This is a genomic window from Romboutsia sp. (assembly GCF_056995035.1).
The window spans coordinates 1-55,573 of the sequence record NZ_JBXKIW010000072.1; the positions used below are offsets into that span (position 1 = coordinate 1).

Below are 55,573 nucleotides of genomic sequence, written 5' to 3' on the forward strand. Positions count from 1 at the left end.
TCGCGAGATCCGCACGCCGCTGTTCGAGGACTACGAGCTGTTCGCCCGCAGCTCGGGCGAGTCGACCGACGTGGTGCAGAAGGAGATGTATCGCTTCCAGGACCTCAAGGGTCGGGACCTGGCGCTCCGCCCCGAGGGCACGGCGAGCGTGTGCCGCGCGTGGCTCGAGCACAACCTGGGTGCCCAGGGGCGCGTGCAGCGTCTGTGGTACGCCGGCCCGATGTTCCGCTACGGGCGCCCGCAGAAGGGCCGCTTCCGCCAGTTCTGGCAGATCGGAGCCGAGGTGATCGGCACGCCCGCCCCGGCCGCGGACGTCGAGGTCATCGCCCTGTTCGTCGACATCTTCGAGGCCTGGGGCTTCGAGAACCTCAAGGTGATGGTGAACAGCGTCGGCACCCCGGCCACGCGGCTCGTTTACGGCGAGCGCCTGCGCCAGTGGCTGGAGCCGGCGCGCGAACGGCTCTCCGCGGACTCGCGCGCCCGCCTCGAGACCAACCCGCTGCGCGTGCTCGACACCAAGGATCCGGGCGACCTCGAGGTGCTGCGCGGCAAGGGTCTCGAGGGGCGGATGCCGCGCATGCTGGACCTGCTCGATCGCGAGAGCCGCGACCACTGGGACCGGGTGCTGGCCGGGCTCGAGGCGCTCCACATCGACCACGAGATCGATCATGGACTGGTGCGCGGGCTCGACTACTACACCCGCACCGCCTTCGAAGTGCACGATCGCTTGCTCGGCGCGCAGAGCGCGCTCGGTGGCGGGGGGCGCTACGACGGACTGATCGAGCTGCTGGGCGGCCCGCCCACTCCGGGCGTTGGCTTCTCGATCGGGCTCGATCGCGCGATCCTGGCGCTCGAGGACCGGGCCCCGGCGCTGCCGCCCACGCCGCTCCTCTATGTGGCGACCACCGAGGGGACGCGCGAGTTCGCGCCGTCGTTCGTGCGCGCGCTGCGCACCGTCTACGCGGTGGACTTCGACCTCGAGGGTCGCAGCCTCAACGCCCAGATGAAGGCGGCCGACAAGGGCGGAGCGCGGCTGGTGTTGCTGCTGGAGAGAGAAGTTGCAAATAAAGTTGTATTTATGGATGAGGGATATATATTAGAAGAAGGAGAGCCTAAAGATATATTCTACAATCCAAGACATATAAGAACAAAACAATTCTTAGATAAAGTTATATAAAAAAATCGCTTCACTTGAGCGACGTGTCGGCGAATTATTTCATGTCGCCAACGATATATCTTCGCTCTCGCTTCAGATACATCCGTTACTAAAAGAAATCAATCAAGGAAAATATAGATTGACATCATGTATTAAATTTAATAAAATTAACCTTAATACATCATAAAATAAAATTAACAAAAATAATGAATATAATATATTATTTTTGTTAAAATATATAATAAACCAGCTAAGAAGAGAAGAGTAAATAAGGATTTTTTCTACAGAGAGCTAGAATAGGTGAAAGCTAGCGTTAAAAAAATTATTGAACATGGCCTCAGAGCTTTTTATCCGAATAATAGATTATCTATTTTTAAGATAAAACGATTAGACTCGTTAAAGTCTGCTAAGATATCTAAATACTAAGGTATTAACTTGGTAAATATTAGATAAATTAGGGTGGTACCGCGTATATAATCTCGCCCCTATGTATATCATAGGTGGCGAGTTTTTTATTATAGAAAAATTAAACTTAGAGGAGATAATAAATATGACTAAACCAAGTTTTTATGTTACAACTCCTATATACTACCCAAGTGGTAACCTACATATAGGACATACTTACACAACAGTTGCAGCTGATGCAATAGCAAGATTTAAGCGTTTTTGCGGATTCGATGTAAAGTTTTTAACAGGAACTGATGAACATGGAGAAAAGATACAAAAAACGGCTAAAGAAAAAGGCATGACAGAAATAGAATACCTAGATGGAATGATAGCAGACATAAAGAAACTATGGAATACTATGGATATATCATATGATGATTTCATAAGAACTACTGAAGATAGACATGAGATTATAATCCAAAAGATATTCACTAAATTATATGAACAAGGTGACATATACAAAGGTGCATACGAAGGAAGATACTGCACACCATGTGAAAGTTTCTGGACAGAGTCTCAATTATCAGAAGGAAACAAGTGTCCAGACTGTGGAAGAGATACTTATATAGCTAAAGAAGAAGCTTACTTCTTTAAATTATCTAAGTACGAAGATAGATTAAGAGAATTATTTGCAGATCCTAATTTCTGCTTCCCGGTATCAAGAAAAAATGAAATGGTTGCAAACTTCTTAGACAAAGGACTAGATGATTTATGTGTAACTAGAACAACATTTGACTGGGGTATAAAAGTACCGTTTGACGAGAAACATGTAATATACGTATGGGTAGATGCTTTATGTAACTATATAACAGCTCTTGGATACATGAGTGAAAACGACAGTGACTACAAGAAATTCTGGCCAGCAAATGTTCATATAGTAGGTAAAGAAATAATGAGATTCCATACAATAATATGGCCAGCATTATTAATGGCTTTAGGAGAAGAAGTACCTACACAAGTATATGGTCATGGATGGATATTATTTGATAACGATAAAATGAGCAAATCAAAAGGAAATATAGTATACCCAGAGCAAATGATAGAAAGATATGGAGTAGACTCATTAAAATACTTCTTATTAAGAGAATTTGCATTTGGACAAGATGGTAACTATACTCATAGAAACTTTGTAACAAGACTTAACTCGGATTTATCAAATGACTTAGGAAACCTAGTAAGTAGAACAGTAGCAATGGTAGAAAAGTACAATGAAGGAACAATACCAATGGCTAAAGCAAATACTGAATTTGATGCAGATTTAAAAGCAGTTGCGAAATTATCAGTAGAAAACTTTGAAAAAGAAATGGATAAACTTCAATTTAATGAAGCATTAGAAAGTGCTTGGAAATTAATAAGAAGAACTAATAAATATATAGATGAAACTATGCCTTGGGCTTTAGCTAAAGATGAAGCTCAAAAAGACGTATTAGACACAGTATTATACAACTTATGTGAATCTATAAGAACAATAGCAACTCTTATAAATCCAGTAATGAACGATACTGCTAAGAAAATATACTGTCAATTAGGAATAGTTGATGAGAACTTAACAACTTGGGAAAGTGTAAAAACTTTTGGACTTATAGGAGAAAATACAAAAGTTCATAAAGGTGAATCTTTATTCCCAAGACTGGACATCGAAAAAGAAGTAGAAGAATTAAATGAATTATTTGCAGAAAAGAAAGATGACGTAGTAGAAGAAGAAGCAATAGAGCACAAAGAAAATATAACAATAGATGAATTAGACAAAGTAGAGCTAAGAGTAGGTAAAGTACTAAGTTGTGAAAAACATCCAAAGGCAGATAGACTACTAGTTTCTCAAATAAAAATAGGACCAGAAACAAGACAAATAGTATCTGGAATAGCTAAGTGGTATAAACCAGAAGATATGATAGGAAAAGAAGTTATAGTAGTATGTAACTTAAAGTCAGTTAAATTAAGAGGTGTAGAATCTCAAGGTATGATATTAGCAGCTGGAGATGATGGAGACGATTTAGTAGTTCCAATAGCAACAGGTGCTAAAGACGGATGCGAAGTTTGTTAATTAGTTAGGAGAAAAAATATGTTATTTGACTCACATGCACATTTAAATGATGCAAGATTTGATGAAGATAGAGAACAACTAATCAAATCTTTAAAGGAAAAACAAGTAGATTTAGTTGTAAATCCAGGTGCAGATATAGAAAGTTCTATAAGTAGTATTGAACTTGCAAAACAATATGATTTTATATATGCAGCAGTTGGAGTACATCCACATGATGTAGGAGAACTAGATGATAGTGCAATAGATACTCTAAGAAAATTAGCTACTGAAAATGAAAAAGTAGTTGCAATAGGTGAAATAGGATTAGACTATTACTATGACAATTCACCTAGAGAAATTCAAATAGAGTGGTTTAAAAAGCAAGTAGAATTAGCTAATGAACTTAAATTACCAATAATAATACATGATAGAGATGCACACGGAGATACTTTTGAAATAATCAAAAATATTAAAAATCCTGAAATAGGATGTGTACTTCACTGTTATAGTGGGAATGTTGAATTAGCTAAGGAATATATAAAAATGGGTTGTTATATATCTATACCAGGAACAGTTACTTTCAAAAATAATAAAAAAACTTCAGAAGTAGTAAGAGAAATACCTCTAGAGTATTTATTAATAGAAACTGACTCACCATATATGGCTCCAGAGCCACATAGAGGAAAAAGAAATGATCCATCATTAGTAGCCTTTGTTGCTGATAAGATAGCTCAAGAAAAAGGAATATCTTATGAAAAAGTATGTGAAGCTACAAAAGAAAACGCAAAGAGATTTTTCAATATAAAATAATAAATAATATTTTCATATTCTATAATGAAAATGAAAGCTATAGTGCATAATTGTACTATAGCTTTTATTTATCTTGATAAAATCATATAAAAAACGTAAAATATAAAGATGGAAGTTAAGATGCGAGATTAAAAATACACAAAAAGGTGAATTAATAATGATAAAAGAAATTATAGTTGTAGAAGGAAGAGACGATGTTACCGCAGTAAAAAGAGCTCTTGATGCGGAACTTATAACTACAAGTGGATTTGGATTTCCAAAAGGAGTTATGGAGCGTATAAAATCAGCTCAACAAAGACGTGGGGTAATAATATTTACTGACCCAGATTTTGCTGGAGAAAAAATAAGAAAAAAAATAGCGGCTGAAGTACCAGGATGTAAGCATGCATTTTTACCAAGAGAAGAAGCTAAAAAAGATGGAGATATAGGAATCGAAAATGCTACTCCAAAGAGTATAATAGCAGCTCTTGAAAAAGTAAGAACAGAAAGTACGGATAAAAGAGACGAATTCAAGCAAGTAGATTTAATAAGAAACGGACTTATAGGAAATGAAGATGCATCTTTAAGACGAGATGAACTTGGAAAAATACTTGGAATAGGATATGGAAACGCGAAACAATTCTTAAATAGATTAAATAACTATGGAGTAAGTAGAGAAGAGTTTCAACAATCATTAAGCCAAATATAATTTAACTAATGAATTCACGATAACGTGAAAATATATGAAATAATAGGAGAAAATAAATGGATAGACTTTCATCACATAGTGCGACCAAAGATGTAGTTCAAAAACATGGATTTAAGTTTTCAAAGTCTTTAGGACAAAACTTCTTAATAGACGATAATGTTATAGATAGTATATTAGAAGGAGCGAGACTTTCAGAAGGCGACCAGATAATAGAAGTAGGACCTGGTATAGGAACACTTACTCGTGAAATGGGAAAAGTGGCTGATAAAGTAGTTGCTATAGAAATAGATAAAACTTTAATACCTATATTAAAAGAAACATTAGAAGATCTTGAAAATGTAGAAGTAATAAACCAAGATATATTAAGAGTAGATATTCAAGAACTAATAAAGGAAAAATTAAAGGGAGGACCAGTTAAATTAGTAGCTAACCTTCCATATTATATAACTACACCAATAGTTATGAAATTCTTAGAAGAAGACATACCAGTAACAGATATAGTAGTTATGGTACAAAAAGAAGTTGCAGATAGAATGAATGCAGTACCGGGAACAAAGGATTATGGAACTTTATCAATAGCAGTACAATATTACTGTGATACAGAGATAGTTGCAAAAGCGCCAAGACATATGTTTATACCACAACCAAATGTAGACTCAACTGTTATAGGTCTTCATGTAAGACCAGAAATAAAATATCCAGTGGATAGTGAAGAAACATTCTTCAAAACAGTTAAAGCTGGATTTAGTCAAAGAAGAAAAACTTTACTTAATTCATTAAGTACGTTAGGTTTCTTAAGTAAAGAAGAAATAAGAGAAGTTTTAGCAGAAGCTAATATAGATGAAAAAAGAAGAGGCGAAACTCTTAGCATAGAAGAATTTGCTACTCTTTCAAATAAAGTAAATGCAAAGGTACCTTCAAAATAGAAGGTACTTTTTTTATACATTTAATCATATACTATCTTAGAGAAATTATGTTAAGGGGGGGATTAGAAATGGCTTCTAAAAGAAAATTTAAGAGGGACTATATAATTCTTGAAGCTAAGGACACTGATTTTAGATATAAAGAACGTATTTTGCCAAAAGCATTTGCTAAGGTAGAAATAAATGACGAAAAATCAATAGTGTCACTATATGTAGAGAACCTTAAGTGTGTAAAAGATGGATATAGAGTAGTTGCTATACAAAGTGACTATGAAACATTAGATTTAGGAAAAGTTACTTTAAGCGAACAAGGTAAGGGTGAATTTGTCTTAAACTTAGATAGAGATGATATAGAAATAAAAGGAATAGCTCTACTTCATGAAAAAGCTGTTCCGCTTATAGGATTTAAAGGAAGTAAAATAGAGAATTATGAGGAAATATTATTTGCAGGCGATGATTATGATGAAGAAGAATATGAAGAAATAGAATATATAGAAGTAGAAGATGGAGAAGACTTTGAAGAGTATGAAGAAATAGAGTATATAGAAATAGATGAAGACGATGATGATGACGATGATGATGATGATGGCGATGAAGAAGAATATGAATACGAAGAAATAGAGGAAAGTGTATATAGACAGGAAGAAGAAATAGAAGAAGAGTATGAAGTTGAAGAAGAGTATGAAGAAGATGACGAATATGAAGAGTACGATAACGTTGAAGAAACTATAGATCGTAATTTATATCAAACAAAACCACAACCAACAAAAACTAAACAAACACAAAGTAAAACAAAAAGTGCAACTAATTCTAAACAAGTAAAATCTCAATATGTTCCATATCAATCATATGACAAATCCCAATCAAAAGCTCAAAATGCCAAATCAGCTGGAACATTATTAATGCCAAGACAAATTAAAAAAGGATTAAAATATTTTAGTGAGGTTAAACCTTTTGTAACTGAGGATATAGGAGATATTAGATGGTGGAAAATAGAAATAAGTCCAGCAACATTATGTGGTTATACAATGCCTCATTTAGGATATGTAAATTCATTAAATTATACAATGTATAGCGATGCAGTAATGCATTCATACAAATATAGACATTACTTATTTGGAGTTCAATATGATGAGTACAATAAGAGACAAAATTATATCTATGCAGTTCCAGGAAGAAAAAATGAACAGCCAGACAAAGGTCATACAGGATTTAATACGTATCAGCCGTGTGATACAAGAAATGATAGCCTAGGATATTGGTTATGTTTTATAGATTCTAGAAGCAGAATAATTTTAAAATAGAATATATTACCTTTCCTATTGATAATATTATGATATTGCTCTAAAATATATAGATATATTACAATTTGGGAGGAAATGTCATGATAAACAAACAAAGACTGATAAATGAATTTTTAGAATTAGTGCAAATAGATAGTCCATCTTCAAAAGAAGGTAAAGTAGCAGAAGTTCTAGTTAAGAAATTAGAAGAAATAGGTTGTGAAGTTTTAATAGATGATGCTGGAGTAAAAGCTGGTGGAGAAACTGGTAATGTAATAGCTACATTAAAAGGAAATAGACCAGGAAAGAAATTATTATTCAGTTCACACATGGACACGGTTAGCCCAGGTGTAGGAATAAAACCTATAATAGATGAAGCTAATGGAATAATAAAAAGTGATGGAACTACAGTATTAGGTTCTGATGACAAAGCTGGTATAGCAGCTGTATTAGAATCATTAAGAACAATACAAGAAAACGATATACAACATGCTGACATACAAGTAGTATTCTCTATATGGGAAGAAGGCGGATTATTTGGAGCTAAGTTTTTAGATTACTCTAAAATAGATACTGATTTTGCATTTGTATTAGATAGTGGTGGAGCTCCTGGAGAAATAATAATTCAAGCACCTGCACAAGATGCTATAAAAGTTAAAATAACAGGAAAGCCAGCTCATGCAGGACTTCAACCAGAAAACGGAGTAAGTGCAATAATGGTAGCATCAAGAGCTATAGAAAATATGAATTTATTAAGAATAGATGAAGAAACTACTGCTAATATAGGTATAGTTAAGGGTGGTATAGCAACAAATATAGTTATGCCAGAATTAGAGATAGAAGCAGAAGCTAGAAGTTTAAGTGAAGAAAAATTAGATGCTCAAACAAATCATATGATAGAAATATTCAAAAAATCGGCTAAGGAGTTTGGAGCAAAAATAGATATAGAAGTTAATAGAGCATACGCACCGTTCACTGTAGAATCAAATGATGAAATAGTTGAACTTGCTAAGAGAGCTTTCTCTAATATGAACATAGAAGGATATACTGCTTCTACAGGTGGAGGAAGTGACACTAACATATTAAATAAAAATGGAATAAAAGCAGTTAACTTAGGTATAGGTATGAAAAATGCTCATACATTAGAAGAGTATATAGCTATAGAAGACTTAATAAACTCTGCAATAATGGTAACGGAGATAATAAAAGAAGCATAATACAAGTTAATAGTGTAAAATACAACTAAAGTCACCTAGCAAAAGCTAGGTGATTTTTGATGTTTATAATAATTTATGTCAAGTCATGTAATAATTTCTCAGGAAATATGCGTATAAAATAATTACATCTTACAAAATGTTGCTAAAAGTAATATAATGGTTTTATAATTATATAGCCTTAGGGGGGATTTTTATGGCTAAAAAAAGAAAACTAAAAAAAGGTATGGCATTAATACTTGGAATTATATTATTTTTTGGAGTGTATTTTGCAGCTTTTAGATTTGGAAGACATCTTGATGAGAAAAATAAACAACCGGTAAAAACAGAAGAAGGTCAGGAAGATGCTAGATCATTGATGAGCCAACTAAACTCAAAAGAAAAAATATATATAACAGATTCAAACGTAGAAAATGTAAGAGTAGAAGAATCATATTGGTCAAACGTGAAAATTTTATTTAGTGAATTTTCTAAAATAAGAACTCCAGATTCTTATACACCTGTGTATAGTGGAAATTCAGATGATGGAATAAGATTTTCTACAGATTTAAACTATTTTAGGATTTATACTGTAAGTAACGAAGAATATTATAAAGTTCCAATAGCTACTAAAAAAGAATTTGAGAAACTTTTAGGTGAAAGTATTTACTTATCATTCGATTTTGTAAAGAAATATAAAGATTGGGATACTGTCGAAATAAGCTATAAAGGTGAAACTAAAAAGATACATAAATGGAAATTTGATGACCTTTCATATAATATGGGTTCAAAACGAATAGTTGGAAAAGTTCAACCTCAAAAAAGCCAAGAAAGAAGCAAATATAATTTCACTATAAATATAAAAGGTGAACATTATAACGCAAAAGTAGAAACAATGGGTAAAGACTATGTAAAAATATCTCAAGGAAATAGCAAAGAAGAAGCTTACTACGAAGTACTAACAGGATTATATGACTATCTTGTAGTAGATGTGTTTCAACTTGAACAAAGTGAATGATGAAATATAATTTACTTTAAAATTAAAACGGATATGCTAATTATGTAAGATAGCATATCCGTTTTAATTTATAATTATTCTTGAACTAATTCTTCAGCAACTTTGTATATAGGACCTGCACCAGCAGTTATAACTAAGTCATTGTCCTTAACATTATCGCGAAGATAAGCCGTTATATCTTCGAAATTACTTATATAAGTTACATCAATATTATTTTCATATAATTTTTCTACTAAGTCTTTAGAATGAATGTCACCTGGGTCATCTTCTCTAGCTGCATAGATATCAGTTATAATAACTTTATCAGCAGAATAGAATGCTTCAGCAAATTCATTTAAAAGAGATTTAGTCCTAGTGTAAGTATGAGGTTGGAATATACACCATAAATTAGATTGCTTCATCTTCTTAGCAGCAGATAACGTAGCTTTTAGCTCAGTTGGATGATGAGCATAATCATCAACAACTAAAGCGCCATTATAGTTACCTTTAATCTCGAATCTTCTACCAACGCCACCATAAGCTTTTATATTATCTCTTATAAGCTCTAAATCTATAGAAGATACATAAGCTGTAAGTATAGCAGCAGCTGCATTATATATATTGTGAAGACCAGGAACAGAAAGTTCAAATGTTCCTAAATTCTTACCTTTAAATTCTAATTCAAATATTCCATGACCATTTTCATTAAAGTCTATGTTATTTATAATTGCATCATTAGATGCGTTTCTTCCATATGTTATAACAGTAGCTTTAACATCATGTAATATATCTTCAGTATTCTCATCATCACCATTGATTATGAAATGACCATCTTTAGGAAGTAACTTTCCAAACTTATTGAAAGAAGCTTTTATCTCATCTATCCCTGAGAAATAATCTAAGTGATCTTCTTCTATATTCAATACTATAGCTATTTTAGGATTGAAGTTTAGGAAACTATCAACATATTCACAAGCCTCTGTTATGAAATGATCAGAATTACCTATCTTAACATTTCCACCAATAGTACTTAAATTACCACCAACTAATATCGTTGGATCTAAGTCCGCATATTGGAATATAGTAGACAACATAGATGTTGTTGAAGTTTTACCATGAGTTCCAGAAACCGCGATAGAATTTTTGTATTCTCTCATTATTTGACCTAAGAAAGCCGCTCTATTCATAGTAAGTTTGTTTTTTTCTTTAGCAGCAACAAGCTCAGCATTATCTTCATGCACGGCTGCAGTGTAAATAACCATATCTACATTATCAGATACATGCTCTTTTGCATGACCAATAAATATATTAGCACCTTGAGATCTAAGTTTATCTAATAGATACGATTCATTTGCGTCTGAACCAGAAACCTTATATCCTTTATTAATACATATTTCAGCTAAAGCACTCATGCTTATACCGCCAATTCCAATGAAATGTATATTCATAAGAAAACCACCTTTCTTTTTAATTAAGTCCTATAATATGAACTATGTTTGTGGTATAATAGTATAATGTTCAATATTTTATGGCAAATATACATATACTAAGTTATATATATAATATATTTATAAACTAATTAAAACATAACAATTATTATATCATAATAAATATGGTTGTGCATTAGTTACTTTAAAGAGTAAACAGCTGCAAATCGTAGGAGGAAAAGTTAATGAAGTTTAAAAGAACGGAGCGAATTGGAGCCATAGTAAAAATACTATCGGATAACCCAAATAAAATATTTACGTTAAGTTATTTCACAAATCAATTTAATGCAGCTAAGTCAACAATAAGCGAAGACTTAATAGTTGTAAAAAACGTTTTTGAGAAATTACAATTAGGAAAAGTAATAACTATATCAGGAGCAGCTGGTGGAGTTAAATACATACCAAAAACATCAAAAGCAGAAAATGAAGAATTCCTAATGGAGTTATGTGAAAAAATAAGTGATAAATCGAGAATCTTATCAGGAGGATTTTTATATTTAGTAGATTTAATATATGATCCAACTATAGCCGCTAAAATAGGTAAAATATTTGCCTCAAATATAGATTATGTAGATGCTAATTATGTAGTTACAATGGAAACAAAGGGAATTCCAATGGCACTAATGACAGCAAAAGCAATGAACTTACCATTAGTTATAATAAGAAAAGACATCAAAGTATCAGAAGGTCCTACACTTAGTATGACATATGTAAATGGACACAATTCAAAAGTTGAAAGCATGAGCTTACCAAGAAAAGCTCTAAAACCAAACAGTAAAGTTATATTAATAGATGACTTTATGAGAGGTGGAGGAACTATCAAGGGGATGGTAGACCTTATGAATGAATTTGGAGCTGAAGTTATAGGAACTGGAGTATTTATATCTACAATGGAACCAGAAGCAAAGATGGTAAAAGATTATATATCTTTAATTCAATTAGATGTAAATGCTGAAAATGTGATAGTAGAACCAAACCTAAAAACATTCAGAGATGAATACCAAAACGAAACTTTTGAAGAGGAATGTGAAATTGACGAAATATTAGATGAGGAAGAAGAATAATCCTACAAAAAAATATGATTTTTATAAAAATAAAAAAGGATATTTCAAACATTCCTAGAATTATATAAAAAAACAGTCTAATATTAAATATATTAATTTCTAATATTAAGTATATTAATTTATCAAAATCTAAGGGGGATACAAGGATATGAAGATAACTGACGTAAGAGTAAGAAAGATAACTGATGAGGGGAAGATGAAATGTATAGTTTCATTAACTTTTAATAATCTATTTGTAGTACATGACATAAAGGTTATAGAAGGACATAATGGATTATTCATAGCTATGCCAAGTAGAAAAGTAGGGGAAGGTAATTTCAGAGATATAGCTCATCCAATAAATGCTGAAATGAGACAAGTATTAGAAGACTCAGTTTTAAAAGCATATAATGAAGCAGTAGCTCAATTAGAAGTTGCAGCTGAGTAATTATAAATATAGAGATTTATTAAGAGCCGAACTATTCGGCTCTTTTTTGTGTTTTAATTTTTTGTATAAAGGTATACTTTTTTGTAAAAAGATGCTATATTAGTTAGGGATAACGAAGACATTGTATACAAATAGAAAAATTTACATAATATAGATATAGAGGAAATAATACATAGAATGGAGTAGGGCTATGAACTTTAAAGCTATAATCCTTGCAGCAGGTAAGGGAACAAGAATGAAGTCTAAATTTCCAAAAGTAGTACATAAAGTATGTGGAAAAGAAATGGTTAACCATGTAATAGACGTATCTAAAAACTCAGGGGTTAACGATATAGTAGTAATACTAGGACATGAAAGTGAAACAGTAAAAGAAAAATTACCTAAGGACACTATGATAGCAATGCAAACAGAACAATTAGGAACTGGGCATGCTGTTATAATGGCTAAAGAATACATAAATGATGAAGACACAATAGTAGTACTATGTGGAGATACACCTTTAGTAAAAGAAGAAACGCTAAAGAAGTTATTTGACTACCACCTAAAAAATGAATATCATGCTACAGTACTTACTACTTGCGTTGATAATCCAACAGGATATGGAAGAATAATAAGAGATGAGAATCAAGATTTACTTAAAATAGTAGAGCAAAAAGATGCTAATGAAGAAGAGAAAAAAGCAAAAGAAATTAACTCAGGTATATACTGCTTTAATGGAAAAAGCTTAAGAGAATCTCTAGATTTACTAGATAACAAAAATGCTCAAGGAGAATACTACTTAACAGACACTATCAAAATAATGAGAGATAATGGTCAAAAAGTAGGAGCTTTCAATGGTTCAACAATAGAAGAACTAATGGGAGTTAACTCAAGAGTAGAATTATCAAAAGCAGAAGAAATAATGAGAAGAAGAATTAACGAATCTCATATGGTAAATGGTGTTACGATAATAGATACTAACTCAACATATATAGAATCAAACGTTGAAATAGGAAATGACACTATAGTATACCCAGGAACTATGTTACAAGGGAATACAAAGATAGGTTCAAGTTGTATAATTGGAATGAATTCTAGTATAACAAATTCACAAATTGGTGATTATACAGAGGTAGAGAACTCAACAATAGTAGACAGTATAGTTGGAGAGAACACAACAGTAGGACCATATGCATACTTAAGACCAAATAGTAACATAGGAAACAACGTAAAAATAGGAGACTTCGTAGAAGTTAAAAATGCTACAATAGAAGACAATTCTAAAGCATCACATCTTTCTTACATAGGAGATGCACACGTTGGAAAGAACGTAAACATCGGATGTGGAGTAGTATTTGTAAACTACGATGGTAAAAGTAAATTTAAATCTGTAGTAAAAGATGGAGCATTCATAGGCTCAAACTCTAATTTAGTTGCACCAGTAACGGTAGAGGAAAAAGGATACATAGCTACAGGCTCAACTATAACAGAAGATGTTCCACAAGGAGCATTAGCAATAGCAAGACAAAGACAGGTAGTAAAAGAAGGTTGGGTAGAAAACCAACAACAAAAAGATAAGAAATAGCAACTAAATGGATTATTATTTTTAGGCACTATAGCCTTGAATTTTTAATAAATATAACAAATGTTTAAATTTTCGGGAGGATGTACATGAATACTAGCGGAAGCGAAATCAAAATACTTGCAGGAAATTCATCTAAAGAATTAGCTAAGAAGATAGCTGATTACATAGGAGTACCAGTAGCAGACTGTGAAGTTGGAACATTCAGCGATGGAGAAATATCAGTAAACATCAAGGAAACAGTAAGAGGATGTGATGTTTTCGTAGTTCAATCAACAAATAGTCCAGTAAATGATAACTTAATGGAATTATTAATAATGATAGATGCAATGAAAAGAGCATCAGCAGGAAGAATAACAGCAGTTATACCTTATTACGGATATGCAAGACAAGATAGAAAAGCTAAGGCGAGAGATCCAATCACGGCTAAGTTAGTTGCTAACTTATTAACGGCAGCAGGAGCGGATAGAGTATTAACAATGGATTTACATGCAGCGCAAATCCAAGGATACTTTGATATACCTCTAGATCATCTGCAAGGTGGAAAAATACTAGCAGATTATTTCAACGAAAAGCAAATACAAGATTTAGTAGTAGTATCACCTGATTTAGGAAGTGTTACAAGATCTAGAAAATTTGCTAATAGCTTAGATGGAGATGTTCCAATAGCTATAATAGACAAAAGAAGACCTAAAGCTAACGTATCTGAAATAATGAACATAATAGGCGAAGTTAAAGGAAAGAATGTTATATTATTAGATGACATGATAGATACAGCTGGAACAATAGTAAATGCAGCCAATGCACTTAGAGAATTTGGTGCTAAGGATGTTTATGCTTGTTGTACACATGGAGTATTATCAGGGCCAGCTATAGAAAGAATAGAAAGTTCAGTTATAAGTGAGTTAATAGTACTTGATACTATACAACTTCCTGAAGATAAGAAAATAGATAAAATACAAATCAAGACTGTAGCTCCTTTATTTGGGGATGCTATAAAGAAAATATTCTCTAACGAGTCTGTTAGTATATTATTCTAATTAATAATATTACTAGATACACCTTATTTATTATAAATAGGGTGTATTTTTTTCTGAAAGATTTCCTGAGAAATTATTATAATTAGATTATATTTCAAATTAGTACAAGAATAGTTCTGTAGTATTATTAAAATATATATAATCGATTAAATATAATATGTATTTTAATACACTAAAGTAGTAAAAATATATATTGAATTTGTTGATTTTAAAAGAAATACATGGTATTATGTAAATAAATGGTAGTGATTAGAGACGATGAAGTATATCCTGTATATGGGCACCTAGGATATATGGAGCTAGTGGTGCAACCGACTATGTTTATTTAAGTTAACTTTAAGTTAGCTAAGAGATAAGGATGGTCTTTTTGTTTTGGTAAAATATTCCTGATAAATGATTAGGACTTATATTGGTTGAGGGATATTATATAAAAAAATAATAAGGGGGAAGTTATATGATAAAAAACTTCAAGAAAAAGAAAAATAATAAAGGTTTCACTTTAGTGGAATTATTAGTAGTAATAGCTATTATAGGAGTGTTAGCAGTAGTGGCAGTACCAGCTTTATTTAAAAATATAGAAAAAAGTAAAGTTGCTAGTTTAGAAACAGATATAAGTGCTATAAAATCTGCATCGCTAGCTAAATATTCGGATACAGGAGCATATCCTGCAACATCAGGTACGGTGACGTTAGAAAATGCTCTAGCAGGAGAGATTGAGAACTTATCTAAACCATTTGAAGGGGCTACCTATACATTAACTGGATCAGTTCCAACTGATTTAGTATTACAAGTTACAGCTACTTTTAGTGATAAGGCCCAAAATAAATTAGTCAAAGATTTAGGGATTGGAAAAACTGAGGCCGCTAAAACTACGAATGGTTATGTAAGTGCAACAACGCTTAGTTATACACTTATAAAAGGAAATTAATTTAATGAAAAAGAGTTTTTATCTTTAAGATTTAAACTCTTTTTTTTATAATAAATACTTAATTGTATTTTTATTTATTATAAATCTTAAAAAGATATCAATTTAAAGCTTATATAACATAAATGAGGTGAAAATATGCCAAAAAAAATAAGAATTGGAGATAAATTAGTTCAATACGGATACATAACAGAAGAACAATTACAAAAAGCACTATCTCTACAAAAAGGAACAGGAAAAAGAATAGGTGAAATCCTTATAGAGCAAGGATTAATAAGTGCAGAATTACTAACAAACGTACTAACAGAACTACTAAATGTAGATAACATAGATCTTACCCCATCAAATATAAGACCAGAGGCAATACCAAAAATACCACAAAATATATGCAAAAGATACAAAGTATTTCCATATAAAATAGAAGACAACAGGCTGTATCTGGCAATGGAAGATCCTCAAGATAGAGAAGCTATCCAAGATGTTAGACGTATAACAGGTATGGATATAGTACCAAATATAGCAACGATATCAGAAATAAACCAAGCAATAGAAGTATGGTATTCAAATACAGATATAGATAAAGCGATAAGTGAATACGCAAAAAATGATATACAAAACACGTTAAAAGATGAAATAACAGGAGAAGAAGATGTAAACTCAGCTCCTATAGTCAGATTAGTTCACAATATTTTAGAAAGTGCAGTTAGAAAAAAAGCAAGTGATATACACATAGAATATGACGGAGATTTCATGAGGGTTAGATTCAGATTAGACGGGATTCTCATGGAACATATGAAAACAAGTGCAAAAGCGTATAAAGCAATAATAAGTAGAATAAAAATAATGGCGAACTTAAATATTTCAGAGAAAAGATTGCCGCAAGATGGTAGAATATATTTAATAGTAGATAGTAAACCTGTAGATTTTAGAGTATCCACAATGCCAACTAGTAAAGATGAAAAAGTCGTTATGAGAGTACTTGATAAATCAAGTTTCATGGTTAGTAAAGAAAAATTAGGATTTAGCCCACAAAGTATAGAAATATATGATGAGTTTTTAGCAAAACCATATGGACTAATACTTGTAGTAGGTCCAACTGGAAGTGGTAAGACGACTACATTATATTCAATGCTAAACCAGCTAAATGATGTTGAAAAAAATATACTTACAATAGAAGACCCTGTTGAGTATGAATTAAAAGGTATAAATCAATCGCAAATAAATTACAAAGCAGGTCTAGATTTTGCAAGTGCTTTAAGAGCATTTCTAAGACAAGACCCAGATATAATAATGGTTGGAGAAATAAGAGATCATGACACAGCAGAAATAGCTATAAGAGCATCTCTTACAGGACACCTTGTACTTAGTACATTACATGCTAATACAGCAGTAGGTGCGATATCAAGACTTTCAGATATGGGAATGGATAGTTTCTTAATAACATCATCACTAGTAGGTGTTGTAGCACAGAGGCTTGTTAGAAAAATATGTCCTTTCTGTAAAGTTGAATATCAAGCAGGTATAGGTGAAAAGAAAGCGTTAAACTATGGTTTAGATAAAGACTTAACTTTATATAAAGGTGAAGGTTGCGATAAATGTAATAATACTGGATATAAGGGAAGACTCGGTATATATGAAATGATACAAGTTACAAAACATATCAGAGATTTAATTGACCAAGGAGCAAGGGAAGATGTAATATTAGCAAAAGCTAATGAATTGGGAATGAAAACAATGAGACAAGATGCAGCAATAAAAGTAATGAGTGGGCAAACTTCTGTGGAAGAAATGATAAGAGTAACATTTATAAGCGAGTAAAAGGATGATAAAATATGAGTAAATTTAGTTACACTGCAATCATGTTAAATGGTTCAAAAACAAAGGGAGTAATCGAAGCAAAAGATTTAATTGATGCAAGAAGTCAATTAAAAGCTAAAAAGCTTAGAGTAGTAGATTTAAAGGAAAAAAAAGAATCTACTTCATTTATGAGTAAGAAAAAAAGGAAGAAATTAAAGCCAGATGCTATAAGTCACTTTTGTAGACAGTTTGCTATAATTATATCTTCAGGTATAAATAGTGTAATTGGTTTAGAGACATTGGCAAAAAGAACAGAGAATAAAATATTAGCAGCAGAGATAAGTAGAATAGTAGATTCAGTAAAAAAGGGCTCTACTATTGCGGATGCCATGCTAGAAAAAGGTTCAAAGTTTCCTAAGCTTTTAGGAGCCATGGTTGCTACTGGAGAAGAGACAGGAACAATAGAAGCAGTGTTAAAAAGTATGGCTACATTCTATGAAAGAGAACATAGAATAAATCAAAAAATTAAGAATGCATCAACATATCCTGCTATAGTAGGAATTCTTTCTTTTGCAATGCTATTCTTATTTACTAGTTTTATAATACCTCAAATGATGGAATCTATATTAGAAATTGGGGCAGACTTGCCTTTATCAACTAAGATAATCATGGCTCTAGGAAGTTTTATGAGTAAGTGGTGGTGGCTAGTTTTAGTTTTTATAGGCATAGGTGTGTACGTTTTATTACAATATATCAAAACACCGTTAGGTAGAGATAATAAGGATAGGGTAATAAACAAAGTTCCTTTATTAGGAAAGGGTATAAATAGCATAGTTGCTATGAGATTTTCAAGGTCATTATATTTATTTGTATCAACAGGATATCCTCTATTGCAAGGATTAGATCATATAAAAGCAAGTTTAAATAATTCACTAGCTGAAAAAGCAGTAGCAGATGCTAAAGAAGGTCTTATAAGGGGAGAAACTTTAGCAGAAAATTTAGAAAAACATAACTATTTTGATTCAGTACTTATACAAATGATAGCCATAGGAGAACAAACAGGTCAGCTTGAAACGATAACTGATCAAATGGCAGAGTTTTATGAGTATGAGTCAGATATATACTTAACTAGATTAGTAGCCATGATAGAGCCAATAATGATTATAATAGTTGGAATTATGGTTGCGATATTAGTTATGTCAGTATTTTTACCAATGTTAAGTATATACGACGCTTTATAGGGAGGACAAAAGATGAAGTTATATATATCATATTATGACAACTATATATCTATAGTTGAAGGAATCTATAATAAGAAAAAAGAGCAATACAATATAAAAAATGCTAAGTTTTTATCTTCTGAAGATGTAAAAATAGATAGCAATGATAAATATAGCCTTCTTAAAGAGGCATTAAAGTTAAATGTTTCAAAAGCGAAAAGTGTAATTTTTTCTTTAAATACTAGGGATGTAATAATAAAATCCAATCACATACCAAAGGTTAGTCCAAAAGATTTAGATGGAATAATGAACAATGAAATGTATGAGATGATGTCATTAGATTATGATCAATATACATTCTCATATGAAGTAACGGACGAAAAAATTATAGATGATAAAGAATCATTAGATGTTGTTATAGCAGCTGTGTTAAATGATGAATTAGAAATAATATTAGATATATTTAAAGAGTTCAAATTAAATGTGGAACGTATAGATACTATGTCTACTTCATATAACAGATTACTTAAAAAAATTGAGTATGATGACATAATGATGCTAAATGTAGGTAGTTACGGAAGTTCTGTTAATATATATAAAGAAGATAGTTTATTTATACATGATAATATACCTGTTAGGATAAATGAACAAGCAAACTATTCTGTGGCATTAGCTTTAGTTGAGGAAATTAAAGGACTTATGAACTTTTATTCTTCTAGAAACTTTGGTAAAAATGTAGATACTATAGTTTTAGTCGGTGAATGTAATAAAAATAATTACGTAGTGGAAAGTTTCAAGGAAACTTTTAATAGTAATATAGTCATAGGAATAGAAGAATTATTTGATATAGAAGAAGATATACAAGGAGATCTTCAAAGTCATGAGATTAGTAAAGCTTGCGATATATTAGGAAGTATGTGCATTCCTAATGATAAAAAAGGCTATGCTTATATGAATTTACTTCCTCTTAGTCGAAGAAATAAACAGAAGAAGAGTGAATTATTAAAGCAAGGTATAGTTGTTGTGCCAATAGCATTAGGTATATTAGCTGCACCATATCTTATATTTGGTGCTATGGATATGAAGATAAAGCATGATACTAATTTAGCACAAAGTAAACTAGATGAAATAATAATTCAATATAAAGACATAGAAGATATTGATGATAAAATAAATAAAGCAAAAGAAGAAGTTGGTATATATGATATGTTAAGTAGCAAATCTGTAAGATGGGGAAATATTTTAACTTCAATAGATAGAAGCATTCCTTATAGAGCTGATTTGACTAGCATAGATGCATATTATGATAGTGAGTTGGTTGAAGATAAATCTGAGAAAAATCAATCAGAAAAAACATCACCATCAAAAAATGTTAATCAAGAAAATACAGAGAATACTGAAACAACTGAAGAGAAAACGGAAACTCCAGTATATAACCAAATACCGAATGTTATAGATATAGAAGGCGTTGTAAGTAGCCCTGATAAAGTAGGTCAATTTACACATAACTTAAGTAAAATGAATTATTTTAAATCAGTAAAGTTAAAAAATAGTTCAGAGGACGAGGAAAATGGAGGATATACTTTCAATATAGTTTTAGTATTGAGAGAGGGGGCAGTTTCTGGTGATTAAGGAAAAAAAGGATAAACAGAGCATATTACAAAAAGAGTTAAATGCTAAGGAAATATTAGCGGTAGCAGGTATATTCGGAGTTATTTTTATATATGGATTTTTATTTGTATATCCAAGATATACAGATTATAAAGTATCAGTAAATAACTTGAAAGATATAGAAACAAAGGTAGCTGATTATGAAAGTAAAATAAATGAAATGCCATTAAAGAAGGAAAATTTAGACAGCTTGAATAGAGAAATCAAAGTAAAGAGCAGAATATTGTCTCATAATATGGAAGATGGTATGTTTTTAATAGGACTTTCCAATCTTATGAGTGATGTTAGTGTGGATTTAATTGAGTATTCTATGGAAGAACCTATTCCATATGAAACTTTTTATGCTATACCTACTACTATATCAGTTAGAGGAGATTATAGACATATTAGAGATATAATGTACTATATGGAAGAGCAGAAGAATATGACTCAGATACTTGATTATAATATGGAAACTTATATTCCAGAGGAAACAAAGGAAGATACTACAAATAATAATCAGTCTACTATTGCTCTTGATAAAACTGTTTATTGGACTAATTCAGGAACAGCGTATCATAAGGAAAATTGTTCGGTTTTACAAGGAGAAAAGGCTGCTAATAATGGAAAGGTTTCATATGGAGCCCCTTCTTTAAGTAAAAAATCTGTAGCGTGTCAAGTTTGTAAGCCTTACACAGAAAGTCAAGTAAATGTAAATCCTAAAGAGGCAGTTAAACCTAAGTCAAATGGGACTATAGAGGCTACGTTTAAATTTATGATGTATTCTTCGGATAATCCGTTATTAGAGTTAGATAATGATAATTCTAGTAAGTGGAAGCCAGGTAAGTACAATCCATTTGCCACTACTAGCAGATAGATATAGGGGGTGATATATTGATGAGGAAAAGGTGTAGTAAGGGCTTTACTCTTATTGAAGTTATTATAGCCATTAGTATTTTAAGTGTAGTTATTGGGGTTGGATATACAGTAATAAATAAATCGAATTTTGTTGTTAAAGAACAGAATGTTATAACTAATGGGCAAATGAATACTAATTTATTAAACAAATATTTAACTAAAGATATAGAACAAACAGTAGGGAAGATTGAACCTCCTAAAAATATAACAAATGACTACCAACATGTTATTAAAACAAGCGAAGGAAACATAACATATATATTAGATAAAAGTAAGGATAATAAATCTTATAATATAATAAAAGAAAATACAGATAAAACTAAAATAGATATTGTAACAAATCAGCCTATTGGAAATGGTATACCTTTTACAATAAATCCCAATAGTTCAAATAATAATATTTATGAAGTTAAACTAGAATATAAAGAAAATAAAATTAATAAAGAATATAGATTTAATGTAGCTCCTAGGATATCAGCAGCTAATGAAGAAGTTGTACCTCCTATACCTATTGAACCTCCATCGAATCCAGATGTAGATGATGATTTTGAGGGTAATAATGGATTTATCAAATTTGGATATAGAAATAAAAGTGATAAATTGGATGGAATTTGGGTTGATGCTGGCCCACAAGGTAATAGTGCGAATAATAAAACTCCAAAACCAATAGATGTTTCAAAAGATATAGATAAACATAGTATTAATGTGTATATACGTACAGCTACTGGAAATGGAAAATTAGATGCAACTATGAATGAAAATGTTCAAAATGAACTTAAAGCTGAAATGCAAAATAATACAGTTATTAAGAAAGAACAAAATAGAATAAAAATAAGTGAATTTGGAGATGTAGACCTTACAGGGGAAATTATAATTACTTATGGTAAAAATAAAAAACAAGAGAAACTTTATATTCCACTAAAGAATGAAAATTATATATATGATATAAATACAGTATATAACGGTAAAAAGCAAGAAAGTATAGAGATAATCGGATATATAAAAAAACCAATAGGGAGCAAAGGATATGGTGAAATACTTATACAATTTGGAAAAAAAGCATAAGTCTAAATTAGAAGAGTATAAAATTAAAAATCATAAAAAAGGATTTACACTAATAGAAGTTTTAGTAGCTATGAGTATTATATCACTCATAGCTATGGCTTTTTTTACAATTTTAAATACAAGTACTAAACTCAATATGAAAAATGAAAAAGATATAAAAGCTTTAAATATAGCGCAAAGTGAAATAGAAAATTTAAGAGATCAAATCAAATCTGAGAAAAAAGAGTTTACTACAGTGGATGGTAAAGAGATAAATGTAAATAAGTCTCCCATAGATTATGATAAAATTATTAATGAAGATAAAACTTCGTACAATGTAAATTTAAAATTAGATGAAAAAAATAATTTATACACTATAAGTATAGATGTAAAATTAAATAATACATATTTTAGTAAAAGGTCGATAAACCTTATAACTCAAGTTTTTGGAAATTAGATTGGAGTGATAAGAACTTGCGAATAAAAAAGATAAAAGCTAATAACGGATCTGCATTATTATTAGCTATATTAGTAATAGCATTACTATCTATATTTATAGTAATTATAACATCACAAATAAATAATCAATTAATAAATAATAAAAATACTTATGATGATATGAAATTAAAATATGCAGCAGAAGCAGGGATAGAAAATAGCATATCTGATATAGAAAATCAGATTTATCAAATTATCTCAGGAAATAAAACATATAAATTATCAACTTCAGAAAATATATCTCATAATAAAAATGATAATTGCCCAAAGGTTGAATTTAACGACGGTGATCCAATAATAAATACAGGGGTTTATTCTGGTAATGGATTTGCGAATCTTATAGATTATGAAATGATGAAAAGAAAAGCAGATGTTATATATAATGGAAGTTTATATAGTAATTTACAATTAATAATAGGAAATGACAATACACTTAGAGATTATTATGAAAATAATATTCGCCAAGTGATTCAAGAGATAGCTGTAGGTCAGAGGATTTATGAGCAAGAAGAATTAGAAAACAATATTAATGATTTTATAGAATATATAGAAAAATTAATATTAGATATACAAAGTAAAGAAGAAGTTAGTAATTCGCAAAAAAATGTAGCAATAAGCGATTTAAATCAAATGAAAGAATATATGTTAGAAATTAAATGTAGGCTTAATATGATTGAATCAGAACCAATACAGCCAATAGAAGGTATGATTAATATACCGTACTATAGTGTTTCAACGAATAAAAAAAATGAATTAATACTAAAAAACAAAAAAAATAAACCAGTACCTATAGATATTAAATTTGACAAAAACAAAAAAGTAGAATCTATAGATTTTACAGATTTAAATAAAGAGTTTTTAGAGTCACAATCCGGTAAATACAAAATTAAATCAGATGTAGATTTTATATTTGTTAAGGATGGTAATAATTATGATATAAAAGAAAAAATAAATTCATATGAAAGAATAAATTAAAAACAGGAGAAAATCATGAACATATTTGATTTACTAAAGATAGCAATAGAGCTAGGAGCTTCAGACATACATATAACAGTAGAAAGTCCTCCAATAGCTAGAATAAAAGGAAAATTTATAAAACTAACAGATAAAATACTAAATAACTATGATACGAAAGAAATGGCACAAGAACTAGCAGGAGAAAAGAACTTCAAAAGAATAGAAGAACATGGAGAGTGCGATTTCTCAGTAGCTATAGAAAGTGGAGAAAGATTCAGAGTAAATGCATATAAGCAAAAAGGAAACTATGCAATAGCAATAAGAACAATAACATCACAAATACCATCTTTTGAAACGTTAGGACTTCCAGAAATCCTAAAAACTTTTACAGAAAAACATAAAGGTCTTGTATTAGTGACAGGACCAACTGGAAGTGGTAAAAGTACAACCCTAGCCAGTCTTATAGACATAATAAATGAAAATCAACAAAGACATATAATAACACTAGAAGACCCAATAGAGTATGTACATCATCACAAAAAAGGCTTAATAAATCAGAGAGAAATAGGTCAAGATACAGAAAATTTCAACTCAGCATTAAGAGCGATACTTCGTCAAGATCCAGATGTAATACTAATAGGAGAGATGAGAGATCCAGAGACTATATCAATAGCACTAACAGCTGCTGAAACTGGTCACTTGGTCTTCTCAACTCTACATACGGTAGGTTCAGCTAAGACGATAGATAGAATAGTGGACATGTTCCCATCAGAGCAACAACAACAGGTAAGGACTCAGTTATCAACTGTCTGTGAAGGTGTTGTATCTCAACAACTTGTTCAAACTATAGATGGAAGAAGAAGAGTTGCGGCTTTAGAGGTAATGGTATCAAATCCTGCGATTAGAAATCTTATAAGAGAAAATAAGACATATCAGATACAAAATATAATACATACAGGAAGTAAACAAGGTATGCAGTCTATGGATCAAGAGTTAGTTAATTTATATAGACAAGGTTTTATTTCCAGGGAAAGTGTGCTAAGTAGATGTACTGATTATGAGTATACTAATAGGTTAGTAGGAGAGAGATGTTAGAAATGGATATATATTTTATAATAATATCATTTATAATGGGGATAACGTTCGGTAGCTTCTTCAACGTATGCATCTACCGAATACCAGAAAAAAAATCAATAGCAAATCCACCATCGCATTGCTACAACTGCAATACGAGACTAAAATCACTAGATTTAGTCCCTATACTAAGTTGGACTTTATTAAGAGGAAGGTGTAGATACTGTGGACAAAAGATATCATCAAGATATGCACTAGTAGAGTTATTAACAGGAATACTGTTTGTATTAGTATATAGCGTGTACGGATATAATGTTATAACACTATACTATCTATTACTAGTATCGCTACTTGTAATAATAACATTTATAGATATAGACCACTACATAATACCAGATGAATTAATAATATTTGGTTCAGTATTTGCAATAATAGTCAATGCATTAGGTCAAGGGATAGGAATAAAAAATAGCTTACTAGGAGCGTTAATCTGTGGTGGAGGCATGTTAGCTTTAATATACCTAATAGAATTGATAATAAAGAAAGAAGTCATGGGTGGAGGAGATATAAAGCTCTTCGCAATGATAGGATTATTTTTAGGTGTTAAGGGTGGATTATTAACCATACTTCTAAGTGTATATGTAGGAGCTATATACGGGATAGTGACTATAATATATAGCAAGATAAAAAAACAAGAATATAACTCAATGATACCTTACGGACCATTTATATCTGTGGGTGCATTAATAGTTGTTCTATGTGGAACTAATATAATAAATTGGTATATGGGATTATTTTAATGATTAAATATGAAATGCAGGGTCAATAATTAAATTGACCCTACTATTATTTATAACCTTATGATTTATATAATAATAATTTCAATAATAATATCTCACATATGTAGCAAACAGCTATATAAAATATGTGACGAGTTAAACAAAAATAAAGTAAATGCAATAGTAATTTACATAACAACCATATCATCAATGATTTTAATTTATTATAAATATGGACTAAGTACAGAAAGTATAAAGTACTTATCACTAACCCCCTTTATAATAATAATTTCAATAATAGATTATCACACAACATACATATATGATATAACCGTACTTAGTGGTATAATAATTCAAGGTGCAATTTTTTTAATAACAATAAATATAGACACAAACCCAGTAAGCCACATATCAGCAATGATAATTGGGCTTTTTTTAGCATACATAATAGCGATTATAACAAAAGGATTAGGACAAGGAGACATAGGATTATATACTCTGTGCAGTTTTGCACTTGGACATAACTATGCAATTTATTTAATATCACTATCTTTTGTTCTAGCTTGTATATATTGTTTGTATATACTTTTACTAAAAATTGAGAAAATAAGAAAAATACCATTTGCACCATTTATATCATTAGCTACAATAACAATAATGTTGACCAATTATGATATATTAAAAATATATTTTGACATAATAAGTAACTAAAGGAGGAGACTAAAATGTACGTAGTAGTAGGGTTAGGTAATCCAGGAAAACAATATGATAAAACAAGACACAACGTTGGCTTTGAGGTTATAGATATTCTTGCAAAGGAATATGGCATATCGGTGACGAAGATAAAGCATAAGGCTTTAATTGGTGAAGGAAGAATTGGTTCTGAAAAAGTTCTGTTAGTTAAACCACAAACATATATGAATTTAAGTGGTGAAACTTTAATAGATATATATAAATACTACAAAGTAGATTTGAGCAATATAATAGTAGTGTATGATGATATTGACCTAGCTGTTGGAAAGTTAAGAATTAGAAAACAAGGCAGCGGTGGAACTCATAATGGAATGAGATCTATTACAAAGTGTTTAGGTTCTACAGATTTTCCAAGAGTGAGAGTTGGTGTATCAAAACCAATGCCAGGTCAAGATTTAGCTGATTTTGTTCTTTCAAGATTTAGAAAAGAAGAAGCTATAGATTTAGAAAATGGACTTGAAAAAGCATATCGTGCAGTAGACTGTATTATAAGAGAAAATATTGATATGTCTATGAACAAATACAACGGATAGTGAGAGGGGATTTATATATGAATGATGTTTTTGTATACCCTTTGCAAAATTCAAAAGAATATAAAGATGTAATAAATTGCATAACTAATAATAAAGGCTCATTACTAGTTAATGGCCTTTTACCAGTGCAAAAACCTCATGTTGCCTATTCTATATTCAGAGACCTATCTAGGCAGACTGTCTTTATAGCGAGTAGTGATTTAGAAGCAAAAAAGGCATATGATGATTTAAGTTTTTATATGAAGGATAAAGTAGAATATCTGGGTTACCAAGATATCTATTTTTATCATTTAGATGCAAAGGACCGAAATGAAGAAGCAAAAAAATTAAAAGTGTTATTAAAATTAGCTAAGGGTGAGGATATAATTTTGGTAACCTCTATTGAAGCTATATTAAAGAAATACATTCCTAAGGATGTTTTATTACAAAATATACTTACCTATAAAATAGGGGATAGTGTTAACTTAGAAGAACTAAGCGATGAGTTAGTTTCTTTAGGTTATGAAAGGGTTTCGAAGATAGAAGGTTTTGGACAATTTAGCATTAGGGGTGGAATTATAGATATATTTTCACTAGAATATACAAATCCAATTCGTATGGAATTATTTGATGATGAAATAGATTCTATACGAACTTTTGATGTTTTCTCACAAAAATCTATTGATAAGATTAATGAATTTTCTATAACTCCATCTAGAGAATTTATATATCCTAAAAAAACTGATGAAGCTGTTAATAGAATTAAAAATGACATTACAAAATACACTAATGAAGATGTCTCTACTGATGTAGATAATATATCTAGTAAAACGTATTTCCAAGGTGTAGAAAACTATATTGATTATGTATATACAGATGAAAATAAAAGTTTATTCACATATTTAAAAGATGATGCAATCGTATTTGTAAACGATATAAGCAGAGTTAAGGAAAGATGTGAAAATTATATAAATGAGTTTAAAGAAAATTATAAATTAAATCTTGAAAGAGGATCAGCTCTTAAGGCCCAAGGTAATTTATTATATCATTACAGTGACTTAGAATTTATAGGATCTGATAAAAAATTAGTTTTAAATACGTTACTTCCAAAGCCTATAAATGATTTTAATATAAAGTCTATTGTTAATTTTGAATGTAGAGAAATTCCTACTTTTAATGCTAAGGTGGATGTTCTTGTAGAAGAATTAAATAGATTAAAATATAACGGATATAAAATAGTTTTAGCTACTAATACTTTGGAAAGAGCTAAAAAATTAAATTCAGAGTTATTAGATTTAGGGATAGAAGCAACTATATCTGAAAGTAGAGATATAGAGATAAAATCTTCTCAAATTATAATTACATCAGCTCGTATAACTAGTGGATTTGAGTATAAGTCTATAAAATTTGCACTTATAACTGATAATGAAATGATAGGTGTTCATAAGAGAACATCTACTTCTAAGTCTAAGAAATCTAAAAAAGGCAAGAAGATTGATTCTTTCTTAGATTTAAATGTTGGGGATTATGTAGTACATGAAAATAGTGGGGTTGGTAGATATACGGGTATTGAACAAATTACTGTAAATGCTATTAAAAAAGACTACATGAAGATAGTGTATCAAGGTGGAGATAATTTATATGTACCAATAGACCAAATGGACAAGGTTCAAAAGTATATTGGTGTTGAAGAAGATAAGGTTAAGCTAAATAAGTTAGGTAGCAACGAATGGACTAAGGCAAAGGCTAAGGTTAAAAAAGAAATAGAAGATATGACTAAAGACCTTATAGAACTTTATGCTAGACGTGAAAAGATAAAAGGATATAAGTTTGAAAAAGATACTCCTTGGCAAGGTGAGTTTGAGTCTTTATTCCCTCATCAAGAAACTGATGATCAGTTAAAGGCGATAGAAGAAACTAAAAAGGATATGGAATCATATAAGGTTATGGATAGACTTATTTGTGGAGATGTTGGGTATGGCAAGACGGAGGTAGCGATAAGAGCGGTATTTAAGGCTTGTATGGAGCAAAAACAAGTTGCATTATTAGTTCCTACTACAATCCTTGCTCAGCAGCATTACAATACTTTTAAAGAGCGATTTGAAAACTATCCCATAAGAGTAGAGGTATTAAGTAGATTTAAGACTCCTAAACAACAAAAACAAATCATAGAAGATACTAAAAAAGGTTTAGTAGATGTGTTAATAGGTACTCATAGAATTGTATCTAAGGATATAAATTTACCTAATTTAGGTTTAGTTGTTATAGATGAAGAGCAAAGATTTGGAGTTAGACATAAGGAATCTCTTAAGAAAATTAAGTCAACTGTAGATGTACTTACATTATCAGCAACTCCTATACCTAGAACGCTACATATGTCTTTAAGTGGTATAAGAGATATGAGCGTTATAGAAGAACCTCCTCTAGAAAGACATCCTGTAATTACTTATGTTACAGAAGGTAAGGAAAGTATTATACAAGATGAGATTGAAAGAGAGTTAGGAAGAGGCGGTCAGGTATTTTTTGTATATAACAGAGTAGAGAATATTGAAGAGATGGCTAGTATGGTGAAAAGATTAGTTCCAGATGCTAAAGTGGCTGTAGCACATGGTAGAATGACTTCTAAGGACCTTGAAAATATAATCTTAGGATTCTTAAACAAAGAATATAATGTATTAGTTTGTACTACTATAATAGAGACTGGTATGGATATTTCTAATGCAAATACTATGATTGTATATAATGCAGATAAGATGGGACTTGCTCAACTTTATCAGTTAAGAGGTAGGGTAGGAAGAAGTTCTAGACAAGGTTATGCTTATTTAATGTATGAAAAAGATAAAGTACTTAGTGAAATAGCAGAGAAAAGATTAAAGGCTATAAGAGAGTTTACTGAATTTGGTTCAGGATTTAAAATAGCTATGAGGGACCTTGAAATAAGGGGTGCAGGGAATATACTTGGTTCTCAACAACATGGTCACATGGCTATCATAGGATATGATTTATATGTAAAAATGTTAAATGAAGCTATTAAAAAAGTTAAGGGCGAATTTATGATTGAGGATGTAGATGTTGAAATAGATTTAAGTGTAAATGCATATATACCAGATACTTATATAAGTGATGAATTGACTAAAATAGAAATGTACAAAAAAATTGCTTCTATTGAAAATAAGGAAGATATGCAAGAGGTACAAGATGAATTAGAAGATAGATTCTCTGATATGCCTAAAGCTGTTCAATCTTTACTGAAAATAGCATATATAAAGACTTTATGCAAGAAGTTAAAGATAGAAAAAATTAGACAACTTAAAGATGAAATATTATTAATTCCAACAACTAGATACAAGACAAAGGAAAAAATAGGGTATAATATTGTAGTAGAATTGGAAGAACTACTAGAGAAGATGAGTAGTATAAAATAATTTAATAATGAAGAAAGGGTGTTTAAATTTTGAAAAAGATAATGTCAGTAGCTGTATCTATCATATTAGGTATATCTATGACTGCTTGTGGGAGCAGTGTAAAAGGAGACGAAGTAGTAGCAACAATAAATGGAAAAGATATAACTTCAAGTTACTATGAAAAAACATTAGCGCTATATAAGCAATCAGTAGAATCTATGCATGGATCAACTATATGGGATACAGAAGTAGAAAAGGGAGTAAAATATAAAGACCAATTTAAAGAAATAATGCTTCAACAAATGATAGATACAGAAGTTATATATGGAGAAGCTAAGAAAGAAAATTTATTACCGTCTAAAGAAGAAGTAGATAAGAAGTTTAAAGAATTGAAAAAAAACATTGATTCTGATGAAGAGTACAAGAAGAACTTAGAAAAAATAGGAATTAATGATGAGTATTTAAAAAATCAACAAGAACAAGATTTAGCTTTACAAAATTATAAAAATAACTTTAATAAAACAACAAAAATATCAGATGAAGAAATGAAAAAGTATTATGAAGATCATGAAAAAGATTATTATAAAGATGAAGTAAGAGCATCTCATATACTAATATCTACTGTAGATAAAAATAATAAACCTCTTTCTGAAGCTAAGAAAAAAGAGGCTAAAAAGAAAGCTGAAGATATACTCAAAAAAGCTAAGGCTGGAGAAGAGTTTTCAGCATTAGCGAAAGAAAATTCTGATGATCCAGGTTCAGGAAGTCAAGGTGGAGACTTAGGATACTTTGCAAAAGGTCAAATGGTGCCTGAGTTTGAAGCAGCAGCATATGCTCTAAAAATTGGTGAAATATCTGATATAGTAGAATCTCAATTTGGATATCATATAATAAAAGTAACAGATAAAAAAGATGAGCAAACTCCTTATAAAGAGGTAAAAAATTCAATAAAAGATACTTTATTAAATGAAAAGTTTTTAAAGCAAATAGAAAAGCTTTCAAAAAAAGCTAAAGTTGAAAAAAATGAAGATGTAATAAATAAAATAAAATTATAAAATTTGAATTATTTAATTCTATTAAAAAAGCCATATATTAACTAATATATAGCTTTTTTTGTATATTTTTCTTATGATTGGTAAAAATAAGCCTAAAGTTACTAATGGAGGGATAAATTATATATGAGAGCGACTGGAATAGTTAGAAGAATAGATGATCTAGGAAGAGTTGTTATACCTAAAGAAATAAGAAAAACTTTAAGAATTAGAGAAGGAGATCCTCTAGAAATATTCACAGCTAAGGATGGAGAAGTAATTCTTAAAAAATATTCACCAATAGGAGAGTTAAATGAATTTGCACAAGAATATACAGAAACTTTAGGAGAAACTTTAGGTCATGGAGTAGTAGTTACAGATTTAGATTCTATAATAGCAGTATCTAAATTACCTAAAAAAGAGTACAAAGAAAAAAGTATAAGTGATGAATTAGAAGCATTAATAGAAAATAGAGAAGTAAAATATGCTAAGGATAGCAAATTAGTGCCTCTACATAAGGATGATGCAATGGAATATGGCAAGCAAATAGTAATGCCAATAGTTAGCTCATCTGGTGATTGTATAGGATCTATAATATTAGTATCAAAAGAAGCAAAAGAAGCAGAAGATCTAACAGAAGTAGAAGAAAAGATATTAAAAATAGCAGCTAACTTCCTAGGAAAACAAGTTCAATAATTATTTTGAAACTAAGACCCTATATTTTAGGGTCTTTTAAAGTTGTAGTAATATATTGAATATACTATTGAATATATGATATATTAAGGTTTGTTATATAAATCAAATGGAGGTCGTGTTATGAATAGTAACAAAAATAAAGACTCATTCTTAAAAGGTGCCCTTATACTTGGGATGGCAGGTATAATCGTAAAAATAATGGGTGCATTTTTTAGAATACCTCTTGGAAACTTAATTGGTGCAAAGGGAATGGGATATTATCAAGCAGTATATCCTGTATATACTTTATTTTTAACTTTAGCAACAGCTGGATTTCCAACTGCGCTTGCTAAGTTAGTTTCAGAAAAAAATGCAATTGGAGATTATAAAGGAGTACATAAAATATTCAAAGTATCATATACAGTACTGTTTATAACTGGGTTAATAGCATTTTGTATATTCTTCTTTGGAGCTCGATATATAGTTACTGCAATGAAAAACCCAGATGCATATTATGCAATGTTGGCTATTGCTCCAGCGCTTTTATTTGTGCCAATGATGTCTTCTTATAGAGGATATTTCCAGGGTAAAAAAGAAATGGCAAAGATTGCAGTATCTCAAATAAGTGAGCAATTTTTTAGAGTTATATTAGGTTTAGGATTAGCATATTTACTAATGAATAAATATGGACCTGAATTAGGAGCAGCGGGAGCCATAGCAGGTGCCACTGTGGGTTCTGTAGCGTCTACAATCTATTTAGTAGCAATATATATAGGAGAAAGAAAACAACGTAAGACGGAGAAAAAAGCTAGTCAACATTTTAAAGATGAATCTGTTAGTAGAATATTAAAGAAGCTTTTAGTAGTTGCGATACCTATAACAATAGGTGCGTCTGTTATGCCTTTAGTAGGTATGATAGATAGTATGATAGTTATTCGAAGACTTACTGAAGCTGGATTTACACCAGATGAAGCTTTATCAATGTTTGGTCAATTAACAGGTATGGCTATGGCTATAATAAATTTACCATCAGTTGTAACAATAGCTATGAGTATGAGTTTAGTTCCCTCTATATCAGAGTCTTATGCTACAGGAAATAAAGCTAAAGCTAGAAAAGACACTAAGAGTGCTATAAAAGTAACTTTATTTATAGTTTTACCAGCGGCATTTGGACTAGCAGCACTTGCAACTCCAATAATGCAACTTTTATATCCTAAAGAACCAGCAAGTATAGGAACAATATTACTTGTTCTTACACCATGTGTTGTATTCTTAGGACTAATGCAAACTATGAGTGGTATACTACAAGGTATGGGTAAACCTATAGTACCTGTTATAGCATTATGTATAGGTATGGTAGCTAAGATAGTGATAAGTTATACTTTAACAGTAATACCAGAGATAAATGTCTTAGGTTCTGCACTTGGGACAGTTACAGCATACTTAGTTGCAGCTATAATTCAAATAATTTATGTAAGAAAAGCTATGAATATAAAATTCTCACTTAAAGAATTTATTATAAAACCATTAATAACGGTTATAACAATGTTTATAGTGGTTAGATTAAGTTATGGAGTATTAGCAGGAATAATAGGTGGTAAATTAGCTACTGTTGCAGCGATAGCAATAGGTGGATTAGTTTATATAGTGGTGATTTTATTCATAGGTGGAATCAAAAAAGAAGAAATATTAACGATGCCAAAAGGTGAAAAGATTTATAAATTACTTAAAAAACTTAACCTTATGAGATAGTAAAGAGAATATATACACAAATAAAGGAAATACTTATAAATAGTGAATTTCCTTTATTTGTATTGAAATACGTATACAATTTATGATAATTGAAATAAACTAAGAGGAGTGATATTATGGGTAAGATAAGTATTGTAGGACTTGGCCCAGGAGATTATTCTCTTATTAGTCAAGGTGCACTAGAAGTATTACAATCAAGTTCAAGAATATTTTTAAGAACTGAAAAGCATCCAACTGTGGATAGGCTTAAAGACACTATAAAATATACTTCCCTAGATTATTTTTATGATAAAGAAGAAAATTTTGAAAATGTATATAGCAAAATTTCTGAATTCATTATAAACTTATCAAAAGAGGGGGATTTAGTATATGCAGTTCCAGGGCATCCAAGGGTTGCAGAAAGGACTGTAAGTATAATAGAATCAATAGCAAAGGAAAAGAATATAGAAGTTGAAACTATTGCTTCTATGAGCTTTGTAGATGCTATGTTTAACTATTTAGCAATTGATCCTGCTGATGGATTTAAGTTAGTAGATGCTTTTGAAATAGAAAATTCATACATAGATACAAATACAAGCATGATAATAACTCAAATATATGATAATTTTATGGCATCGAATATAAAGCTAAAGCTAATGGAATATTATGATTATGATCAAGAAGTATGTATAGTAAATGGTGCAGGTGTTAAGAATCTAGAGAGTAAGAAGTATGTACAACTACACGAACTTGATAGAAGTGAAAATTTATTTGATTATTTAAGTAGCTTATATATACCAAAAAGTTCTAAAAACATGTATAATACTGTACATGACTTAGAAAAAATAATGAGTACATTAAGAAGTCCATCTGGATGTGATTGGGATAAAAAACAAACCCATCAATCTCTTAAAAAATACGTTATAGAAGAAGCCTATGAGCTTTGCCAAGCTATTGATAATGACGATACAGATGAAGTGATAGAAGAATTAGGAGATATCCTCTTACAAGTAATATTCCACTGTCAAATAGGTCAACAAGAGGGTTACTTTGATCTAAAAGAAGTAGTTAATGGAATATGTACAAAACTTATACATAGACATCCTCATGTTTTTAATAATGCAGATATAGATATGGATACATTTGAAAAAACGTGGGAAGAACTAAAGCAGCAAGAAAAAGGCGAGAGTTCTATAACTGATGGATTAAAGAGAATACCAAAGTATTTACCAGCTCTTATAAAAGCAGAAAAGATTCAATATAAGGCAGCTCTTGTAGGGTTCGATTGGGACAATATAGAGGATGTATTTAAAAAAATTGAAGAAGAATACAAAGAATTACTTGACGAATGTAAAGTAGGAAATATAAAATACATAAGGGAAGAACTAGGAGATTTATTGTTTTCTATAATAAATTTAGCTAGATTCCTGAAAGTAGATCCAGAAGAAGCGTTAAATTGTACAAGCCAAAAATTCATCAATAGATTTGAATTTATGGAACAAAGTGCCAAAAATCTTAATAGAAATTTTGGAGAGATGACACTTAAAGAAAAAGACGAACTTTGGAACAAGGCGAAAGACAATAAATTATAAAAATAAGTTAAATAAAAAACTAGAATTTTTACTGAAAAATCAGAATTCTATTTTATAAACATTTTAGGAGGTAGTATCGTGAACAAAGCTGAATTAGTATCAAGAATGGCAGAAAAGAGTGAATTAACAAAGAAGGAAACAGAAGCTGCATTAAATGCTTTTATGAAATCTGTAGAGGAAGCATTAGTAGAAGGAGAAAAAGTTCAATTAGTTGGATTTGGAACATTTGAAACAAGAGAAAGAGCTGCTAGACAAGGAAGAAACCCAAGAAACCCAGAAGAAGTTATAGAAATACCAGCTTCTAAAGCTCCAGTTTTCAAAGCTGGAAAAGGTCTTAAAGATATAATAAATGCATAATTATTAAATTGATAAAGTGTGGGATAATATACCACACTTTTTCTATATAAAAATTAGTTTACATATAGAAATTAATGACTTAAATAATGAGTTAATGAATATAAATTTTATATAGATTACAATATTACATGATGTTAGGAGGAGCAACAAATGAGGTTAGATAAGTTTTTAAAAGTATCAAGAATAATAAAAAGAAGAACGGTTGCTAAAGAGGCTTGTGATAAAGGAATAGTTACTATAAATGGGAGATCAGCTAAGTCTTCATCTGAAGTTGCTATAGGAGACATATTGGAAGTTACTTTCGGAGAAAAGGTAATGAAACTTAAAATAAATGAGATAAGAGAACATGTATTAAAAAATGATGCAAAAGAAATGTTTGAGATAATAGAATAAAATAATAAACTCTTCAGTATATTTATAGTAGTATTAATAGAAATATTTACTGGGGGGATATTATGGAACATAACATAACATTAAAAGGTAGGGAAAGTTTAGTTGTTTCGGGGATAGAACACATTTACTCTTTTAATGATAAAAAAGTAGAAGTAAGAACTTCTGCAGGTGAAATGGTAATAGAAGGTGAAAACCTAGACATGAGTAAATTAAGCTTAGATGAAAATATCATAAACATAGAAGGTACTATTAATTCGATTGTTTACTCAAAAGAAAGAAAGCCACAAGAAAGTTTCTTTAAGAAGGTATTTAAGTAAATGATTCCATTTACTCAGGATGTAAGTTATTTTTATGCAACTATTTACGGTGGAATAATTATAGGTTTATTGTTTGATATATATAAAGTATTCAAAACTAATTTCAAAGTTATAAAGTATTGCTCTTTATTTTTTGATACATTATTTTGGATTTTAACTACTATAATAATATTTATAACAATAAATGCTATAGAATCTTTTGAGTTAAGATATTATCATTTTGTGGCGCTATTTATTGGTTTTATCTTATATTACAACACCATAAGTAAGTTTATTTTAACAGCAATGAATAAAGTTGTTTATTTCATAACAAATTTATTCAAGAAAACAGTAAAATACATAGTCAGTATTTCAAACAATTTGTATTACGTTATCATCTACTCATTACACTTTTTATTTGATATTATATTTTATATACCGAATATGTTTTTAGCAACTACAAGATTTGTAAAAAGAAAATCTATAGGGAAATTAAAAATTAAAAAAAGGATGTAGATGAGATGAACTTAAGAAAAAAATTTTCTAGCCAGTTTCTAGTTATAAGCATGTTTTTAGTTTTTATGGTATTTAGTTTAGCTAGTGGATTTGTATTTCAGATAACAAAAGCAAAAGAATACAGATTAGAAATAGCGAATCTAAACAAAGAAATAGATTACACTAAATCAGAGATAGAAAAGCTAAAACAGCTAGAAGATACTCAAGACTTAGAAACCGCTGCTAGAAATCGTTTGAATATGGTTAAGCCAGATGAAATAGTATATATTGATATAAAAGAAGGTGACTAAGTTGCCTTCTTTTGTGTACAATGATTTATAAACGACTAAATAAGCTTAAATTAAGTTTCAATAGATCGTAAATTAAAATGTTAAAAGGTAATGATAGGAGAAATATTTATGAAGATAGGAACTATAGATATTGGAACGAATTCAATGAGATTATTAATAGGTGATTATATAGATGGTAAGATTCAAAATAGAAAAAAACTTGTAAATACCACTAGAATTGGACAAGGTGTAGATAAAGAAGGATATATAAGTGAGGAAGCTATAAATCGTAATATAGAGGCACTTAGAGAGTTTGCTAATGTTTGTAAAGAAGAAAAATGTGAGTATGTTTATAGCATGGGAACGTCGGCTCTTAGAGATAGTAAAAATGGGCATAAGTTTGTGGAGCTAGCGAAACAAGAGACAGGAATATATGTAGATATAATAAGTGGAGAAGAAGAATCTAATTTAGGGTTTAGAGGAGTTTTAGAAGGATTGGAAAATAATGATAACATTTTGGTTATAGACATAGGTGGTGGATCGACAGAATTCATTATAGGAGATAGAGAAGGTATTAAATTTGCTAAAAGTGAAAATGTAGGAGCTTTAAGAATGACTGAGAAATTTTTAAAAGCTGACCCTATCAATGAAGATGAATTTGAAGAGATGTCAAGATTCATAGAAAGTGAAATAAATGAAACTTTAAATTATATAAAAGAAAAAGGAATAAAAAATCTTGTAGGTATAGGAGGAACTATAACTTCTTTATGTGCAATGAATCAAGAACTAGAAATTTATTCAATGGAAAAAATACATAATAGTAAAGTATGCAAAAAAGATGTAGAGCTAATTCTACAAAGTTTAAAAAACATGACACTAAGCGATAAGAAATGCTTAAAAGGGCTACAGCCTAAAAGAGCAGATATTATAACTGCTGGTGTAAAAATATTAGATATAGTAATGGAAAAACTAGAAATAGAAAATATAACCGTAAGTGAATACGATAATTTGGAAGGCTTAATGTGTCAAAAGTCAAAAAAAATGTCTTAATATTTTAGAGTTATAGAAACCCATTATGACAAAAAACAATCCCCCCTCTTTGCTACAATTTTAATATAAACAAAAGAGGGGGATCTTTATGGAGAAAAGTGCAGTAAGTGTAAAAGGGAAGAGTATAAATTTAAACTATGTAAATATAAGTAAATATATTGATTTCAATACAGTAATGTTTGCTATAATAGGTTTCTTATTAAGTAGATCTATATTGATTGGATCCATAGCTCCACTAGGTATCGCATTTTTCTTATATATATCTAGGGTAGAACGATATAGAATACCTGTATTTATATCCACATTGATAGGAATATTTTTATCTACAAATACCATGCCATATATACTTAAATATACTTTATGTTTGATTATTTTTATGGCCATTAACAAAAAAATAAAAAAGATAGATTCTATATGGAAGATATCATTGATAGGGGCATTGGTAGTACTTCCGATATCAATGGGACAAGCCTTACTATCAAGCAGTTATATCTATGATATATTAATAGCTGGTATGGAAGGTGTAATAATGTTTATTGCTGTTTATATTTTTTCATATGGGATTGGATTATTAACTAACTCAAACAGCAAAATAGAAACGAACATAGAAGAAGCAATATCTATAAGCTTACTAGTTACTTTCAGTATAATGGGAATTGGTGACTTGTCCGTTATGGGTGTATCTATAAGGGTAGTTTTATCAACAATACTAATATTAATAGTGTCTATTGTAGGTGGCTCTTCTATGGGAGCTACGTCTGGAGTTATAGTTGGGGTAGCATTTTTAATCAACAATGCAACATCAGCTATTTATATGGGTATGTTTTCTTTTGCAGGTCTTGTAAGTGGAGCATTTAACAAGCTTAATAAATATTTCTGTGTATTAGGATATATATTAAGCTGGATGATATTATATGCATATACTTCTGGAGTGGGTTCAAGTTTAACTCAAATAAGAGATATATTAATAGCTTGCTTGATTGTATTAGTCCTACCAGACAAGCTTTTTACTAAAATAGAAAAAATAATAACAACTAACGTAGGCTCAAATGAAGTTGTTAATGATTATATAATGAGAAGCAAGAGCTTAACTAATAATAGGCTTATGAACATGAACAAGGCCTATAATAGCCTAGCAGATACATTTGATCAGATAAGAGAGAGAGAAAAGGTTGTGAGCAAAAGGGATATAGCTAGTATTATAGATATGATACATAGTGATCAGTGTAAGGATTGTAGTATGAGAAGGCGATGTTGGGATTTGAAATTTAATCACACATATACATTGATGAATGATATATTAGAAAAATTAGAAGAAAATGGGGAGATAAATGGCAAGGATGTATCAAAGGAATTTATAAAAGAATGTATAAAGCCAGAAGCTGTTATCAAGTCATCTAATTATTATTATAAATTATTTGCACTAGATTATAATTGGAATGCAAAATTCTCAGAGAGTAGAAGGCTAATAGCAAATCAGATAAGAAGTATGTCTAAGGCAATAGAATCCATATCAAAAGAGCTAGAAAGTAACATAGTACTTGATTTAGAAAAAGAAAAGGATATACATGACCAGTTAGAGAGAAACAGTATATCCGTAGATAAAGTAAGGTACACGACTAAGGGTGAAGATGATTTTGAAATAACGCTAGAAAAGAAAACATGCAATAGTGGTTGTGTGTGTGAAGAGAAGTTATTAGACGTGGTTTCTGATATAATGGGAGAAAATTTATCAATTCAAAAATTTGGATGTCGTTCTTTAGGGGGACGATGTAAAGTGACATTTAGTAAAAGTCAAAATTATAAGGTCATAACAGATGTGGCATCTATGTCTAAAGATGGTCATATTCTATGTGGAGATAATTATACACACATGGATATTAGTGATAGTAAGTATATGGTTGCTATAAGTGATGGAATGGGTAAAGGTGAAAAAGCTTATGAGGAATCCTCTATAACTATTGATATACTAGAAAAAATGATGGATGCTAAAATTGAAGATGAAATAATAATAAATACTATAAATAATATGCTTTTACTAAAATCCTCAGAGGAGATGTTTTCAACATTAGACTTAGGAATAATAGATTTGAAAAAAGGGATATTAGAAACTATAAAAATGGGAGCTTGCTCTACTTATATAAAGAGGGATAAAGAAGATATTGATTTAGTTTCATCATCATCGCTTCCTGTAGGAATATTATCAGATATAAAACTAGATAGAAAGACTGTCAAAATAAAAGATGGTGATTATATAATCATGGTATCTGATGGGATTCTTGATGCAGGAAAAAATAACAATATGGGTGATAATTGGCTTATATATTTTCTAAAAAGCATAGAAACAACAAATCCTAAGGAAATTGCAAATCTAATATTAGATAGAGCGCTTGAAATTCAAGGTGGCGTTGTTGATGATGATATGACGGTATTAGTAACTAAAGTATACTCTAGCTAGTAAAAAGTAAAGTAAATATTGAGAATTAAAATAAGTTATCCACATTATATCTAAAAAATGTTGATATAATGTGGATAACTTATAAAAAAGAAATTAAACAACGTATAAATATTGAAATTACAAAGTTCGACAAAATAAAACAATATAAAGATATTTTGAATTCTGTAGAAATTATTTATAACAAAGTCATATTATCAACAATAAAGGTGAATAAATGGTTGTAAACTGTTGATAAATATAAAAAATATGTTGATAAAGTATTAAAAATTATAAAATTAAAAAAAATTAAAAATATATATACATTGAAAAAACTAAATATTTGTCGTAAATCTACCTGTGAATATGTGTATAAATATGTGGATAAGTATTTTTAATGAATTAAAGTCTAATGGTAATAGCTGAATAATATGGACTAAAAAAGCCATCCTAATATATAAGTAAATTTTATTGAAAGGATGGCTTCTTATGGGGAACAAATTGTATAAAGTAATTATACCTTTATGTATATCTATTTTTTGTACTGTAACTATGAGTGAAAAAGCTTATAGTCAAGGTATAACAAAAACAAGTAATATTGTTTTAATGAATGATAATGAAGAAAAAGAAAATCCACAGAAGGAAGTGAAGCAAAAACCAAAAATTGACTATAGTAAAACATGCTGGAATTTACAATCTCTGTACAAAGGTGATGAGCAATGGAAAAATGAATTAAAGTTCTTTACTAAAGACAGTAAAGAACTTAAAAATTATATAGGAAAAGTAACTAAATCTCAAACACATTTATCTTTTGCATTAGATATAAAAGAGAAGCTGGATATAAGAATAAATAAACTTTATGCTTATTCAAAATTAAAGCAAGATATTAATAAAAGCTCATATAAATATTTAGATATGAATGAAAATATGAATAAAGTCTATACAGATTATATGGCTATATGTTCTGACTTAGAATTAGAAATACTTAAGTTGTCAGACAAAGAATATAAGGAAATAGTATCTAACAATAAAATAAAGAAAAAATATGGAATGTATTTAGATGACATTAGAAGATCTAAAAATCATTATTTAGATGATAAATCAGAGGATTTACTTGCAAACATATCACCAATGGCTTCTTTACCAGGTAAAGTATATGAACTTTTTAGAAATATGGATAAAAAAACTAACTTAAATCCTTCTCAATATTCAATAGTTTTAGAATATGGAGATAGAAATGAAAGGAAAACTGCTTATCAAAATGAGTTTGTATCATACAATGATAATATAAATACTTTAGCAGGATTACTAGTCGGTCAAGTTAAGAAGAATGTATTTTATTCTACAGAAAGAGGATATAAGTCATCTTTAGATATGTACTTACAATCTGATGATATAGATGTTAAGGTATATGACAAGTTAATAGATACGGTGAGTAAGAATACATCAAGTTTACACAAATATGTGAGCTTAAGAAAAGAAGTTTTAAAGTTAGATAAAGTATATTATTATGATATGTTTGTACCAATAGTAGAGCCGGTAGACAACGAAATTACCTATGATAAAGGTCAAGGAATAATATATTCTGCATTATCTCCTCTTGGGAAAGAATATGGAGATGTAATTTATAAAGCATTTAATGAAAAATGGATTGATGCTTATTCTAATGATAATAAGGTAAGTGGAGCCTACTGTTTATCTGTTTATGATGAACATCCATATATTTTGACAAACTATAATAATACATTGGGATCAGTATCTACATTAGCTCATGAATTAGGTCATGCAGTATATGAGTATATGAGTTCAAAAAATCAAAATTATTTTAACTCGAATCCATCAATATTTACTCATGAAGTAGCATCTATTACTAATGAAGCATTATTATATGAAGTGCTTATAAGAAATGCTTCAAATGATAAAGAAAAAGCCTACTATATAACTCAATATTTAGATTTAATTAAAGATACGTTATATACTCAAACCATGTATGCAGAATTTGAAAAGACTATACATGAAATGGTTGAAAGTGGAGAAAACGTAAATGCACTAGTATTAGATGACATATGGGGACAACTTTTAAAAAAATACTATGGAAATGATTATGAAGTAGATCAATTAGCTAAAGTAGGTTGGTCAAGAATACCTCATTTCTATAATAGTTTCTATGTTTATAAATATGCAACTGGATGTGGAGCAGGTGTCAGCTTTGCTCAGGATATATTGACTAATGGATCTGATAACTATATAAATTTCCTTAAAAAAGGAAGTTCAGATTACCCTGCTAATCTGCTTAAAGATGCAGGAGTAAACTTAACGACAACCAAACCTATAGAAGAGACTATAAAAAAATTCGACTCTTTAGTAAAAGAATTAGAAAAGACTATGGGGAAATAATTTACATGACAAGTATAATTAGTAGTGTTAAAATATAAAAAGAAAGTCCTATATTAATAGGGCTTTTTTCTTATCAAATCTACAAATCTAGTGGAGGATTAAATTTATGCAAAAAAAAGTAAAAAAGGCTGTAATACCTGCTGCAGGTTTAGGGACTAGATTTTTACCAGCTACTAAAGCTCAACCTAAAGAAATGTTGCCTATAGTAGATAAACCAACTTTACAATATATAATAGAAGAAGCCGTAGCATCTGGAATAGAAGAAATACTTATAATCACTGGTAGAAATAAGAAATCTATTGAAGATCATTTTGATAAATCAGTAGAATTAGAATTAGAGTTAGAACAAAAAGGAAAGAAAGAATTATTAGATATAGTTCAGGGGATATCTAATATGATAAATATACATTATATAAGACAAAAAGAACCTAAAGGATTAGGGGATGCTATTTATTGTGCAAGACACTTTATAGGAGATGAGCCTTTTGCTATAATGCTTGGAGATGATATCGTAGATAACGATGTACCGTGCTTAAAGCAACTTATGGACGCATATGAAGAATATAGAACTACTATATTAGGTGTGCAAAAAGTGGATACAAAAGATACTAATAAGTATGGTATAATATCTGCTAAGCACATAGAAGATAGAGTGTACAAGGTTAAAGATTTAGTAGAAAAACCAGAACCAGGTAAAGCTCCATCAAATATAGCTATACTTGGTAGGTATATAATAACACCTGAAATATTTGATATATTAGAAGACTTGCCAGCAGGTAAAGGTGGAGAAGTTCAACTTACAGATGCACTAAAATTATTATCTAAAAAAGAAGCTATGTATGCATACAACTTTGAAGGAAGAAGATATGATGTTGGAGATAAGTTAGGATTTTTAGAAGCAACAGTAGACTTTGCTCTTAAACGACCTGAGCTTAAAGATGAATTTATAGATTACTTAAAAAAAGTTTGTGATAAATACGAAACACAAAAAAAGAAATAAATAGTACTGAGGTGAATTAAATGTCTAAGAAAACACAAAGAAAGAGAAATAAATTTATAGCAGTATCTATCGTAGTTGTTCTTGTAGCAACAAGTATGACAACCCTGTTTAGTTTATTAGCATCTATGATGTAAATAAAAGCTAGTCTTTTTAATAAAGGCTAGCTTTTATTTAGTTTCTAACCGTTAAGCTTTAGCAATGAGATTTATTTATAGACATATGGAGATATGAGTAAAGCGGATTTTTAGTATATAATCATTTTATATCAAAAATATGATCTAATAGAGTACACTAATTGATAAAAAATCATATATATGTTTACTAATTAACAAATATGATATATAATTTGCATTAATAATACTAACTAAGGAGATGGATATATTATGGATAGAAATTTAGCATTAGAACTTGTTAGGGTAACGGAAGCAGCAGCATTAGTATCATCACAGTTTATGGGAAAAGGAGATAAAAATGGTGCTGATGGAGCAGCTGTTGAAGCGATGAGAAAAGCTTTCGAATCAATAAAGATAAATGGAGAAGTAGTTATAGGAGAAGGAGAGTTAGATGAAGCTCCTATGCTATATATCGGTGAAAAAGTAGGAATGAATACAGAAGGAAGTATGGAAGTTGATATAGCAGTAGATCCGCTAGATGGAACTACACTAATAGCAAAAGGACTTCCTAATGCAATATCAGTAATAGCAATGGGGTCAAAAGGAAGTTTATTAAATGCACCGGATACATATATGAAAAAAATAGTAGTAGGACCTAAAGCTAAGGGGAGTATCGACTTAAATAAAACTCCAGAAGAAAATATAGTAAATGTAGCAAAAGCATTAGGAAAGAGAACTACACAAATGACTATAACAGTTCAAGATAGAGAAAGACATAATGATATAGTTGAAGCGGCTAGAAAATTAGGAGCTAGAATAAAAATGTTTGGTGATGGAGATGTGGCAACAGGTATAGCAACTTGCTTTGAAGAAACAGGTATAGATATGCTTATGGGTATAGGCGGAGGCCCAGAAGGTGTAATAACTGCAGCTGCAATAAAGTGCATGGGCGGAGATATGCAAGCACAAATATATCCATTAAGTGAACAAGAGAGAGTTAGGTGTCATGAGATGGGGTTCTCAGATGAAGACCTTAAAAAAGTTTTAAGTATAGATGATCTAGCAAAGGGAGATGAGTTATTTTTTGCTGCAACAGGTATAACTGAAGGTGATTTATTAAAAGGTGTAATACCAGTAGGAAATGATAAAGCTAAAACTCAATCAGTAGTTATGAGAGCTAAAACAGGAACGATAAGATTTGTTGACGCTATACATAACTTAGATAAAAGTGATATCTTAGTTGAATTAATGAAAAAATATAACATGGAATAAATGATAATTTATTTTTAAATAAGATTGTACTAAAATTTAATTTTAAGACAAAAGCTATAGATAGAATGTATCAGATCTATAGCTTTTGTTTTGTAATTTAAAGAATTTTAGAAATATAGTTTTATATAGAAAATAGGCATATAGGAGTTTAAGATGTGCAAAAATTGTACAGAATATAATGTATAAAGATTAATGTTAGGTTTATGTGCAGTTTTACTTTTTTTATTTATTGACCGTGATGTACTAGAGATGATATTATTAGAATTAATTGTAAAGTAAAACTTTTCTTTTTCACACCTTTAATTCCCTAAAAACAATAAATTGAAAATATATAAATGAGATATAGCTGAGGAGGATTTTTTTGAACTTAAATGAGATAACATTAGATGAATTGGGTAATAAAACATTACCGCAATTAAAAGATATAGCTAAAGAAATAGGTATAAAATCGATAAGTAAATATAAAAAAAGTGAACTTATTGAAATGATTAATGAGAGTTCTAATAAGAATAACGTAGAAAAGATAGAAACAAACATAAAAGAAGAAGTTAAAGAAGAGAAGAAAAGTATTTCAGATAGTACACCAACAGAGCGCAAATATGTAGAGACTAAACAAGAAAACAAAACTTATGTCAAGCCTTATGAAAATAGATATCCTCGTACTAATGAAAATAGATATCCAAGAAATGATAACAGACAAACAAATTATGAAAACAGAGGATCTGGAATAAATAATGGAAATTTAAGAAATGATAACAATAAGAATAACTATGCTCCAAAGGTAGTGGATGAATCCAAAATAGTAGATGAGTTTAATACATCAAAAGAGGATGAAGTAATGGGAGTTCTTGAAATTTTACCTGATGGGTTTGGTTTCTTAAGAGGTTCCAATTATTTATCTACAGAAAATGATGTGTATGTATCGCCTTCTCAAATAAGAAGATTTAATATGAAGACTGGAGATAAGATAAAAGGTATAACTAGACATCCAAAGACTGGTGAAAAGTTTAGAGCACTTCTATATGTTCAAAAGGTAAATGATGAAAATCCAGATACGGCAATACAAAGAAAAGCATTTGAATTATTAACGCCAATTTACCCAGAGGAAAGATTAACATTAGAAAGAAGTCAAAATGATGTAGCTACGAGACTTATAGACTTAGTATCTCCTATAGGTAAAGGTCAAAGGGGACTAATAGTAGCACCTCCGAAGGCAGGTAAAACGAGTCTTCTTAAAAATGTGGCAAATAGTATAGCAAAAAATCACCCTGACGTTGAGCTAATAGTGCTTCTTATAGATGAAAGACCAGAAGAAGTTACAGACATGAGAGAATCGATAAATGGAGATGTTATATATTCAACATTCGATCAAGTATCAAGCCATCATGTTAAAGTCGCAGAAATGGTTTTAAATAGGGCACAAAGGTTAGTTGAACATGGTAAGGATGTTGTAATATTATTAGATAGTATAACAAGACTTGCAAGAGCTTATAACTTAACTATATCTCCTACAGGTAGAACTTTATCAGGAGGACTTGATCCAGGAGCATTACATGGACCTAAGAAATTCTTTGGAGCAGCGAGAAATATAAGAGGTGGTGGGTCGCTTACAATACTTGCTACAGCATTAGTAGAAACTGGTTCAAGAATGGATGATGTAATTTTCGAAGAATTTAAAGGTACTGGTAATATGGAATTAAATCTAGATAGAAAATTAGCTGAAAAGAGAATATTCCCAGCTGTAGATATATACAAGTCTGGAACTAGAAAAGAGGACTTATTACTTACTGATCAAGAAAAAACTGCTCTTTGGAGATTGAGAAGAGAAATGAGCAATAATTCAATACTAGAAGTCACTGATAAGGTGATAGAACTACTGAAAAGAACCAAAAATAATGATGAATTTGTAAAATCAATAAAAGCACTTTAAAGTATATAAAAACTGCTTGTACCGATAAAAAACATGTGTTATAATAGTGTAGTTGATAATGCAAAACTAAAAATTAATATATTTAATTTATAAAATAAAGAGAAGAGGTGAATCGAATGCAAAAGGATATACAACCAAAATACGAAGCTGTAGAAGTACGTTGTGCTTGTGGAAACACATTCAAAGCTGGTTCTGTTAAGGACGAGATAAAAATAGAAATATGTTCTGAGTGCCATCCTTTCTATACTGGAAAGCAAAAGAATATAGAAGCTGGTGGAAGAATAGACAAGTTCAAAAAGAGATTCCAAATAGGTTAATCTTTATAAATGTGGAGTTGGGCAGCCAACTCCTATTTTATTGAAATAAATTATGAAAATATTAATTAAATTGACATAAATGTAGAAATTCTAAGCAGTAGGGGGGTACTAAAAATGTATAGACCAGTCAATCATGGATACATAGAAGCTGTGATAGGACCTATGTATAGTGGTAAAAGTGAGGAACTTATAAGAAGGATAAAAAGAGCTAAAATAGCAAAACAAAATATTGTTGTATTTAAGCCTAAAATAGACGACAGATATAGTAAAGAAGATGTCGTTTCTCATAGTGGAGACAGTGTTAATGCCATACCTATAAATAGTGCTAAAGAAATATATAATTTTATTGATAATAAGACTCAAGTTGTAGGTATAGATGAAGTTCAATTCTTTGATGAACAAATTGTGGAAATAGCTGTAGATTTAGCTGATAAAGGGATACGAGTAATAGCAGCTGGATTAGATATGGATTTTAAGGGCGAACCTTTTGGTCCGACGCCGAAGCTTTTATGTGTTTCAGAATTTGTAGATAAAATACAAGCTATATGCTCTGTTTGTGGTCAACCAGCTACAAGATCGCAAAGATTAATTAATGGAGAGCCTGCAAGATATGATGATCCTATAATACAAGTAGGTGCTGTAGAAAGTTATGAAGCTAGATGCAGAAAATGTCATGTTGTATGTAGAGATGAAAAATAATTTGAATATAATCAACCTACCCTTTAAAGTTTCACTTTAAGGGGTGTTTTTGTATTATAATAAAATGAGAGAAATAAAAGTCTGAACTTAAGAGGTGAGTATATGAAAAAACAATCTGTTGGGGGACAGGCTGTAATCGAAGGTGTTATGATGCAGTCTAAAGAAAAAAGGGCAATAGCTGTTAGAAAAAGCGATGGAGAAATAGTAGTAAGAAAAAATAAAATAAAAAGTTGGATAAATGAGAAGAATATAAATAAAATCCCTTTTTTCAGAGGTTCATTTGTATTAATTGAAACAATGATAGAAGGTGTTAAGAGCTTAAATTATTCTTCAGAATTCTTTTTAGATGAAGAAGAAGAGGATGCTTTTGATAAGTTCATAAAAAGAATATTTAAAGATAAAGCGAATGATGTAATAATAGCAATATCTATGATAATAGCTTTCGTACTATCGATAGGACTATTTGTATTGATTCCTACAGCAGTTGGTGGTGCATTTTCAAAAGCAATAAATAATGATTTTTTATTGAATTTAATAGAAGGTGTAATTAGAATTTGTATTTTGTTTGGCTACATAGTATTAATTTCAAAAAGTAAAGATATAGAAAGAGTATTCCAATATCATGGAGCAGAGCATAAATCTATATATTGCTATGAAAATAATTTAGAACTTACAGTAGAGAATGCTAAGAAGTTTGGCAGATTACACCCTAGATGTGGTACTAATTTCTTATTTATAGTTATGTTTATATCTATAGTACTATTTTCTTTTTTCGGATGGCCTAATCCTGTACTTAGGATAGTGATGAGAATAGTAGGTATACCTATAGTAGCAGGAATATCTTACGAAATAATAAGATTTCTTGGGAAATATAATAATAAATTTACTAAAATTGTCGCATATCCAGGTATGATGTTACAAAATTTCACAACTAAAGAACCGGATGACGAACAATTAGAAGTGGCTCTAGCTGCTTTAAAAGCTGTAATAGATTAAAAATAGAGGAGATAATATGACGATAAGAGATATAATCATTAAATACTCGGAAGAGCTTAAAGAAATGAGTGATACTCCAAGGCTAGATGTAGAAATGATTCTTCAAAAAGCTCTTGGAGATGTGGACAGAATTTATATTCATATAAATTTAAATAAAGAGCTAAGTGAGGAACAGTATGATTTATTTTTAGAATTAATAAAAGATAGATTAAACGGCAGACCGATTGCTTATATAGTGGAAAATAGAGAATTTATGGGATTAGATTTTTTTGTAAAAGAAGGTGTTCTAATTCCAAGACCAGATACAGAACCTTTAGTAGAAGAGCTAATAGAGATTTGTAAAATGAAAAATGAAGTGGACATACTTGATATAGGGACTGGATCAGGTGCTATAACAATAAGTTTGGCTAAATATATAGAAAAATCTAAACTAACATCTTTTGATATATCAGATATACCATTAGAAGTTGGTAACAAAAATGCTATAAGTAATGGTGTTGACCATAAAATAGAATTTATAAAATCTGATTTATTTAGCGCAATAAAAAATAAGGATATAAAATTTGATATAATAGTATCTAATCCTCCATATATTCCAAAGAGAGATATGGATACACTGCATACACAAGTAAAAGACTATGAACCATATAATGCACTAGAAGGTGGAGAAGATGGATTAGATTTTTACAGAGACATAACAGAACAATCTAAGGATTATTTAAAATCAAATGGTATATTAGCTTATGAAGTTGGTCATGATCAAGCCAAAGAAGTTTCAGAGATTATGAAGAATAATGGATACACTAAAATATATACAAAGAAGGATATTCAAGGTATCGATAGAGTTGTTATAGGCTTTAAATTATGATATAATGAAAAATTGATATGATACAATAGATGAGGTGAAAAAGTATGTTAAAAAAATTAGAAGTATTAGAGGATAAATATAGAGATTTAAATGAAAAAATAAGTAATCCAGAAATAATAAATGATCAAAAAAATTGGCAAAAATTCATGAAGGAACAATCAGATTTAGAGCCTATAGTAATGAAGTACAGAGAGTATACAGATGTATTAAATAGTATAAAAGAATCAAAGGAAATTCTTCAAGAAGAATCTGATGAGGAATTAAGAGAGTTAGCTAAAATGGAATTATCTGAAATGGAAGAAAAAGTAGAGCCATTAGAATCAGAACTTAAAATATTACTATTACCTAAGGATCCTAATGATGACAAGAATGTTATCGTTGAGATAAGAGGTGGAGCTGGTGGAGATGAAGCAGCTTTATTCGCAGGAAGTTTATTTAGAATGTATTCTAGATATGCTGAGAGAAGAAGATGGAAAATGGAATTACTAACTGCAAGTGATACTGGTGTTGGTGGATATAAAGAGGTATCTTTCCTGATAAAAGGTAAAGGTGCATACTCAAGACTTAAGTATGAATCAGGAGTTCATAGAGTTCAAAGAATACCTGCTACTGAATCAGGAGGAAGAATCCATACATCAACTGCAACAGTTGCTGTTTTACCAGAAGTTCAAGATGTAGAAGTAGAAATAAATGCAAATGACTTAAGAATAGATGTTTTCCGTTCTTCAGGAAATGGTGGACAAAGTGTTAACACTACTGACTCTGCAGTTAGGATAACTCATATACCTACAGGAGAAGTAGTATCTTGTCAAGATGGAAAGTCTCAATTAAAAAATAAAGAACAAGCTTTAAAAGTATTAAAAGCTAGACTTCAAGATAAAGCATTAGCAGATCAAAATAAAGATATAGCAGCTGACAGAAAGAGTCAGGTTGGTACAGGTGATAGATCTGAGAGAATAAGAACTTACAACTTCCCTCAAGGAAGAGTAAGTGATCATAGAATAAACTTAACGTTATATAAGTTAGATTCATACTTAGACGGAGACATCGATGAGATGTTAGATGCTTTAATCACTGTTGATCAAACTGAAAAAATGTCAGCAATATAAATCCCTATTAATTAGGGATTTTTCTATAATATAGAGAATTATATTTGATTTTAAACTACTAATAAATATAGCTCTCTATATTTAAACAAAATTACATTTAAAAATCTTGAGTAAGGTTTTGTTACAATAACTTTCGGGAATGTTACAAATTAACTATGTATATAATGGATATATATGGTTAAAAGGAGGGAGAGTTATGATACTTAAAGTAACGCTAATTGGACTTTTAGCAGGTGTCATAGGAACAGGAGTCGGAGGAGTTGTATCGGCACTTTTCAAGAAAAATGTGGACAGATATCTGAATTTCTTTATGGGGTTATCTGGGGGAATAATGCTAGCCGTAGTTGTTTTTGATTTAATGAAAGAATCTATGAGTCAAATGGGAGTAATCTATACTGTAATATTTACATTTGTAGGTGTACTCTTAACAATGTACATAAAAACTAAATTAGATGTATCAAAAGATATGAAGTCAGGGTATCTTATATTTATAAGTATATTACTTCACAATTTACCAGAGGGATTAGCCATAGGATCATCTTTTATGTCTACAGAAGCTTTAGGAATAACGCTTGCTCTAGTAATAGGGATACACAATATACCAGAAGGATTGGCCATGGCATTAAGCTTGTTTGGGACAAAGATGAAGACTTGGAAAGTAATTTTATTTACAATAATAGCAGGAATACCTATGGGTATAGGTAGTTTTTTAGGTGCATACTTTGGGGGAGTTTTTAGTTCTCTAATAGGTGTATTTCTTGCAATAGCGGCAGGTACAATGATGTATGTTGTTTTAGAAGAAATATTCCCTAAATCAAGAAGCCTATATTGTATAACTGGTTTTTTAGTAGGGACATTTATTGTGAATTGCATCTAAATTAAAAATGAAAGTAGGTATACAGAAGATGAAAACTATGATAAGTAGTATTGATATAAAGGATATAAACTTAAAAGAATTAAAAAAGCACGCTAAATTATTAAGTGAAGGGAAAACTGTAATATTTCCTACTGAAACAGTTTATGGTTTAGGTGCAAATGCATTAGATGAAAATGCAGTTAAAAAAATATATGAAGCTAAGGGTAGACCAAGTGATAATCCACTTATAGTACATATTTACGATAAAGAAGAAGTATATGAGTTAGCCAAAGATATAAATGAAAAAGCAGAAACTGTAATGGAAAAATTTTGGCCAGGTCCTATAACTATAATTTTAAATAAAAAAGATATAGTACCTAAAACAACTAGCGGTGGATTAGACACAGTTGCTATAAGGATGCCTTCACATAAAATAGCAAGAGAAATAATAAAACAAGCAGGAGTTCCAATAGCAGCACCTTCAGCTAATATATCAGGAAGACCGTCTCCTACAAAAGCTAAGCATGTTCAAGAACAAATGAATGGTAGAGTAAGTGGTATTGTATTAGGTGGAGACAGTAACTTTGGAATAGAGTCAACAGTTTTAGATCTTACAGGAAATATTCCTATGATATTAAGACCAGGTAGCATAACAAAAGAGGATTTAGAATGTGTACTTGGTAAAGTAGAAATAGATCCATCTTTAACTAAGAAAGAAGACAATAAAAAGGCAAAGGCTCCAGGGATGAAATATACTCACTATTCTCCCGATGCAGATGTTTATATAGTGTCAGGAATCGAAGAAAATGTTATAATAAAAATTAATAGCTTGATTAAGGCAAATTCTCAAAATGGACTAAGAACAGGGGTAATGTGTTTAGATAAAAATAAATATAAATACAACTGTGAGGTTTTATCTTTAGGAAGTACTTTAGAAGAAGTAGCAAGTAATTTATTTGATACTTTAATACAAATGGATAAGCAGAATATAGATGTAGTATATTCTGAAGAATTTGAGCCTACTGGATTAGGTCAAGCCATAATGAATAGACTTATTAAATCTGCTGGATATAAAGTAATAAAAGCATAATATTTACTAGTAAATATATGTCTAAATATATTATAATATAAAATGGAGGGCTACATACATGAAAATAGGACTAGGAAGTGACCATGGAGGATATAATCTAAAGAAAGAAATTGCAAATTATTTAAATGAAAAAGGAATCGAATATGTTGACTTTGGACCTAATAATTCTTTAGAATCAGTTGATTATCCTATATATGGAGAAACAGTTGCAAATGCAGTGGTAAAAAAAGAAGTAGACTATGGTATACTTTGCTGTGGAACAGGTATAGGAATATCTCTAGCAGCTAACAAGGTTCCTGGAATAAGATGTGCAGTAGTATCTGATGTATTTTCAGCAAAAATGTCTAAAGCTCATAATGATGCAAATATGCTTTCATTAGGAGAAAGAGTTTTAGGAAGAGGACTAGCTTTAGAAATAGTTGAAGCGTGGATAAATACAGAATTTGAAGGCGATAGACACTCTAAAAGAGTTGATATGATAAAAGCAATAGAAATGAAGCACAGTAAGTAGGAGGAAAATAAAAATGAATAAAGTAATAATAACAGATCATCCGTTAATACAACATAAGTTAACATTAATGAGGGATAAAAACACTGGTTCTAAAGATTTCAGAGAACTTTTAACAGAAATAACTATGTTAATGGGATATGAAATAACAAGAAATGTACAATTAGAAGATATAGAAATAGAAACACCAGTAGTTAAGACAACATCTAAAGTTATAGCTGGTAAAAAATTAGGAATAGTTCCTATATTAAGAGCTGGACTTGGAATGGTAGATGGATTAGTAAGTTTAATTCCAGCAGCTAAAGTTGGACATATAGGATTATATAGAGATCCTGAAACTTTACAACCTGTAGAATACTACAGTAAGTTCCCGCAAGATATAGAAGAAAGAGAAATGATAATAGTAGATCCAATGCTTGCTACAGGTGGATCGGCGATTGTTGCTATAGATGTACTTAAAGCTAAAGGGGCAAACTCTATAAAGTTAGTTAACTTAGTTGCTGCACCAGAAGGTATAGCAGAAGTTCAAAAATATCATCCAGATGTAGACATATACGTTGCAGCTGTTGATGAAAAATTAAATGATCATGGATATATAGTACCAGGATTAGGTGATGCAGGAGACAGATTATACGGAACAAAATAATCAATTTGATTTGGGGGAGGGTCTATAAAAATATAGATTCTCCCTTTTAATTAATGTTAATTTCAAGAATATTTAGTAAAAAGACAATATAAATTAAAATTTATCAGAAAGAGGTATAGATTATGAGGCCATCATGGGATGAATATTTTATGGAAATTGCAGAAGTAGTTAAAAAAAGATCTACATGTACTAGGAGGCAAGTAGGTGCAATTTTAGTAAAAGATAAACAGATATTAACTACGGGTTATAATGGTTCACCCAAAAATCTAGAGCATTGTGATAAGACAGGATGTAAAAGACAAGAATTAAATATACCTTCAGGTCAACGACATGAACTTTGTAGAGCATTACATGCAGAACAAAATGCAATAATACAAGCAGCTCATAATGGAGTAGGGATAAATGGAGCTACATTATATGTAACAACAAGACCATGTGTATTGTGCGCTAAGATGTGTATAAATGCGGGCATAAGGAAAATAATATACAAGGGTGATTATCCTGATGATATGTCAAATGAAATGTTAGAAGAAGCTAGTATAGAAATGATAAATTTTAAATAACCATATAATTTAAGATAAATCATAAAAAAATAAAATAAATGTCACTTTAAAATTCAAATTAATTCAAAAAAATCAGTTTATTCAAAAAAATATATAAAATTTCTTTCAAAAAAGTATAAAAAGTGGTAATATATATTTTATTTAAAAAAATTTAAAATTTCTTTCAAAAAAGTATAAAAATTAGTTTTATATATTTTATCAAAAAAATATATAAAATTTCTTTCAAAAAAGTATA

The 55,573-nt window shown here is 30.4% G+C and carries 51 protein-coding genes, 1 riboswitch and 1 other annotated feature; of the genes, 50 read left to right on the forward strand and 1 reads right to left on the reverse strand.

Annotated elements, in window-relative coordinates; translation table 11 throughout:
- From hisS to AC11VW_RS10890, 8 genes are all read left to right on the forward strand, one after another.
- Positions 1 to 1,177 (forward strand): histidine--tRNA ligase (hisS, locus tag AC11VW_RS10855; protein ID WP_484301435.1); only part of this gene is annotated, 1,177 nt, incomplete at its 5' end.
- Positions 1,178 to 1,399: 222 nt separating this feature from the next.
- Positions 1,400 to 1,646 (forward strand) — a binding site (T-box leader).
- Positions 1,647 to 1,706: 60 nt separating this feature from the next.
- Positions 1,707 to 3,647, forward strand: coding sequence for a methionine--tRNA ligase (metG, locus tag AC11VW_RS10860; protein ID WP_484301436.1), 1,941 nt, complete (start codon positions 1,707 to 1,709; stop codon positions 3,645 to 3,647).
- Positions 3,648 to 3,665: 18 nt separating this feature from the next.
- A complete protein-coding gene (locus AC11VW_RS10865; protein ID WP_484301437.1) occupies positions 3,666 to 4,436 on the forward strand; it encodes a TatD family hydrolase in 771 nt (256 codons plus the stop codon).
- 157 nt (positions 4,437 to 4,593) lie between these two features.
- On the forward strand, positions 4,594 to 5,124 hold the full coding sequence (gene rnmV / locus AC11VW_RS10870; protein WP_484301438.1) for a ribonuclease M5: 531 nt from the start codon (positions 4,594 to 4,596) through the stop codon (positions 5,122 to 5,124).
- A 56-nt stretch (positions 5,125 to 5,180) separates the two neighbouring features.
- Positions 5,181 to 6,050, forward strand: a complete 870-nt coding sequence (gene rsmA, locus AC11VW_RS10875; RefSeq protein ID WP_484301439.1) for a 16S rRNA (adenine(1518)-N(6)/adenine(1519)-N(6))-dimethyltransferase RsmA — start codon at positions 5,181 to 5,183, stop codon at positions 6,048 to 6,050.
- Positions 6,051 to 6,118: 68 nt separating this feature from the next.
- A complete protein-coding gene (locus AC11VW_RS10880) occupies positions 6,119 to 7,351 on the forward strand; it encodes a hypothetical protein (RefSeq protein ID WP_484301440.1) in 1,233 nt (410 codons plus the stop codon).
- 80 nt (positions 7,352 to 7,431) lie between these two features.
- Positions 7,432 to 8,547, forward strand: a complete 1,116-nt coding sequence (locus tag AC11VW_RS10885) for a M20/M25/M40 family metallo-hydrolase (protein WP_484301441.1) — start codon at positions 7,432 to 7,434, stop codon at positions 8,545 to 8,547.
- Between the two features lie 193 nt (positions 8,548 to 8,740).
- The gene (locus AC11VW_RS10890; RefSeq protein WP_484301442.1) at positions 8,741 to 9,541 is read left to right on the forward strand and encodes a hypothetical protein; all 801 of its coding nucleotides are present in this window, start codon (positions 8,741 to 8,743) and stop codon (positions 9,539 to 9,541) included.
- Between the two features lie 74 nt (positions 9,542 to 9,615).
- Here the strand turns inward: AC11VW_RS10890 and murC are convergent, their stop codons facing one another.
- Entirely contained in the window at positions 9,616 to 10,968 is a 1,353-nt protein-coding gene (gene murC, locus AC11VW_RS10895; protein ID WP_484301443.1) for a UDP-N-acetylmuramate--L-alanine ligase, read from the reverse strand.
- Positions 10,969 to 11,192: 224 nt separating this feature from the next.
- Here murC and purR point away from each other — a divergent pair, with 224 nt between their 5' ends.
- The 42 genes from purR to AC11VW_RS11105 all read left to right on the forward strand — a co-directional run bounded on the left by purR (position 11,193) and on the right by AC11VW_RS11105 (position 55,338).
- A complete protein-coding gene (purR, locus tag AC11VW_RS10900; RefSeq protein WP_484301444.1) occupies positions 11,193 to 12,071 on the forward strand; it encodes a pur operon repressor in 879 nt (292 codons plus the stop codon).
- A 148-nt stretch (positions 12,072 to 12,219) separates the two neighbouring features.
- Complete coding sequence (gene spoVG / locus AC11VW_RS10905) at positions 12,220 to 12,498, forward strand: septation regulator SpoVG (RefSeq protein WP_484301445.1); 279 nt, start codon at positions 12,220 to 12,222, stop codon at positions 12,496 to 12,498.
- Between the two features lie 190 nt (positions 12,499 to 12,688).
- The gene (gene glmU, locus AC11VW_RS10910) at positions 12,689 to 14,062 is read left to right on the forward strand and encodes a bifunctional UDP-N-acetylglucosamine diphosphorylase/glucosamine-1-phosphate N-acetyltransferase GlmU (RefSeq protein WP_484301446.1); all 1,374 of its coding nucleotides are present in this window, start codon (positions 12,689 to 12,691) and stop codon (positions 14,060 to 14,062) included.
- 86 nt (positions 14,063 to 14,148) lie between these two features.
- Complete coding sequence (locus AC11VW_RS10915) at positions 14,149 to 15,099, forward strand: ribose-phosphate diphosphokinase (RefSeq protein WP_484301447.1); 951 nt, start codon at positions 14,149 to 14,151, stop codon at positions 15,097 to 15,099.
- A 243-nt stretch (positions 15,100 to 15,342) separates the two neighbouring features.
- Positions 15,343 to 15,425: riboswitch (cyclic di-GMP riboswitch) on the forward strand.
- Positions 15,426 to 15,553: 128 nt separating this feature from the next.
- Positions 15,554 to 16,027, forward strand: coding sequence for a type IV pilin protein (locus AC11VW_RS10920; RefSeq protein WP_484301448.1), 474 nt, complete (start codon positions 15,554 to 15,556; stop codon positions 16,025 to 16,027).
- A gap of 135 nt (positions 16,028 to 16,162) precedes the next feature.
- A complete protein-coding gene (locus AC11VW_RS10925; protein WP_484301449.1) occupies positions 16,163 to 17,842 on the forward strand; it encodes a GspE/PulE family protein in 1,680 nt (559 codons plus the stop codon).
- A 14-nt stretch (positions 17,843 to 17,856) separates the two neighbouring features.
- A complete protein-coding gene (locus tag AC11VW_RS10930; protein WP_484301450.1) occupies positions 17,857 to 19,062 on the forward strand; it encodes a type II secretion system F family protein in 1,206 nt (401 codons plus the stop codon).
- A gap of 12 nt (positions 19,063 to 19,074) precedes the next feature.
- Positions 19,075 to 20,673 (forward strand): PilN domain-containing protein, encoded by a 1,599-nt coding sequence (locus AC11VW_RS10935; protein WP_484301451.1) that lies wholly within the window; start codon positions 19,075 to 19,077, stop codon positions 20,671 to 20,673.
- On the forward strand, positions 20,666 to 21,568 hold the full coding sequence (locus AC11VW_RS10940; RefSeq protein WP_484301452.1) for a hypothetical protein: 903 nt from the start codon (positions 20,666 to 20,668) through the stop codon (positions 21,566 to 21,568). Before AC11VW_RS10935 ends, AC11VW_RS10940 begins: the two co-directional genes overlap by 8 nt.
- Before the next feature lie 20 nt (positions 21,569 to 21,588).
- The gene (locus tag AC11VW_RS10945; protein WP_484301453.1) at positions 21,589 to 22,674 is read left to right on the forward strand and encodes a type II secretion system protein; all 1,086 of its coding nucleotides are present in this window, start codon (positions 21,589 to 21,591) and stop codon (positions 22,672 to 22,674) included.
- Positions 22,637 to 23,110, forward strand: a complete 474-nt coding sequence (locus AC11VW_RS10950; protein ID WP_484301454.1) for a type IV pilus modification PilV family protein — start codon at positions 22,637 to 22,639, stop codon at positions 23,108 to 23,110. The genes AC11VW_RS10945 and AC11VW_RS10950 overlap by 38 nt, the downstream gene beginning before the upstream one ends.
- Before the next feature lie 17 nt (positions 23,111 to 23,127).
- Positions 23,128 to 24,126: a hypothetical protein gene (locus AC11VW_RS10955; RefSeq protein ID WP_484301455.1), complete on the forward strand. Its 999-nt coding sequence runs from the start codon at positions 23,128 to 23,130 to the stop codon at positions 24,124 to 24,126.
- 15 nt (positions 24,127 to 24,141) lie between these two features.
- Positions 24,142 to 25,203, forward strand: a complete 1,062-nt coding sequence (locus AC11VW_RS10960) for a type IV pilus twitching motility protein PilT (RefSeq protein WP_484301456.1) — start codon at positions 24,142 to 24,144, stop codon at positions 25,201 to 25,203.
- Positions 25,197 to 25,982 (forward strand): prepilin peptidase, encoded by a 786-nt coding sequence (locus AC11VW_RS10965; protein ID WP_484301457.1) that lies wholly within the window; start codon positions 25,197 to 25,199, stop codon positions 25,980 to 25,982. Before AC11VW_RS10960 ends, AC11VW_RS10965 begins: the two co-directional genes overlap by 7 nt.
- 60 nt (positions 25,983 to 26,042) lie before the next feature.
- The gene (locus AC11VW_RS10970) at positions 26,043 to 26,672 is read left to right on the forward strand and encodes a prepilin peptidase (protein ID WP_484301458.1); all 630 of its coding nucleotides are present in this window, start codon (positions 26,043 to 26,045) and stop codon (positions 26,670 to 26,672) included.
- 14 nt (positions 26,673 to 26,686) lie between these two features.
- Positions 26,687 to 27,247 (forward strand): aminoacyl-tRNA hydrolase, encoded by a 561-nt coding sequence (gene pth / locus AC11VW_RS10975; RefSeq protein WP_484301459.1) that lies wholly within the window; start codon positions 26,687 to 26,689, stop codon positions 27,245 to 27,247.
- A 17-nt stretch (positions 27,248 to 27,264) separates the two neighbouring features.
- Positions 27,265 to 30,651, forward strand: a complete 3,387-nt coding sequence (gene mfd / locus AC11VW_RS10980) for a transcription-repair coupling factor (protein ID WP_484301460.1) — start codon at positions 27,265 to 27,267, stop codon at positions 30,649 to 30,651.
- Positions 30,652 to 30,680: 29 nt separating this feature from the next.
- Complete coding sequence (locus AC11VW_RS10985) at positions 30,681 to 31,685, forward strand: peptidylprolyl isomerase (protein ID WP_484301461.1); 1,005 nt, start codon at positions 30,681 to 30,683, stop codon at positions 31,683 to 31,685.
- A gap of 123 nt (positions 31,686 to 31,808) precedes the next feature.
- Positions 31,809 to 32,357, forward strand: a complete 549-nt coding sequence (locus AC11VW_RS10990) for a stage V sporulation T C-terminal domain-containing protein (RefSeq protein WP_484301462.1) — start codon at positions 31,809 to 31,811, stop codon at positions 32,355 to 32,357.
- Positions 32,358 to 32,477: 120 nt separating this feature from the next.
- Positions 32,478 to 34,088: a putative polysaccharide biosynthesis protein gene (locus AC11VW_RS10995; protein ID WP_484301463.1), complete on the forward strand. Its 1,611-nt coding sequence runs from the start codon at positions 32,478 to 32,480 to the stop codon at positions 34,086 to 34,088.
- Positions 34,089 to 34,204: 116 nt separating this feature from the next.
- Positions 34,205 to 35,659: a bifunctional methyltransferase/pyrophosphohydrolase YabN gene (yabN, locus tag AC11VW_RS11000; protein ID WP_484301464.1), complete on the forward strand. Its 1,455-nt coding sequence runs from the start codon at positions 34,205 to 34,207 to the stop codon at positions 35,657 to 35,659.
- Positions 35,660 to 35,719: 60 nt separating this feature from the next.
- On the forward strand, positions 35,720 to 36,016 hold the full coding sequence (locus tag AC11VW_RS11005; RefSeq protein ID WP_484301485.1) for an HU family DNA-binding protein: 297 nt from the start codon (positions 35,720 to 35,722) through the stop codon (positions 36,014 to 36,016).
- A gap of 150 nt (positions 36,017 to 36,166) precedes the next feature.
- Positions 36,167 to 36,409, forward strand: a complete 243-nt coding sequence (locus AC11VW_RS11010; protein ID WP_484301465.1) for an RNA-binding S4 domain-containing protein — start codon at positions 36,167 to 36,169, stop codon at positions 36,407 to 36,409.
- A gap of 62 nt (positions 36,410 to 36,471) precedes the next feature.
- On the forward strand, positions 36,472 to 36,726 hold the full coding sequence (locus tag AC11VW_RS11015) for a YabP/YqfC family sporulation protein (RefSeq protein WP_484301466.1): 255 nt from the start codon (positions 36,472 to 36,474) through the stop codon (positions 36,724 to 36,726).
- Positions 36,727 to 37,221: a spore cortex biosynthesis protein YabQ gene (gene yabQ / locus AC11VW_RS11020; RefSeq protein ID WP_484301467.1), complete on the forward strand. Its 495-nt coding sequence runs from the start codon at positions 36,727 to 36,729 to the stop codon at positions 37,219 to 37,221.
- 5 nt (positions 37,222 to 37,226) lie between these two features.
- The gene (locus tag AC11VW_RS11025) at positions 37,227 to 37,511 is read left to right on the forward strand and encodes an FtsB family cell division protein (RefSeq protein ID WP_484301468.1); all 285 of its coding nucleotides are present in this window, start codon (positions 37,227 to 37,229) and stop codon (positions 37,509 to 37,511) included.
- Between the two features lie 108 nt (positions 37,512 to 37,619).
- Positions 37,620 to 38,540: a Ppx/GppA phosphatase family protein gene (locus AC11VW_RS11030; protein ID WP_484301469.1), complete on the forward strand. Its 921-nt coding sequence runs from the start codon at positions 37,620 to 37,622 to the stop codon at positions 38,538 to 38,540.
- Positions 38,541 to 38,628: 88 nt separating this feature from the next.
- Positions 38,629 to 40,998 (forward strand): stage II sporulation protein E, encoded by a 2,370-nt coding sequence (gene spoIIE / locus AC11VW_RS11035; protein ID WP_484301470.1) that lies wholly within the window; start codon positions 38,629 to 38,631, stop codon positions 40,996 to 40,998.
- A gap of 465 nt (positions 40,999 to 41,463) precedes the next feature.
- Positions 41,464 to 43,371, forward strand: coding sequence for an oligoendopeptidase F (pepF, locus tag AC11VW_RS11040; protein ID WP_484301471.1), 1,908 nt, complete (start codon positions 41,464 to 41,466; stop codon positions 43,369 to 43,371).
- Positions 43,372 to 43,477: 106 nt separating this feature from the next.
- Positions 43,478 to 44,371, forward strand: a complete 894-nt coding sequence (galU, locus tag AC11VW_RS11045) for a UTP--glucose-1-phosphate uridylyltransferase GalU (protein WP_484301472.1) — start codon at positions 43,478 to 43,480, stop codon at positions 44,369 to 44,371.
- Positions 44,372 to 44,754: 383 nt separating this feature from the next.
- The gene (gene glpX / locus AC11VW_RS11050; protein WP_484301473.1) at positions 44,755 to 45,756 is read left to right on the forward strand and encodes a class II fructose-bisphosphatase; all 1,002 of its coding nucleotides are present in this window, start codon (positions 44,755 to 44,757) and stop codon (positions 45,754 to 45,756) included.
- A gap of 361 nt (positions 45,757 to 46,117) precedes the next feature.
- The gene (rho, locus tag AC11VW_RS11055; protein WP_484301474.1) at positions 46,118 to 47,686 is read left to right on the forward strand and encodes a transcription termination factor Rho; all 1,569 of its coding nucleotides are present in this window, start codon (positions 46,118 to 46,120) and stop codon (positions 47,684 to 47,686) included.
- A gap of 116 nt (positions 47,687 to 47,802) precedes the next feature.
- Entirely contained in the window at positions 47,803 to 48,003 is a 201-nt protein-coding gene (gene rpmE / locus AC11VW_RS11060; protein WP_484301475.1) for a 50S ribosomal protein L31, read from the forward strand.
- A gap of 114 nt (positions 48,004 to 48,117) precedes the next feature.
- The gene (locus tag AC11VW_RS11065; RefSeq protein WP_484301476.1) at positions 48,118 to 48,702 is read left to right on the forward strand and encodes a thymidine kinase; all 585 of its coding nucleotides are present in this window, start codon (positions 48,118 to 48,120) and stop codon (positions 48,700 to 48,702) included.
- A gap of 102 nt (positions 48,703 to 48,804) precedes the next feature.
- Complete coding sequence (locus AC11VW_RS11070; RefSeq protein ID WP_484301477.1) at positions 48,805 to 49,698, forward strand: DUF1385 domain-containing protein; 894 nt, start codon at positions 48,805 to 48,807, stop codon at positions 49,696 to 49,698.
- A 16-nt stretch (positions 49,699 to 49,714) separates the two neighbouring features.
- A complete protein-coding gene (prmC, locus tag AC11VW_RS11075) occupies positions 49,715 to 50,566 on the forward strand; it encodes a peptide chain release factor N(5)-glutamine methyltransferase (RefSeq protein ID WP_484301478.1) in 852 nt (283 codons plus the stop codon).
- Positions 50,567 to 50,610: 44 nt separating this feature from the next.
- Positions 50,611 to 51,675, forward strand: a complete 1,065-nt coding sequence (prfA, locus tag AC11VW_RS11080; RefSeq protein ID WP_484301479.1) for a peptide chain release factor 1 — start codon at positions 50,611 to 50,613, stop codon at positions 51,673 to 51,675.
- Positions 51,676 to 51,871: 196 nt separating this feature from the next.
- On the forward strand, positions 51,872 to 52,552 hold the full coding sequence (locus tag AC11VW_RS11085) for a ZIP family metal transporter (protein ID WP_484301480.1): 681 nt from the start codon (positions 51,872 to 51,874) through the stop codon (positions 52,550 to 52,552).
- A 28-nt stretch (positions 52,553 to 52,580) separates the two neighbouring features.
- Positions 52,581 to 53,621, forward strand: coding sequence for an L-threonylcarbamoyladenylate synthase (locus tag AC11VW_RS11090; protein WP_484301481.1), 1,041 nt, complete (start codon positions 52,581 to 52,583; stop codon positions 53,619 to 53,621).
- Positions 53,622 to 53,679: 58 nt separating this feature from the next.
- Positions 53,680 to 54,132, forward strand: coding sequence for a ribose 5-phosphate isomerase B (gene rpiB, locus AC11VW_RS11095; protein WP_484301482.1), 453 nt, complete (start codon positions 53,680 to 53,682; stop codon positions 54,130 to 54,132).
- Positions 54,133 to 54,145: 13 nt separating this feature from the next.
- The gene (upp, locus tag AC11VW_RS11100) at positions 54,146 to 54,775 is read left to right on the forward strand and encodes a uracil phosphoribosyltransferase (protein ID WP_484301483.1); all 630 of its coding nucleotides are present in this window, start codon (positions 54,146 to 54,148) and stop codon (positions 54,773 to 54,775) included.
- A gap of 122 nt (positions 54,776 to 54,897) precedes the next feature.
- Positions 54,898 to 55,338 carry a deoxycytidylate deaminase gene (locus tag AC11VW_RS11105; RefSeq protein WP_484301484.1) on the forward strand — a complete coding sequence of 147 codons (441 nt, stop codon included), beginning with the start codon at positions 54,898 to 54,900 and terminating at the stop codon, positions 55,336 to 55,338.
- Positions 55,339 to 55,573: the final 235 nt, after the last annotated feature.

What these genes read in the sequence shown, in the direction of transcription:
- metG (WP_484301436.1), top strand. Translation starts at nt 1,707, where the DNA reads ATGACTAAACCAAGTTTTTATGTTACAACTCCTATATACTACCCAAGT.
- AC11VW_RS10865 (WP_484301437.1), top strand. Translation starts at nt 3,666, where the DNA reads ATGTTATTTGACTCACATGCACATTTAAATGATGCAAGATTTGATGAA.
- rnmV (WP_484301438.1), top strand. Translation starts at nt 4,594, where the DNA reads ATGATAAAAGAAATTATAGTTGTAGAAGGAAGAGACGATGTTACCGCA.
- rsmA (WP_484301439.1), top strand. Translation starts at nt 5,181, where the DNA reads ATGGATAGACTTTCATCACATAGTGCGACCAAAGATGTAGTTCAAAAA.
- AC11VW_RS10880 (WP_484301440.1), top strand. Translation starts at nt 6,119, where the DNA reads ATGGCTTCTAAAAGAAAATTTAAGAGGGACTATATAATTCTTGAAGCT.
- AC11VW_RS10885 (WP_484301441.1), top strand. Translation starts at nt 7,432, where the DNA reads ATGATAAACAAACAAAGACTGATAAATGAATTTTTAGAATTAGTGCAA.
- AC11VW_RS10890 (WP_484301442.1), top strand. Translation starts at nt 8,741, where the DNA reads ATGGCTAAAAAAAGAAAACTAAAAAAAGGTATGGCATTAATACTTGGA.
- murC (WP_484301443.1), bottom strand. Translation starts at nt 10,968, where the DNA reads ATGAATATACATTTCATTGGAATTGGCGGTATAAGCATGAGTGCTTTA.
- purR (WP_484301444.1), top strand. Translation starts at nt 11,193, where the DNA reads ATGAAGTTTAAAAGAACGGAGCGAATTGGAGCCATAGTAAAAATACTA.
- spoVG (WP_484301445.1), top strand. Translation starts at nt 12,220, where the DNA reads ATGAAGATAACTGACGTAAGAGTAAGAAAGATAACTGATGAGGGGAAG.
- glmU (WP_484301446.1), top strand. Translation starts at nt 12,689, where the DNA reads ATGAACTTTAAAGCTATAATCCTTGCAGCAGGTAAGGGAACAAGAATG.
- AC11VW_RS10915 (WP_484301447.1), top strand. Translation starts at nt 14,149, where the DNA reads ATGAATACTAGCGGAAGCGAAATCAAAATACTTGCAGGAAATTCATCT.
- AC11VW_RS10920 (WP_484301448.1), top strand. Translation starts at nt 15,554, where the DNA reads ATGATAAAAAACTTCAAGAAAAAGAAAAATAATAAAGGTTTCACTTTA.
- AC11VW_RS10925 (WP_484301449.1), top strand. Translation starts at nt 16,163, where the DNA reads ATGCCAAAAAAAATAAGAATTGGAGATAAATTAGTTCAATACGGATAC.
- AC11VW_RS10930 (WP_484301450.1), top strand. Translation starts at nt 17,857, where the DNA reads ATGAGTAAATTTAGTTACACTGCAATCATGTTAAATGGTTCAAAAACA.
- AC11VW_RS10935 (WP_484301451.1), top strand. Translation starts at nt 19,075, where the DNA reads ATGAAGTTATATATATCATATTATGACAACTATATATCTATAGTTGAA.
- AC11VW_RS10945 (WP_484301453.1), top strand. Translation starts at nt 21,589, where the DNA reads ATGAGGAAAAGGTGTAGTAAGGGCTTTACTCTTATTGAAGTTATTATA.
- AC11VW_RS10950 (WP_484301454.1), top strand. Translation starts at nt 22,637, where the DNA reads ATGGTGAAATACTTATACAATTTGGAAAAAAAGCATAAGTCTAAATTA.
- AC11VW_RS10960 (WP_484301456.1), top strand. Translation starts at nt 24,142, where the DNA reads ATGAACATATTTGATTTACTAAAGATAGCAATAGAGCTAGGAGCTTCA.
- AC11VW_RS10965 (WP_484301457.1), top strand. Translation starts at nt 25,197, where the DNA reads ATGTTAGAAATGGATATATATTTTATAATAATATCATTTATAATGGGG.
- AC11VW_RS10970 (WP_484301458.1), top strand. Translation starts at nt 26,043, where the DNA reads ATGATTTATATAATAATAATTTCAATAATAATATCTCACATATGTAGC.
- pth (WP_484301459.1), top strand. Translation starts at nt 26,687, where the DNA reads ATGTACGTAGTAGTAGGGTTAGGTAATCCAGGAAAACAATATGATAAA.
- mfd (WP_484301460.1), top strand. Translation starts at nt 27,265, where the DNA reads ATGAATGATGTTTTTGTATACCCTTTGCAAAATTCAAAAGAATATAAA.
- AC11VW_RS10990 (WP_484301462.1), top strand. Translation starts at nt 31,809, where the DNA reads ATGAGAGCGACTGGAATAGTTAGAAGAATAGATGATCTAGGAAGAGTT.
- AC11VW_RS10995 (WP_484301463.1), top strand. Translation starts at nt 32,478, where the DNA reads ATGAATAGTAACAAAAATAAAGACTCATTCTTAAAAGGTGCCCTTATA.
- yabN (WP_484301464.1), top strand. Translation starts at nt 34,205, where the DNA reads ATGGGTAAGATAAGTATTGTAGGACTTGGCCCAGGAGATTATTCTCTT.
- AC11VW_RS11010 (WP_484301465.1), top strand. Translation starts at nt 36,167, where the DNA reads ATGAGGTTAGATAAGTTTTTAAAAGTATCAAGAATAATAAAAAGAAGA.
- AC11VW_RS11015 (WP_484301466.1), top strand. Translation starts at nt 36,472, where the DNA reads ATGGAACATAACATAACATTAAAAGGTAGGGAAAGTTTAGTTGTTTCG.
- yabQ (WP_484301467.1), top strand. Translation starts at nt 36,727, where the DNA reads ATGATTCCATTTACTCAGGATGTAAGTTATTTTTATGCAACTATTTAC.
- AC11VW_RS11025 (WP_484301468.1), top strand. Translation starts at nt 37,227, where the DNA reads ATGAACTTAAGAAAAAAATTTTCTAGCCAGTTTCTAGTTATAAGCATG.
- AC11VW_RS11030 (WP_484301469.1), top strand. Translation starts at nt 37,620, where the DNA reads ATGAAGATAGGAACTATAGATATTGGAACGAATTCAATGAGATTATTA.
- spoIIE (WP_484301470.1), top strand. Translation starts at nt 38,629, where the DNA reads ATGGAGAAAAGTGCAGTAAGTGTAAAAGGGAAGAGTATAAATTTAAAC.
- pepF (WP_484301471.1), top strand. Translation starts at nt 41,464, where the DNA reads ATGGGGAACAAATTGTATAAAGTAATTATACCTTTATGTATATCTATT.
- galU (WP_484301472.1), top strand. Translation starts at nt 43,478, where the DNA reads ATGCAAAAAAAAGTAAAAAAGGCTGTAATACCTGCTGCAGGTTTAGGG.
- glpX (WP_484301473.1), top strand. Translation starts at nt 44,755, where the DNA reads ATGGATAGAAATTTAGCATTAGAACTTGTTAGGGTAACGGAAGCAGCA.
- rpmE (WP_484301475.1), top strand. Translation starts at nt 47,803, where the DNA reads ATGCAAAAGGATATACAACCAAAATACGAAGCTGTAGAAGTACGTTGT.
- AC11VW_RS11065 (WP_484301476.1), top strand. Translation starts at nt 48,118, where the DNA reads ATGTATAGACCAGTCAATCATGGATACATAGAAGCTGTGATAGGACCT.
- AC11VW_RS11070 (WP_484301477.1), top strand. Translation starts at nt 48,805, where the DNA reads ATGAAAAAACAATCTGTTGGGGGACAGGCTGTAATCGAAGGTGTTATG.
- prmC (WP_484301478.1), top strand. Translation starts at nt 49,715, where the DNA reads ATGACGATAAGAGATATAATCATTAAATACTCGGAAGAGCTTAAAGAA.
- prfA (WP_484301479.1), top strand. Translation starts at nt 50,611, where the DNA reads ATGTTAAAAAAATTAGAAGTATTAGAGGATAAATATAGAGATTTAAAT.
- AC11VW_RS11085 (WP_484301480.1), top strand. Translation starts at nt 51,872, where the DNA reads ATGATACTTAAAGTAACGCTAATTGGACTTTTAGCAGGTGTCATAGGA.
- AC11VW_RS11090 (WP_484301481.1), top strand. Translation starts at nt 52,581, where the DNA reads ATGAAAACTATGATAAGTAGTATTGATATAAAGGATATAAACTTAAAA.
- rpiB (WP_484301482.1), top strand. Translation starts at nt 53,680, where the DNA reads ATGAAAATAGGACTAGGAAGTGACCATGGAGGATATAATCTAAAGAAA.
- upp (WP_484301483.1), top strand. Translation starts at nt 54,146, where the DNA reads ATGAATAAAGTAATAATAACAGATCATCCGTTAATACAACATAAGTTA.
- AC11VW_RS11105 (WP_484301484.1), top strand. Translation starts at nt 54,898, where the DNA reads ATGAGGCCATCATGGGATGAATATTTTATGGAAATTGCAGAAGTAGTT.